The sequence below is a fragment of the Bacillus cereus group sp. N21 genome (assembly GCF_016483395.1).
In the GTDB taxonomy this organism is placed as follows: domain Bacteria; phylum Bacillota; class Bacilli; order Bacillales; family Bacillaceae_G; genus Bacillus_A; species Bacillus_A pseudomycoides.
The window spans coordinates 1-57,671 of the sequence record NZ_JAEHBX010000005.1 but is presented as its reverse complement, the minus strand read 5'-3'; the positions used below and the strand labels follow the sequence as shown (position 1 = coordinate 57,671).

Sequence of the window (57,671 nt, the reverse complement as noted above, 5' to 3'; positions counted from 1 at the left end):
TTTTCTAATTATTTTATTAAAATATTCATTATATTTCTAATGAACCAAATCTCCCTGTCCCATTCGGTTGTATTTTACCATATATAACCATTCTTTTGTTAAATCATTACTCTAATTGCACTCTTTTTTGAGCAATGAAAGACTAATCCCCATATACACTTAAAGAATGGTGCACTTCCTAGAAATCACCAATCTTCTACAATCATTTTACTAATAGACGCATTATTACTTTGATGTTCCACAACGTCGAGCAATTGAAACCTACTCAAATAAGATGAATCTTTAATCTTTCGTTTCTTGCTCCCTCCTTCACCTAATATAAATTTTAATATAGTAATCTTACTACTCGCTAATAGCGGGATAACAAAAAAGAGATTGATAACGAATCAATCCCTTTTCACATTATGTTAATTCATGGAGGTGTTCTTCAATATATTGCCGACGATTATTGATATATTGAAAAATCATTTCTGCTTCTTTATCAAAAATGTCTATTTTATCTTTCATATAAGGATCTTGAATAAGATACGGACGAATCGCTTCGCACATTCCCTCTACTTGTGGCCTTATAAAAGAAACCGTAAATTTTTCCTCCAAAATTTCTTCAAGGATATTGCGGTAACGTTTTCGAAATACTGGTATATCAAGAATTCTGGCACTCAATGTATTATACCCTTGAATTCGAATGTATTCATGATTAAGTGGCCTTCCCTCTACATCACGGCCCCATGTAGCATCATAATCCCATGGTATCACTTCAAACAAATGCGTTTCATCATTATGATACAATGCATAGTTATGAACAAACCCATCAAAGTTTTGAGTCAAAATAACACCTGCTAACCATCGCAAATATTTTTCAACATCAAGATAATTCACTATTTCTTTTTCATATTTTTCTCGCGATAGTGCATTTGCCTGATAAACGAATTCACTAAGCTGTTCTTCACTATGTTCATTCGCACATTTAAACTCATAGCCTGCAGATAGGTTTGTTTTAACATCTTGATCACGCTCACTTATTAAAGAAAAATTCGCATCATCATCAATCGCATAATAAATTGACCCACTCGGTAATTTACGGATTTTCAAAAAATTCGCATCAACAGATTCTAATTGCAAATATACCCCTTGAATTTGACCATTAATTTTAATAAAAACATGCTGAGATTTTGGTGAAAGCACACCAATATCACTAAAGAAGTCAAGCGATAATTTATTTCTTATAAGTGACGGATCCTTAAACTCAGAATTCAAATGAAACTCTTTCACCCCTTGAAATTGTTTCGGCTTATAGAACATAACATGATATGATTTTTTATCAAATTCTCGAATATGTGCTCCCCGGTATACAATGTCAATATCATACTTTCTTTTCCCATATGTTAATTTAGCAGGCACTGGACTATCAGACCAAATGTCCTTCTTTAATTCAACAAGATACATCGGATGAATAAAAAAATCATAAGAAGGCAACATGTTCTCCCATCCCTTCTTTTTTTCTCCATTTAATGTATGCTCATTGCTTTGTCCATGTCCATATATCCGCTATATGTCTATTTTTATTGAAATCTAAGCTCTTGTCTCATACAGAAGAAATTCTCTCCTCATATCCTGATTAATGTAAAAGGATACTTTTTCATTTTAATTAGCGATAAGGAGGGTTTCTATGAAACGTGATATTCAAAAAGCCGTTGAGGAAATCAAAAGTGCAGGGATGGAAGAATTTTTACATCAAGACCCAAGTAAGTTTGATTGTGACGATAATAAATTTTCTGGTCATAAATGTACAACAAGCTGTAAATGTCCTCGAACAAAATGTACACGTGTGAAAAAATGTACGTTTGTTACGAAGCGTACTCGTGTACGTGTACAAAAGTGGACATTCGTTACAAAATGTACGCGTGTGAAGAAATGTACGTTCGTTACAAAACGGACACGTGTGAAAAAATGTACGTTCGTTACAAAACGGACACGTGTGAAAAAGTCCACTTGTGTTACAAAACGGACACGTGTGAAAAAGTCCACTTGTGTTACAAAACGGACACGTGTGAAGAAATGTTTCTGTAAAAAATGTGTTTTCATCCGTAATCATGATAAAAAATCTTGCAATCACTCATGGGATGATGACTGTCATTCAAGCTGCCATGATTGCGATCATCACAAACATTCATCTTGCAAACGGAAAAAAGTCGATCACTTCTGGTTTAGAAAACGTAATTGCTAATTCTTTATCCCTTATTGTTAACAGTAAACGTAAAAAGATCGCTCTATTGCGGTCTTTTTATACTTGCTGAAAATGACTTATATCGGCAAACTGTTTAACACTAGCCTCTTTTCCTTCAAATTCAATGATACTTAAGCTCGCACTATGCATAAATGGATCATCCCACACTCTTTCAACAGAAAGACCAGTAAAATGTCCCACAAGTAATTTTGCAGCTGCTGCATGAGATACGATTAAAATACTTTCCCCTTTATGTTTTTCTAAAAGAAGGTTTACTCCTTCTATCACCCGACTATGTACATCATAGAAATTTTCGCCTGATGTCGAACAAAAACGATGTGGCTCATTCCAAAACGTATGTACTTCCTCTGGGTACTGCGCTTCCAAATCCACAAGCATTTTCCCTTCCCAGATCCCCATATTAATCTCATAAAAGTGCTCATCAGCTATAATTGGAATATTCCGCTCTCCTTTTATTAACTCTGCCGTATGCATTGTTCTCCCGCTTGGACTACTATATATCGCATGAAGTGGTATATCCTTTATATGATCCCCTAACTGCTTTGCCTGTAATATCCCTTTTTCGGTTAAATTAGAATTTTTTCTCCCTTGCATACGCTTTGCCACATTCCACTCTGTTTCTCCATGACGTGTTACATATAAAGTCGTTTTCATTCGTTTTCTTCCCCCTCATCAAATTGGTCGTAATTCCCATGGTTCCAATGTTCCTACAATACAATCGCTTTGTTTACTCTGAATTCCTGCTATAACTCCATCAGTAATCTCTTCATGAGTCAACCACCTTGAATGTTCACCTTGTAAAATAAACCCTAATAAAATTCTATGATAATTACAGAAAGCACTTCCTATTTTTTGACGTTCCAATCGAGATGCACTTCTCCCTAATATATGAAACAAACTATAGGATTTAGAATGTAATTCAATTTCTTCACAAATTACTTGAAGCGCCTTAGCAGTTGTATGTACCCAAGCTACGACTAATGTGATAGGTCCATTTTGTTTAATCGTATCTTTAATAGATTGTTTCAAAGCATCGCTATCGTGGTAATCAAGAGAAATACATGTAACATTTCTTGGAGCATTACATGTATTTTTTACATCTTCTAACCTATTCCTATCTCGTCCAATAACAGAAACATAAAGCCCTTGATTACAAAGCCAAACGGACACTTTCTTCAGCATCCCTGTCCCTCCAATAACGAGCGCATGCATGCTCTTCCCATCCCCCTTTATTTCATCAATAAAATTTCATATGTGGTTTTGCTTCCTTATAATACTTTAAGCGATCCTGCAGTGTACCTGAATGAAACTCAAACTTATGTCCATCTGGATCAATAAAATAAATAGACTGACAATCTCTTACATCACGTTCTCTTCCTTGTAAAATATGAACTTTATTCTCCTCTAATCGCTTTAATAGTCGACCAAAATCCTCTTGTTTAACAGAAAATGCAAGATGTGTATATGACTGATGAATTTCATTTCGTGCAATATCTGCTTCTTCATTGAGTGCCACCCACACTCCACATATATCAAAATATGCGAGTTTTCTTCCTTTTACTAATAACTTCCCCTCTAATACTGTTTCATAAAATTGAATAGATCTTTCTAAATCTGAAACCGAAAAACAAAGATGATTAAAGCCATTTATCAACATAAGTCCTCCTTACAAAATAAGAGATGAGCGAAAATTCGCGCATCTCTTATTATACTATTTTTTTGTAATATACGCCCATTTATAACTAAAATCGCCGCCGAATGTATGATTTGCAATTCCTTTTACATATGTTTTTTCTAAATATGCTGTACTTTGCTGATAAGTAGGTGAAATCGCTGTATCTTCTCCAATTAAGATTTTTTCAGCTTCTGCAAGTGCTTTCCAGCGCGCTGCATCATCTTTTAACAACTCACCTTTCGATTTAGCAACTAGGTCATCATATTTCGGATTTGAATACGCCATTTCATTAAATGAACTTCCTGTAATAAACATATCAATATACGTCATTGGATCTGGATAATCTGGGCTCCATGCTGATAGTGAAAACTCATATTGTAATTTCTTCTCTAAATCTAATTTCTGTTTATACGGTTGTTGTTTCAAATTCACTTTAATTCCAGGTAAATTTTTCTCAAGCTCTTCTTTAATAAAGTCGCCAACTTTTTTCCGGCTACCATTATCATCGTTTAGTAATTCTACCGTAATTGTATCTTGACCCAGTTCTTTTTTCGCTTCTTCCCATAACTTTTTCGCTTTTTCCGCATTGTCTTTACTATCATGGAAGTTTTTATTTACAGTACGAAAATCTTTTCCATCCGGACCTGTTGTGAATTTTTCTGGTACTAAGAAATATGCTGGTAATGAGCCATCATTTAAAATGACATTTGCAATACCTTTTTTATCATAAGCTAAATCAATTGCTTCACGCACTTTTTGATTTTTAAATGTTGCATTTTGTTGATTAAAACGTAAGAAATACATACGCGGATCTAGTTTCGTTTTGAATTCATCTGGCTTATTCTTTTTATATTTATCAACAAACTCTGAAGTTAAAATTACGCGGTCCGCTTGATCATTATCATATAGGTTCACACCTGTGCTCGTTTCTTTTACGACACCGACATTAATTTCTTCTAGTTTTACAGTATCTTTATCCCAATAATTTGGATTTTTCTTTAATTGATAGCTTTGCTCATGCTTCCATTCACTTAACGTAAATGGTCCATTGTATAAAATTTTATCAGCTTCTAATGCATACTTATCACCTTGTTTTTTTACAAACTTCTCATTTAAAGGGAAGAATGTTGGAAATGATGTAAGATCAAGAAAATATGGAGTTGGTTGTTCTAGTTCTACCACTAGTGTCTTATCATCCTTTGCTTTTACACCTAGCTGATCAAGTGGTAGCTCCCCCTTATTAACTTTTTGAGCATTTTTTACATCAAATAAAATAAATGCGTATTCAGCTGCTGTTGCTTTATCAAGCGCACGTTGCCAGCCATATACAAAATCTTGTGCACGAACTGGCTCACCATTCGACCACTTTGCATCTCGTAATTCAAAAGTATATGTTTTCTTATCTTCACTAATCTTCACATCTTTTGCCATACCTGGAGTTCGCTTGTTATCTTTATCTAATCGATATAAACCCTCCATTGCATTTACAAATACTCGAAATGATACGGAATCTGTTGATTTTGATGTATCCATCGAAGGAATTTCTGCTGTTTCTAGTAAGTTTAGCACTTGTTTATCGGCCATCCCCTTACCTGTTTCTTTCTTCGTTGTCGATGCTTTCTCCCCATTCCCGCAACCTGCAACGAACATACTTGTTGATAATGCAAGTGCAGCAAGCGTTGAAACTTTTTTCTTCATTATTCCTTCCCCCAATCTGTATGTATACAATAAAGCATGTATAATATTATTATACAAAAAATTCTGATTATTTTAAATATTTTTCTTTCCTAAAATAAAAAAAGAAATGAATGTAAAAGCTGCTCCATCTGCTTTTACATTCATTTCTTATAACATTTCTTTTTTTTCATCTTTTTGTAATCCGTCATCCAACTCAAAAAGATCTTGCGTACGAAACACATCTTCCATCATTTTCAAAAACTCTTTTTCACCTTGGGGCTCACCGTTAACTGTAAGAGAATATGGTTCAATTTCATGCAACCTGTAATCGACAACAAATTGAATGATAATTTTTTGTCTTGTCATACCATGATTGTATCCATGAAATTCTACTAATTCCAATCCATCTCCCCCGCGGTAATAAACCCAGGTTGGTTGCTTAAAATGCTGTTCAAAAGATTCCCCAATAGAAAAAAAAGGATACTCATAAAGGGAACTTGCTCGTACTTTTTGAATAACATCTTGATCTGTAGGAAAGAAAAAGTGACTCATGAATATACTAGCAGCTGTCAAAATTGTAACAATAGCCGCTCCCATTTTACTTGTTCCTCCACTATCACGGATGAGATAACGCTCAACATCTCCATTCTTTATCCCTCTTGCTTTTATCCGGTATATTTTCCGCTCAGCAAATCGATAATATAACCCATTTGCAAAAATTCCGACCCCTATCATCATTAAAATGAGCAATAAAAAGGTAAGGGGAACCATGTTAATAATGGGGAGTGCTACATTGAATCCCATATAGTATGAAAATGCATCACAAGCTACTAATAAAATTACAAATAAACAAGCAGGTAAGTAATATTTTCGATAACCAAACCATCCGACATTGAAAATAGCAGCCCATCCATTCCAGCTCCACCTTGCTATTCGTTTCTTTTCTTTGTCCCATTTTCTTTTATAATATGGATAATGTGCTCCCACATATTGTTCCATATCTTTTTCGATTGGTGAGGTCCCCTCTTTTGTTCCATTATGTAAAGTTTGCTGACAATCCTCACAATTAAATTGACCGTCAGGACAAGGATTCCCACAATTTATACAACGCAAAATAATCCCTCTTTCCCTGATTTATCCCCTACTTATACTTCTGTTGTCCAGCATACTAAAAAATTCAGCTATTTAACAAGATGATTCCTCCCCGCAAATAACAGGTTAAACCATTCGTATGAAACTCAGAAATACTTACTTACTTACTTACTTACTTACTTACTTACTTACTTACTTTCTACTAGACTTTGTTATCCTCTAAGCAATGAAAACTACTATCTCCATTTGAAAAGAGTTTTATCTTATTGCAAAATCCCCTCATGTTTCAATAACCATTCTTTTCGCCATAGACCACCTGCATATCCAACTAACTTTCCACTTTTTCCAATTACACGATGACACGGAACAATAATAGAAATCGGATTGCGACTATTCGCTCCTCCTATCGCACGCACCGCCTTTGTGTTACCAACCTTTTCTGCAATATCCAGATAGGAAGCATTCACTCCATATGGAATCGTATAAAGTGCATCCCAAACACTCTTTTGAAATGGTGTTCCAACCGCTGACAGTGGTACTGTAAATTCAGTTCTCTTTCGATTAAAATATTCATCTAATTCAGCGAGGCACTGTTCTACAATTTGATTTTTATTCTCTTCTTTCCGTTCCTCTACAAAAATAACAGAAGTAATTCCTTCATCATTTGCAGTAATTTCAAGCAAACCTATTTCGCTTTCATAATAAGCTCGGTACATGCCCCTATCCCCCAATTTAATTTATTTCAATAATTGTAACATAAATGTACAAAATTTCGGGAATAAGCGTTTCATTATGGAAACAAAAATGATGATGATACAATAAAGGAAACTGCAATAAGGGGGAATAAATATGAACTATCAGCTTTTTTCACCTTATACGATTAAAGATGTTACATTAAAAAATCGTATTGTTATGTCACCGATGTGTATGTACTCTTCAGAAAACGAAGATGGAAAAGTGACAAATTTCCATCTTATCCATTATGCGTCTCGCGCAGCTGGTCAAGTAGGCCTTGTTATGCTTGAAGCTACAGCTGTTGTACCTGAAGGACGTATTTCTAATAAAGATTTAGGTATATGGAATAATGATCATATTCCAGGGTTACAAAAAACGGTGTCCCTCATCCATGAAAATGGGGCAAAAGCAGCTATTCAGTTAGCCCATGCTGGTCGAAAAGCTGAATTACATACAGACTCTGTAGCACCCTCGGCTATTGCATTTAATGATACAATGAAAACCCCAATAGAAATGAATAAACAGCTAATCAAAAAAACAATTTCTGCTTTTCAAGATGCCGCATGCCGTTCCAAACAAGCAGGATTCGATATTATTGAACTCCACGCGGCTCACGGCTATCTCATTAATGAATTTCTCTCTCCATTATCAAACAAACGAACTGATGAATATGGCGGATCACCTGAAAACCGTTACCGTTTCTTAAAAGAAATCATTGATGCTGTAAATGAAGTTTGGAATGGTCCTTTATTCGTTCGTATTTCTGCAAATGACTATCATCCTGAAGGATTAACAGTCCATGACTATGTTCAATTTGCAAAATGGATGAAAGAACAAGGTGTAGATGTAATTGATTGTAGTTCTGGGGCAGTTATACCTGCACAAATCGACGTTTACCCTGGCTATCAAGTAGAGTATGCAAATCATATAAAAGGACAAGCACACATTGCGACAGGCGCAGTAGGATTGATTACAAGCGGGATACAAGCAGAAGAAATTTTAGCAAATAATGAAGCGGACTTAATCTTTATCGGTCGCGAATTACTTCGCAATCCATATTTTCCAAGAACAGCAGCTAATGAACTTGGATTTGAATTACAAGAGCCCCACCAATATCAACGTGCTCGTGGTAAAATAGCCTCGACTCGCCGCTAATACGCAATAATGAAAACGAGAAGGGCTCCCCTTCTCGTTTTCATTATTCCATCATTGTAATCTCTGTAGAATTATAAATATGGACACCAGATTCTTCACGTAGTGCCGCTAAGTACATCCCTTTTGCAACCTGCTCAGCTGTAATCGGCTTATACTTTTTTAAAGTACCATTAAATACAAATGGCAAAACACCAGATATCTTCTCAGCCATTCTTTCTCCAAAACGAAATTCTTCTCGATCTCCTAGCAATAGTGATGGTCTAAATATATGAATCCCACCGATCACTAACTTTTGAAGTTCCTCCTCCATCTTCCCTTTTACTTGTGAATAAAAGAAAAGTGATTTTGGATTAGCACCCATAGAAGAAATAACAAGAAAATTTTGTACACCTTGTTTTTCTGCTAAACAGGCCGCTCGTAATGTATATTCATAGTCTACTTTTTTAAAATTCGCTTTCGTTTTCGCTTTCTTAATTGTTGTCCCAAGACAGCTAAAAACATCATCAACAGCAAAAAATTCTTTATACTCTTCTAATATAGAAAAGTCAACTTGTTTCTGCTGTAACTTTTCATGTTCCCATTGCAGTGGCTTTCTTACAAAAACCATAACCGAATCATAGTAATCTGAGTCAAGTAATAGCTGCGTCACTTCTTGTCCAACTAAACCACTCGCACCGAGTACTAAGGCTGTTCTTTTATTCATTTATCTTTATACCTCTTTATCTAATTTTATACCGTCCAAACAGGCAGTACAAATCCTATTTCTAGGAGTTTCCTTTTTCTTATTCTATCATAAGTAAAGCACTATGCGTGATGCAAGTGCTTTACTTACTCTTCTCTCCTTTTTTCTCTGTTGGTAACTTGCTTATTATCCTAGAGTCACCTAGATTACTTATTAATGTCTTGAGGAAAATCAAAACACATGTTAATGGCAAAACTACTGCTAGTATCAATAAGATTGCTTCCATTATGTAATCCAATTACTCATCCCCTTTTCATACCCTCTACCTCAATATATGAAAGGAGTGTTGTCACATATGCGACATTCATAAAAATTAATACTGTTCTTTTTGACAACTTTATAACAAAATCAAATCGGAATGATTATTATTTATTGCAACTTTCGTAAAGATGTATTATACTAAGTTCGCAACTTAAAACGTAATTATTCCGTTTTATAACAAAAAGATATTTTTTCTCTTATTTTGGAGAAAATAAAATTGGAAAAGAAAGAAAAGAGGAGAATTACATGAAGAAAAGGTTAATGGTATTTTCTTTTATACTTATTTTCACTTTAATTTTTGCTGGGTGTGCCAGCAAAAAAGACGAAGCTGCAAAAAAAGATGGAAAACTTTCTGTATATACAACTATTTTTCCACTTGCTGACTTCGCTAAAAAAATCGGTGGTGACTATGTAAATGTTGAAACAATTTATCCACCTGGCGCTGACTCTCATACATATGAGCCAAGTCAAAAACAAACGGTACAAGTTGCGAAGGCAGACCTATTCGTATATAACGGTGCGGAATTAGAGCCGTTTGCAGAAAAAATGGAAAAAGCATTAAAAAAAGAGAACGTAAAAGTTGTTAATGCATCTAAAGGTTTCGATCTTATCGCTTCATCAGAAGAAGAACATGAGCACGAGGAAGGTCATAAAGAAGAAGAAAATCACCATCATGACAAAGACCCACACGTATGGCTTGATCCTACACTTGCGATGAAGCAGGCTGAAAAAATTAAAGATGCGCTCGTAGAATTGCAACCAGATCATAAAAAAGAATTTGAGAAAAACTTCGCTGCCCTACAAACAAAGTTCACTGACTTAGATGATCACTTTAAATCTGTTGTTTCAGATGCAAAAACGAAAGATATTTTAGTTTCTCACGCTGCATATGGATATTGGGAAAAACGCTATGGCTTAAAACAAATACCAGTTGCTGGCATCTCCGCTTCCGATGAACCATCACAAAAAGAACTTGCTAACATTACAAAAACAGTAAAAGAGCATGGTTTGAAATATATTTTATTTGAAACATTCTCTACTCCAAAAGTAGCAGAAGTTATTCAAAAAGAAACAGGAACGAAAATTTTACGTTTAAATCACCTTGCTACTATTTCTGAAGATGATGCAAAGAAAAATAAAGATTACTTCACATTAATGGAAGAAAACGTGAACACTTTAAAAGAAGCTACAAACTAAATTTATATTTCCTTTCAGACAGTTGAAACATATTCAACTGTCTTTTTTCATATTCAGCAGCTTGACTTCAACAAAATAACAAGTAAAATTATCCATATTAGTTTTAAAGATATACTATGTTATGAAAGCGAGTTGGAACTATGAATCTTCACATTTGTGAAGTAACAGCAAATAATTGGCGTTCAGTCGCTGCTTTAGACGTAGCAACAGAGCAGCAGCAATTTATTGAAAGTAATGCATTTTCTTTAGCGGAATCCCTATATGAAGAAAACGGAACGTCAGTAGGCTTATATGATGGAGAAACACTTGTTGGCTACGCAATGTATGGTTGGTATTCAAAAAAAGATGATCGCGTATGGCTAGATCGTTTTATGATTGATTACCATTTTCAAGGAAATGGCTATGCGAAACGTTTTCTCCATCTGCTTATCCAGTATTTACAACAAAAATTTCAATGCAAAAAGATTTATTTAAGTCTTCATCCAGAAAACAAACTAGCAATGAAACTATATGAGTCTTTCGGTTTTCACTTAACTGGTGATATAGACGATGAAGGACCGGTTGTTGGGGTTGTAATGGAATTACTTATAGATGAAAGTATAAGCCTGTGAAAACAGGCTTTTTATTATTTTCTACTAATCTTTGTTTATTAATAGGAGAACAAGATGGTCATGTTTCATATTCTACCTCCGCATCAAAAATATAATTGTTTCACTTTTTTTCATTAACTAAAGATGTAATGCTAAACATTTACCGTACAATAATGTCCTTTTTTCTACAAAGTAAACACTTCTACTTTTAATAACTATACTCCAAAAGAATAAAAACAATCTTTCAGCGAAAATATATGTACATATATGCAAAATCAGTAGTAAATGGAGGGTTTGTTTTGAAAGTATTCAAGTTCTTATTCGTAAGCCTTTCTGCTATTTTAATCATGCTTAGCAGTAATAGCTTCCATATCCCAGTAGAAGCAAAAATAGAGACAGATATTGATGTAATACGTCAAAAACCAATTACGTTTGTACTCGTTCACGGCGCTTGGGGAGATTCTAGCTATTGGGATAAAACAGCTAATGAGTTGAAACAAATGGGACATAAAGTATATACTCCTACCTTACCTGGGCATGGAAAAGATACGAATAAAGCTGTAAAACACACTGATTATGTCAAATCAGTAGTCAACTATGTGAAGGAAAGAAACATAACGAATTTTGTTCTTGTTGGTCATAGTTTTGGTGGTATTGTTATTTCAAAAGTTGCCGAACAAATTCCAGATCGAATCCACAGACTTGTCTTTATGAATGCATTTGTTCTAGCAAATGGAGAAAGTGCAGCTGATGAAATCCCAGCCGAAGGAAAAACGCTTTGGACCGAGCTTGCAAAAAAATCGAAAAATAATGCTATCCAATTGCCTTTTCCTATTTGGCGAGAAACCTTTATGAATAATGCTAATCTCGACTTAGCGAAAAAAATTTACGAAACTGTTACACCAGAACCAGCTGGACCACTTTTTGAAAAGCTAGACCTTACGAAATTTTATCAATTAAATATTCCAAAAAGTTATTTCTATTTAACTGAAGATATGGCAGTTCCACAAGGTAAAGATTCAGGATGGCACCCTCACATGTCAAATCGCCTTGCATTATTTCGTTTAGTAACTACACAAGGTGATCACATGACTATGTTTCATACTAAACCAGCAATTGTCGCGAAGAAATTAGTTGAAGCCGGCAGAGATTAATAACAAAAATAAGCCTGCTAAATTAGCAGGCTTATTTTACGCACTCTTTAAAATGTTCTTGGAACCATTCTTTATTAATATCTTTCCCGATAAAGACCACTTCACTCACGCGCTCTTCTCCCTCTTGCCACTCTCTATCGTAAGAAGCAGCAAATAGTGTATGAACACCTTGAAAAACAATACGGCGATCTACTCCATCGATCGATAGAATTCCTTTATATCGATATAAATACTCTCCTAACTCTTGAACAACAGCTGACATCCATTCGTTTAACTTTTGCAAATCAAGTGGACGCTCTTCACGTAATGCAAATGATTTTACACCTTCTAAATGATGATGCTCTTTATGTGGATAAATCTCTAATGTATCACGCGTTTTAAACGTTTGAATTTCTAGCAAGACCGGTATATCTACTTCACAATTTGTCGTTGGGATTAATTTTGCTGTTGGATTAATCCCTTGTAATTCAGTAAGGAGTTCTTTCTCTTCTGCCTCTCCAACTAAATCTAATTTATTTACTAAAACGATATCTGCAAAAGCAATTTGTTCTTTCGCTTCTAGCCCTTTTTCAAAATGTTTATGTATATGATAACTATCTACCACTGTCACAACACCATTAATTTTGTATGCTGATTGAATAACTGGATCTAAAAAGAACGTTTGGATAATCGGCCCTGGGTTTGCAAGACCTGTCGTTTCAATCACTAGACCATCAAAATCCATTTTCCCTTCTGCTTTTACATCCAATAACTGTTTTAAAGCAACAAGTAAATCTTCACGCACTGTACAGCATAAACAGCCATTTGTCATTTCCATAATTTCTTCTTCTACATTCATAATTAATTGATTATCGATGCCAATTTGCCCTATTTCATTTACAATAACCGCTAATTTCTTTCCATGTTCCTCCGATAAAATACGATTTAATAATGTTGTTTTCCCCGATCCAAGAAAACCAGTTAAAATTGTTACTGGAATCATTTCGTACATCTCCTTATAGCTATATCTTCGTACATTATACCATACAGATAAAGTGAAACTTCCATCAGTAGGGTTTTTCTTCATTCCCCACCTATCTTCCTCGTTTCGCTCTTACTCTTGAGGTGGGGGCTTACTGCCCGTTAATGCGGGGTAAAATCGTTTTTTACAACAAAAACATATTCATTGTAAGTACAATCCAATAACTATATAATAGTACCGAACAAGAAAGCCTTTTCAAAAATATCATCATTCATCAAGGGGGTCTACTCAAAATGGAACGAATTCAAATGGCTAATAACCTTGAATTCTCTCGTATCATTCAAGGATTTTGGCGTTTAGCAGAATGGAATATGCCAAAACAAGAATTACTTTCTTTTATCGAAAATTGTATGGAGATGGGGATTACAACTTTTGACCACGCCGATATTTATGGAGGATATACGTGTGAATCATTATTCGGGGAAGCATTACAATTACAGCCTTCTTTACGTGATAACATGCAAATTGTCACAAAATGTGGAATCGCTCCCTTATCTCCAAAGTTTCCAAAGCGATATGTCGCTCACTATAATACAAGTACGAAACATATTGTAAAAAGCGTGGAACAGTTACTACAAAACTTACATACTGATTATATTGATTTGTTACTGATTCATCGACCTGATCCATTTATGGACCCAAGTGAAGTGGCAGAAGCTTTCACACGTTTAAAACAAGAAGGAAAAGTCCGTCATTTCGGTGTATCTAACTTTTTACCGTCTCAATTTAATATGCTTAGCTCATACTTAGATTTCCCGCTCATCACAAACCAAATTGAAGTATCTGCGATGCAGCTTGAACATTTTGAAAAAGGTACAATCGACTTATGCCAAGAAAAAAGAATTAGCCCTATGATTTGGTCTCCTCTTGCTGGTGGAGAAATCTTTACAGGACAAAATGAACGTGCTTTACGCTTACGCAAAACTTTACAAAAAGTCGCGAATGAACTGAATGTTGATGGCATCGATATTGTCATGTATGCATGGCTACTTGCTCATCCAGCAAAAATGATGCCAATCGTTGGCTCTGGTAAATTAGATCGCGTGAAGTCAGCTATCGCTGCAACAAAACTTACATTAGATCGTCAGCAATGGTTTACCATCTTTGAAAGTTCGAATGGACATCCCGTACTATAATGTGCTAGCACATTATAGTACGTATTGAATACCCCACTCCTTTTTATGTTATAATTGCCACAAAAAGGATGTCTATTAATGAATAAATAAAGATTACTCTTGGAAATCACTCGAAATTTGGTTATCTATTCCAAGAAGTGCACGACTTACATTCTTATGGGCTATTATTTTAGGAGCTTCCTATTTAGGATGGGTAAAAATCATTAAACAGTTCTTATAATGACTAAAACTTAATTAATAATACAATTCAAAAAGAAGAGCTAATACATTATAGCTCTTCTTTTTCATACCTGTTTCTTGTCATCGCAAACACACATGTATCCCTGAGTCCCTTACCATCTACCGCTACACTGCTGCTTTCTAAAATCCCTTCTAATTTAAAACCTAGCCTCTCAGGTATCGCTCTACTTTTTACATTTCGTAAATCACAGCGAATCTCTATCCGGTTTGCCTTTAACTCAGAAAAAGCATAATCCATAATACCTTGCGCAGCTTCTGTCATATAACCTTTTCCACCAAAGCGCGAATCTATCCAGTATCCAATTTCAAATCTTGGTATCTCCCAATTAATACGATGCAATCCAGCAGAAGCTACAAATTCGCCTGTGTCTTTTAAAAATACTAGTAATCTCAAATCTTCACGTTGTAAAAATTGAATATGTGATCTTCTTATACTCGCTTCGATTTCTTCTTCTGTTTGTTCTTTTTGAGCAAAAGTCATCCAAGGTTTTAATTCTTCTAACGATGCATTGATAGCTTCATATACTGCCTTTCCATCCCCTGGTTTTGGCATTCGAATGAGAAGCCTGTCTGTGTAAAATTCAGAAGGAAAATCAAGTAATAATGGATTCATTACAAACACTCCCTATTGTTCTTTTATATATAATAACATTTAACACTATATATAAATACAAATTTAAAAAACGGCATAAAGTCTTTCTTTTTCAGATGGAAGAGAGCATCCGACCATGCATAGAAGCGGTCAAATCCTTTTCCTGCCCCATGCCCAGTGAAAACAAAGAGAGAAAACAAGTGCAAGTCACTTTTTTCTCCGTAGCAGCGACTTATATAATAAATAACTTTTCTGAACTTCACTTATTTTCAAACCAAATTCATACATACCTATCTCTAATTATATTCGTCACGACACTTTCCTTCCTCTTACTATTAATACTCATACAATCAATTGATTCACCTCTACAGCTGTACGTATTCCAGACTCAATTGCGCCTTGTATCCACCCATGATAAAGTGTTGTATGGTCTCCTGCAAAATATATTTTCCCCTCGGGTTTTACAATAGCTGGCTGCAGTTCTGTTTCTTGACCCGCTTGAAAAATCGCAAACCCTCCTAATGCATACGGGTCCAGTGTCCAATTTTTTGCTACTCCTGACATAAATTCATCATATACTTGACCACCTAATATAGTCGCTAAGTTTTGTAATGTATAATAAATACGATCACCTTTCGACAATCCATCCCATAATAATGCATCGTACGACCATGTATAGCTCCCAAGCATCATAGCCGGTCCCTTAGTCCCAATACCATGGCTTGGATAATACGCATAGCGAATTGGTAAATCTGTAATAATCCTCCCCCCTAATTGACCCTGTTCTTCCCAAAAGCGACTTTTAAATTGAATTCCTATTTTAGTAGCCGCCATATAATGTAGTTCACGAATTGCTCTCCACTTTTCATGTGATACAGAATCAAATGGATCAATTTCAACAAATCGCATTGTGGAAAATGGAATTGTAATAATAACTAAATCACCTGTTATACTGCTATATCCAAATGTCTCTTCATGTTTGCAATATGCTGTCACACCTTTATCATGTTGTTGAAGCTTCATTAATTTTTGATTGTAAATAATATCTCCCTTTAACTGCGGCAAAAAAGATTTTGGCAATTTATCATTGCCCCCACTAATTTCACAAAAACCACTTTCTTGCTGCAAAATATATATAAAACGTAACGTTTCAACAAATGACCTTTCTAAAAATCCTTCTAAATCTAAAAGTACACCAATCATCTCAATTGCTACTGGTGAAAAATACGTATTATATTGATAAGGATGATATTTTAAAAACTGTGCTGTTGAATACTTCCCAAAGTCTTTTTCAACAATTTCCCAATTTTTTTCTGGATTTCTTTTAATGAAATCAATAATTGGCTGCACTGCTAACAATAATAATTCTTCAGATGTTTTTCCTTCTTCATTCATCACTACTGGATATCTTAAAATACTTGGATTTTTCTCGTATTGTTGTAATGTCGTTTTTCTACCATTCACATAAATAATATCCGTCTCATTTCGATTAATAAAAGGGGTCACTTGTAGCTCAAACTTTCTTATATAAGCCATCGTTAATGTATGTATATATGGAATGCGCATTGCTCCAACATCTAAATATAATCCGGTGTCTTCCATTCTAATAGTCTCAATTCGGCCTCCTATACGGTTATTCGCTTCTAAAATTTTCACATGATGTCCTGCGCTTTTAAGTAAGGATGCTGATACTAAACCAGCCATTCCAGCACCAATTACAATGATTTGTTTTGGCTCTACTGTTTTCGGTAATCCCTTATCAATAATTCCCACCATTTCATCAGTTGTGACATGGGATTGTGTATGCACTCGCATCATTCCACCCCTTACTTTGAAAATACAAAACAGTGATTCTCTGAATTGTATTCATGAGTATAGTAGAACAACACTTTTTTCTGAATATTCACTAATAATTCACAGAGATTTGCTCTCATCATCCCTTTCTTATCATATAATGAAGATATAGATAGGAAATGTAAGGAAGGGATTGATAAATATGAAACGTACTTACGACTATCCTGAAACAAAAAAACATTTGGAATTGAAAAAACAACTACTATGCAAAAAATTATTGGATGTAAATTTAAGTGAAGATGATCGTAATCAAATTAAGATGGAAATCGATAACTACGAATATATTTTAACATTAGTGGAAATGAATCATTATGAACGTGGAATTTCTCATAACAAGCGGATGTGAAAGCATTCGCTTTTTCATGTGAGCATTTCTTTACGCATTTTTCGTAAGTAAATATATAATAGAATGTACATTAAGATAGAGAGGTATTTTCTATGATTAAACTAAGTGTATTAGATCAATCCCCTATTTCCGATGGCAGTACAGCAACTGAAGCTTTTTCCAATACAGTAACACTTGCTCAAGAAGTGGAAAAACTAAGATTTACTCGCTTTTGGGTGTCTGAACATCATAATTCTGTCAGTTTAGCTGGTTCAAGTCCTGAAGTGCTCATATCTCATATTGCAGCGAAAACAAATCGCATCCGTGTGGGGTCCGGTGGCGTTATGCTTCCACACTATAGCTCATATAAAGTCGCTGAAAATTTCCGTGTATTAGAAGCGCTTTATCCAAATCGAATCGATCTTGGAGTTGGTAGAGCACCAGGTGGTATGCCCATCGCAACTCGCGCGCTGCAAGAAGGAAAAATGATTTCACTCGACCAATATCCAGAACAAATTCAGGATGTAGCCATGTACTTACATGACAACGTACCTGAAAATCATCAATATGCAAACCTAAAAGCTTCGCCTGTCATTCCTACTGCACCTGAAATATGGATGCTTGGATCCAGTGGAGAAAGTGCCATGGTTGCAGCAAAACAAGTGGCTTCTTTTGCCTTCGCTCAGTTTATCAACGGCTATGGTGGTCCTGAAGTGATGAAAGCTTATCAAGAACAATTCCAACCATCTTTCTTAGGAGACAAACCAAAATCAATTGTTTCTATTTTTGTTGTTTGTGGAGAAACGACTGAAGAGGCTGAGAAAATTGCGTCTAGTCTAGATTTATCAATTCTATTATTAGAACAAGGAAAACGCACAACTGGTACCCCTTCCATTGAAACAGCACAAAACTATCCTTATAGTGCCTATGATTTGTTCCGCATTAAAGAAAATTGGCAACGTATGATTGTAGGTGATCAACGTTACGTCAAAGAACAAATCTTAAACTTGAGTAAAGCTTACAATACTGAGGAATTTATGATTGTAACCATCACCCATCAATTTGAGGATAAATTAAAATCGTATCGTTTATTAGCAGAAGCTTTTCATTTATAATATACAAAAAAAGTGCGTCACATAAAGTGATGCACTTTTTTTCAGCCTAAGTTTTTTATAAATCTGTACCCTCAATATATTTAACTGCTTCTTGTAAGATTTCTTCAAAATTCTCAGGGTAATCGTGATTTAAGTTAGAAATAACCTTATACTCATGATTTATATTTTTCGTTTCCAATCGTTTCACAAACTTCTGTGTACATTCAAAGCAATCTTCATCCTGATCTCCACAAATAATATATCCCTTAATACCTTTTTCTTTCAATTTATCCAGCAAGTCTTCCCACTCTTCAATTTCAGGAATCCATGGCGCTACAAAAACAAAGCCTTTTACAATAATATGTTCGTTTAAGATTGCATGTAACGCAACTCTTGCTCCAGCGGAAAATCCTCCAATAATTACATGCTCTACCTCACCATGATTACTAGCTACAATACTTTCATAGTGTTCCTTTAACTCACGAGAGCCCTTTTCTATATCATTCCATACGTATCCTTCTGAAAATTGAATTTGAGAAGACTGCGGTAATGCTAATAAATACCCTTGAGACACAACGGATTGCCAATATGGTTCTGCTATCTTTATATTTTCTTGATCACCATGCAATGCAATAAGTAGATTGTTATGAATACCGCTATTTCCTTGTATAACTTTCAAATCAAATTGTTCAGATTTCTTTGCTACTTCTTCTCTTTCTTTACATAACTGAATCACCTGATGAAATTCTTCATATCTATGAAGGGGGTTCAAATCGGCATCTGTAATTAAATACTCATACCCATACCAAAACTCATTTTCTACAATCGCTTCTTTCATTATATGTAAGGCTTCTTTCTCAAGCCCAGATGCGCTTGCTAATGCATATTTAAAATTATATATTTGAGCTTTATTACCAGTTATCTTATCAGCATTTTTGGTAATATAATGGTATGCTTCTAAACTACCATCCTTTGCATAACATTCTAATGTCTCATTTAACAAACCAATATAAGTAATCTTACTCATCCACACTTACCTCCCGTAACCTTTTTAGGAATATATACTTCTCTAACACGGTTTCAGTCATCCTAAGGTTCCGGTAAATACATACTGTCAATTTTTGAATATCAGATTAACAGTAACTCCCCCTACTCTTAGGATGACGTTTGCTAACTGACTTACAATTTTTCATAATACATCACTCCTTTCTATCTCTTACATACAATTAAATACAGAATTAACAGAAAAGTCAATCTATAAATCGAACTATACTATACTTTCACATTTCTTTTCAACAAAAAAACAACAATATATAATTGTTGTTTTCATGTTAAACAATATTTTTTTTACTTTTATCTGGCTGACTTGAAACTAAATAATGCTTCTCTGAAATATATAATTTTCGCTTTAATATACGATCTAAATACGGCGCTAGTTTCATTCCACATATAAGACGATCCTCATCATCTTCTACAATAGGAAACATTTCTTTTTCTGTAACATATTGGTCTACTGCTTTTTGCACAAGATCAATCTCTTTTACGAGTTTTAGATTTTCTTCTGTATGTTCAAATACCTCGAGCGTTTCCTTCGTTATAATGAACGTATTTGTAGGAAATGCTGGTAAATACGGTTTTAACAAGTCATAATTCACTGTATAATCTTCATTGACTAATACTGTATAAACAATATTTGCATTTGTTTCCAGAAATTTAGCCATTGCTTGCTCTAATTCGTCTTTCGTAATTGACCTCTCCTCTTTTCCACTTTTGAAAAAGCGAAACATTGCATCGCCTCCTTTTTACTATATTATACCATAGAAAGAAAGCTGAAAAATCATAAAAAAACCTATTGAAAGAATTTTCAATAGGTTTTTTTGTCTTATTTTAAGAAGGCACTCAACATCCAAACATGTTGTTCTAATGTTGTATGAATAGCTAATAGCATATCTGCTGATGTTTCATCTTTAGCCTCATCCGCTACTTCCATACCTTCTTTTAATTCTTGAATGATTGCTGAGAAATCATTTACTAATGTTTTCACCATTTCTTCAGCTGATTCTTTACTTGTTCCTTCATGTACAGTAGATGTTTCTAAATACTCTTTCATTGTTGCTAGTGGTTTTCCTTCTAACGCTAAAATACGTTCTGCTAATTCATCAATATATGTTGCTGCTTCATTATAAAATTCTTCAAATTTTTCATGTAATGTAAAGAAGTGTGGGCCTGTCACATACCAGTGATAGTTATGAATTTTTACATATAACACATTCCAGTTTGCTACCTGCTTGTTTAATACTTCAACAACATTTGTTTTCGTACTCATTCAATCCACTCCTCTTTATTTTTAGAATTATTCTCTTTTAATAATACATTCTTATTGTACCATAAATTCCCTACTCGTCCAAATCATCCGCTTATATGTAACAAAGTTTTAACAACTTTAATCATTCCTAAATGTTGAGAAATCCATGTACCCTTTCTTGCACTTCACATGTCTAATTGCCCAAGCTCACACATATGCATAATAATAGGTCAAGCTCATCATAGTAGAAAGAGGGATTACATGGATAATCAACAATGGCAAGTAGCTAAAAAAGTTGCTGCTACTTATATTGGGACTGTCGTCGGAGCTGGATTTGCAACTGGGCGAGAAATTGTTGAGTTTTTTACGATTAACGGATTATACGGAACAATTGGAATATGCGTAAGTGGATTTTTTTTCATTTGGTTAGGAACAAAAATGATGTTGCTTTCTTCACAAATCGGTGCATTTTCCGCTCAGGAATTTAACAGATATTTATTTGGTGATGTATTTGGAAATGTGGTAAACACTTTGTTATTACTCGTACTTTTTGGTGTGACAAGTGTTATGCTATCAGGCGCTGGTGCTGTATTCGAAGAACAACTTCGGCTACCACGACAGCTCGGTATTTTCATTACAGTTATCGCATGTATCATTATTGGTAGTCGTGGATTACAAGGTGTATTTGAGGTGAATACACTTGTAGTACCAATTATGATGATTTTCATTATCGGACTTGCTATTACAACTTTTATTCATGGCACAACACCTATCTTTAACACTGTTCCTACAGAAAGTTGGAACATGAAATGGATAACAAGTCCACTTACATATGTCGCCTTAAATCTTTCTCTCGCCCAAAGTGTTTTAGTACCGTTAGCAAGTGAAGTAAAAGATCGAAAAGCGATTCTATGGGGCGGAATTTTAGGAGGAGCTGGACTATGCTTTATTCTATTATGTAGTCATTTAGCCATTTTATCTGTTGACCAATTTTATCAATATAATATTCCTATGGCTGAAGTAGTAAGAAAATTTAATGCTACCTTCCATTTCTTCTTTGTCCTGATTATTTTTGGGGAAGTGTTTACAACATTAGTTGGAAATGTATTTGGGATGACAAAACAAATGCAGTCTATCACTGGCTGGAAGAACAACAATATTATTTATTTTATTTTACTAATTAGTTATTGTTTTAGCTATATTGGTTACAGTGAACTCCTTCACATCTTGTATCCAATAATCGGATGGGTTAGCATCGTTCTTCTTCCAATTATCGCATATAAACAGCTTGAAAAAACATAGTAAAAAAGCATCCGTTATGTACGGATGCTTTTTTACTCACAATCTTCACATACTTCCCAATACAAACCCATTTCTACTGCGAGGAATGGCTTTAATTGTAACCGAATCATTCGGCTTGGCATACGCTCTAAAACAAACTGAATACCTTCCTCATCCTCTTCTAACTCGGTTTTTAAGATTACTATTCGTTGTATAGTTGTAATCGGCTGACCCTCTTTATATAAAGTAATTCGCAACTCATCATATTCATTACAAAACAATTCTACACTCATATGTTCTGTTGATACACTATTAACAATTGAGTACTTACCATCTTCTTCTTGGATTACATATTTCCAGCCATTTTTTCCATCTTCCATTGGAGCAGCTTGAAATAATGACATTAAATCCTCGTATAGCATAAGATAACCCCTCTCTTACTAAAAAACGATGAGTATTTTATATACCCTTTTTCTCTATAACTATCAAGCTTATTGTACCATACATCAATTGACTTGCTATATTCTTCTGCCTATTATACTCCACTACTTTTATCCCGCTATTTGCTGGCAGTAACACTCCCACCTCAAAATTCAGCGAAAGCTAAGAAATTAGGTTGAGGATGAACTGCCAGTAAAAGCCCGATTGGGGAAGGCTGATAATTAGTGGGGAGAAGAAAAACCTCACTGATTAAAGTTTCACTGTATATAAATCATGAAAAAACAGGAATGACATTTATCATTCCTGTTTTTTCATCAAAATACTTTCCCTATAGCAACTAAAGCTAATACCACTATCAAGCTGGCGAATAGTACCGATACAATAAAGCTGAAAATTGGTAATGTTTTCTTTTCATTCTTTTTAAACAATAGTCTTAAACTAATCACGATATTTAATGGTACAAATATGAAATAAAAATATTTAATAATTTGCATTGCACCACTCGAACTATTTAAAAGTGTTTTAAGTACAAACACCTCAATCAAAAAGATAAGAAAAAATGAAATACTTAACCAAAATGAGGCATAGCTAAGCCAAGAATATCTTTTCGTTCCCCAATACACTCCCATACTCTTCTCCTTTATAAATAGTCTACTTTTCAATAATTATACATACTTATAACAAATTCCTTTATTTTTCGACTATAATTGCCTATTTTTATAGAATAAATGACAAAAAACCAAAAGCATTCTATTAGCTTTTGGCTTCTCATTCTATTCTACTTTCTCCGATTCTGCTTCGCTATTTTTTTCCACTTCTCCCGCTCAGCACGAGCAAGCGCTAGATCTTGTTTTCTCATTGCGTATGCAATTTCCTTTTGCAATTTTTTATAATTCTGCAAACGGTTTGCTTCTAAAATCCCCTCATCAATAGCGGTGCGAACTGCACACCCAGGCTCATTTTCATGCTGGCAATCACGAAAACGGCACTCTTCTGCAAATTTTTCAATATCAGAAAACGTCGCATGAATCGCTTCGCTCCCCTCCCATAGTTGAAGTTCTCGCATTCCTGGCGTATCAATTACTAAACCACCACTTGGTAATTGAAACAACTCACGATGTGTCGTAGTATGCCGTCCTTTACTATCCTCTTCGCGAATACCACCTGTTTTTGCAACTTCACTTCCCATTAATGCATTTAGCAAAGTAGATTTCCCGGCGCCTGAAGAACCAACAAGAGCAATCGTTTTTCCAGAAGTGACAAATTGTTGTAAGGACTCAACTCCCGCTTGCTGTAAACTATCCACTGCAAAGATTGGAACACCAATAGCTATTGCCTCTGTTTCCAATATCTTTTGCTCCACATCTTCACACAAGTCACTTTTCGTCAAAACAATAACAGGCATTGATCCACTTTCATAAGCTAATAATAAATAACGTTCAATTCTTCTTACATTAAAATCATGATTAAGCGCATTTACTAAAAATAGATAATCAACATTTGCTGCCACAATCTGCTCAACCGTTCTTTCGCCAGCTGCTTGCCTAGAAAAGGAACTTTTTCTTTGAAAAACACTATGAATAATTGCCTTGCTTTCCTCTTTTATTTTCTTTACATGCACCCAATCACCAACTGCTGGATAATCACCTTTATCTAATGCTTCATGACGAAACTTTCCAGATAACTCTGCCATATATTCGCCATCATCACAAATAATACGGTACATGTGCTTATGTTCAAGTAAAATTCGACCTATTTCATACTTTTCTAAAGATTGATCCTCAAAAAAAGAATCCCATCCGAATGTTTCTAAACAATTTTGATTCAAATCTATATCCTCCCTATTTTGAGCTCAGTGGAAGGATGACGCGATTCTTTACAAAGTCTCGCTCTTTCCATCCACCTTTGTACTTACTTTAACATCCATATAAATCATCGCCATAATACATCACTCCGTTCTTAGTTTAGTTAATCTCATTATATGTAATATTATTTTGAAAAGCTACTTTATTTAACTAAATTTTCAGATATATACTTTTTTATCGTCCTTATTTGTCCGCGATGGCTGATTTCATCTTCTAGTACATGGAACCACAAATAGTACTGATTATATATGCCCCCGTTATCCCATCGACCTTCTGACATTAACCAAGCATCATCTTTTTCTTTTAAATATCGCAGCGATTCTTCTCGAACTTTATTAAAAAGTTGTACGTAGTATTGCACCTCATGCCCGCGAATTCTTCTTCCCACTTCTCCTAAGAAAAGAGCGTTATTCCATCCCTTCAACTCCTCTTTTGTAAAATCTCGGTTCTGGAAAGAAATGAGCTGATGAACTTTTTCTATTGCGGCAATATGTTTTAGCAATGCGCCGATAGAATTCCCACCATCGACCAAGATAAAATCTAAATTTTCTACTGTTAAATCTTTTATTTCATACAATGTAACCGCTCTTGCATGCTAACAAGTTGTCCTACATTTGGCGTATAATTCTCTATACTTCGTATTCGGTAATCTATTTTCATTTTTTCATCCTCCTTTTCTAGATTTTATGATAATGAAAAAGAACGTCACATAATAGACTGAAATATACCAGAATTTTCTGTTATAATAAAAGTGAACGAGCATGTAGCCAAACCAAATTTTCTCAATATACTTATATAAAATTTAAAAAGGAATACGGATGTAAAAAACGAATCTTATTCACTAAAAGGAGTGGATTTGATGGAGATGTATCAATGGCTAACTGCTGTTCTCATTGGTGGCATTACTGGTTTCGTTTCCCATCTTATCAATAACCAAGGCAAGTTATTGCTTCCACGCCGTTTAAAAACATTTTTTCATCTTGGGTTTTTCACTGATATTTTGACTGGTAGTCTTGCTGCACTTCTGGGACTCGTCTTATTTGATGTGATTACTATAAAAGAAATTATTAAAGTGTCCATTGTCACTGCCATTTCAGGGCAAACATTCTTACTTCATCAAGCCCTCGGCGGTGAACAGGCAAAAAACACACAGATTAGTAAAGTCGATGAAAAAATTCAAGAAATTGACAAATTATTACGGCGTTAATCTATACTTCATTTAAAAATTACTGTTATAATGGGGAATAAATATTTCTGAATTGCGTCGTCTGTCAGAAGAAAGGGTGTTTCGTATGCCAAAAAAGACAATAGAAGATTTCTTAACAGACTCTGAAAAAGAGGAACTGATAGAAAACTATAAATGTTTACGAGCAGCCCGCACAAAGCGCGAAGCTAACTATTTTGGTGAGGCAGTCAATCACCTATTGGATAAAGCCCAAAAACGAATTATTGAAGAAGCAGGAATCGAAGATGAAAATGCTGCAACTGTTCAATCCAAACGAAAAGCACTGTTTTAGACGCATCACTAAAACAGTGCTTTTTGTCATTTTGTTTATATAACAATATTATTATCGATTATAAAGAAGCGGTCTTCTGTTTTTCTCCTATTTCTTCCTTCATGTATCGATCGCTTTTTCGGAACACTAGAAGTGAAACCACATATAAGATAGCCGTAAATAAACCAATGAAAATAAAATTATCAAATGCTGCAAATAGCACCCCCGCTATTGCCGCCCCAATTGTTTGTCCGATGTACATAGAAGAGTTTGCTAACGCTGTTCCTGTTCCCCTGGCTGTGCTAGACATCTTTTGCAAACGACTCATCATGAGTACAAATAGAATTCCTGTAATAAAAAATACAATAAAGAAAAATAACTCAACCAATAGAATATGTTTCAAATACGGTAAAATAACATATAGGCCAGCTACGACAAAAATACCACCATAAAATGCATACATATAACCTAATTTTTTTACAAGTCTAGGTCCTACAATATTTCCTGTTAGATTTCCTAGTCCAAGTATAAGCATTGCTGTTCCTACTTCATTTTCTTGTAACTTAAATTGAGTTGTTAACCATACTCCCAAAAATGAAAATGCTGCAAAGTTACCAGTTTGAAAAAGAAAATATGCAAAGTAAGTAAGTGAGGTTTTAGAATCTCCTAATAGTTGTTTATAACGACTTACAATAGATTGATGCTTTTGCTCTATCTGCTGCGGCTGTATTTCCAGCAATACAAAATAAATAAAAATGACAAGTATTGCTGAACAAATACCAATTGTAAAGAAAGGGGTTGTATAGTGTATTCTTGCTAAATACGCTCCAATTGGTAAGCCTAGCACTTGCGCTAATGATAATCCTGCCGTTGCAATCCCTATCGATTTCACAATTTGATTTTTTTGCACAAGAAGCGGAATAGATGCCCATACTTGTGGAGATACAAATGTAGCACTTACCCCTGCACAAAAACGAAAGGTAAGCATCCACCTAAAACTCGGTGCTAATCCACATAAAAACGTACTAATCGCAAAAAAACTCATGCCCCCTAGCATTACCCTTTTCCGATTTAATCCATCAGAAATAGGTCCAGCAATTAGTGCAAATATAGCATATCCTAATGCATAAGCACTTACCATCCATCCTGAAATTTCTGTTGGAACCTCGTACACTGTTTGTAATGTTGGTAAAAGTGGTGAAAGTAAAAAGGTATCCGTCCCAATCATAAACATGATGATAAAAAATAAAATCATAACTTTATTCATCTTTTCCATCTCCTTAAATGGTAAGAAAGGGGTAAGAAGCGTTTCCCCCTCTTTATTAATCCTCTAGAATAGATTGTACATATTCCAAATCACACTCATTTAACGAGACATCTACTACCTTTACATTTTCTCTTACTTGCTCTGCACGTTTCCCACCTGGAATCACCGTATCAATTCCCCTTTGATTTAGAAGCCAAGCTAACGCTATATTAGATAACGTTGTATCTTTTTCTCTAGCAAACTCTTTTAATTTTTCAACTTTCATAAAGTTTTTCTTATATGTACGTTCCTCAAATAATGAAACATCGTGGCGCCAATCTTTTTCATCTAATTTCAAATTTTCCGGATATTTACCACCTAAAATCCCAAAAGCAAGAGGTCCATATGGAATAAATGAAATCCCTTCTTCTATGCAATATGGTAAAAGTTCCTTCTCTGCTGTACGATCTAACATATTATAGGGAGACTGCAGTACATCAATATCTCCAAACTGATTTGCCTCTTTTAACTGAGCTAGATTTACATTTGATATTCCGATTGAACGAATTTTTCCTTCTTCTTTTAAACGAACAAGTTCCCCAATTGAATCTATGTACATAGTTTCTGGATTGGTAAAATGTAAATAATATAAATCAATATAATCTGTCTGAAGTCTGCGCAAACTATTTTCTACTGCACTTCTTAAATAATTTGGTTCATTGTTAATACAAGTAGAGCCCTTAAATAAAGGCTGTATTCCTCCTTTTGTAGCAAGTACAACATCTTGTCGTTTTCCTTTAATTGTCTCCCCTATTAATTCTTCAGACCTTCCACCCCCATATGCGTCCGCTGTATCTATAAATGTAATTCCTTGCCTTATAGCTTCCTCAATCATTTTCATACCTTCTTGTTCATTCACATTTGAATATAAGTTGTGACCCCCTACTGCATTTGTTCCTAAACCAATTTGAGAAATCTGTAATTCTCCCTTTTGCAACGTCGTATAATTCATTTTCATCCCCCCTATATTTCTATTGTTCGAATATATTCGAACAATAGAAATATATCATGCTATATGATATAGTGCAACTGAAAGAACTTATAAAAGTAGGTGACATTATGCGAACACTATACCATCCAAACCGAGAAGAAATTCAATTTTCTTCTGTCTTATATGCCCTCAGCGACCAAATTCGTTTACAAATTGTAAACATGCTAATGGAACAAAATGAACAATCATGTGGTGCACTAAATATTCCTGTGGCAAAATCAACCTTATCCCATCATTTTAAAGTTTTGCGTGAATCAGGTGTAATGTATACACGTATAGAAGGAACGCAGCGTTTTATTTCGATTCGAACGGAAGATTTAAATGCTCGATTTCCTGGACTATTAGATGCTGTCTTGCAAGCAACGGAACCGTATTAAAAAACATCTCATATAAATATGAGATGTTTTTTAATAGCAATTATTCTTTTAATAAATCTATTAAACCATTTCCTTCAGATGTTCGCTCATATCCTAATGGTACAGTACGTTTAATGAGTTGTGCATAGATTTCTGGTTCTGATAACTTTCTTCCATATTCTCTTTCACATTGTTTAATCAGAAGGGCTAATGCTCCCGCAATATGCGGCGTTGCCATTGACGTCCCACTTAATACCGCATACTTTCCTTCAGGATAAGTAGAAAGTATTTCTTCTCCTGGAGCGACTAAATCAATTTCCTGATTTGAATTACTAAAACAAGCAAGTTTCCTTTCTAAATTAACAGCACCTACTTCAATTACTTCTGAATAAGCACCTGGAAAGTCTAATTCCTCTGTTTCATCACTGCAATCTCCATTATTTCCTGCTGCACATACAACGAGTACGTCCTGTTTCACCGCATGTTGAATGACTTCATGTAACTCTGGAACATCTTGTGGCCCGCCGAGTGACATAGAAATGATTCGTACCCGTTCTTGATTAGGCCCTCTCCAGCGCACTGCATAATCAATAGCCTCAATAATTTGTTGATAGCTTCCTGAACCATCTCCTGATAATACTTTTAACACTAATAACTTAGCAAGTGGAGCAACGCCCAGTACCCCTACCCCATTTTCTGCTGCTGCAATTGTTCCTGCAACATGCGTACCGTGACCATTATTATCAAGATAGACTTTCGGGTCCCCTTCATAATCTTCAGTAAAATTTCTCCCGCCAATAATTCGATCTTTTAAATCAACATGATTTATATCACAACCTGTATCTAAAACAGCAACGACAATGTCTTTTCCTTTTGCACTCTTTTCCCAAGCACCAGGAGCATGAATCAGTTGTACACCTGGTGGAATTTCGTTCACTTGCTCTATTACTTTATCGACCGTAAACGGAATTAATTGAATACCTTTTTGTTTATTCGCTGTACTACTGTTCACCATAACCCCTCCTAAAAATATATTACCCTCCCATTGAATGCGCTTACATTTATAAATAACATTCGTTTTCTCACTTCCATTTTCCTGCTTCAATATTTTTCTCAATATAAAAAAACATCTTTTCCACCAGATATTCTGACGAAAAAGACGTTTTTGAAATCCTATATTACTTCATTTTTTGCGGCCACAAACTCCATTTCTTTAATAAAAGCATAATTGCTGGAACAAGCAATGTCCGCACAAGGAATGTATCGATAATAACCCCTAGTGCAACTACAAATCCAAACATAAACAGCTCTAATAAGGGCTGAGTAGTTAATACAGCAAATGTAGCCGCTAATATGATACCAGCAGAAGAAATGACGCCTCCTGTCGCTGTTAACCCATTTTCAATTGCTGCTTGTAACGAATGCTGTGCTGCTTCTTCCTTAATACGTGAAACGAGCATAATATTGTAATCAACACCAAGTGCAACAAGGAACACAAACGTATATAACGGAATTCGATAACTCATGTCAGTATATCCAAACAAATGCTGGAATAAGAACATACTAAGCCCTAATGCCGCACAATATGATAACAATATCGTTCCAATCATATAAATTGGTGCAATGAGTGATTTTGTTTGAATACCTAATAAAATAAAAATTAAGATAGAGATTATCACAACGATTAATGTTGTATCATGATTATTAATGTCATACAGATCCGCTTGCTTTGCTGTTTCACCTGCGAAATAAACATGACCATCCTTTACAAATTCACTTTCTTTACTTTGAAGCGATTGAATCGTGTCCATTGCTTGTAATGAGTATGGTTGATCTTTTAAAATTAATTGTACTTTTGCCGCTTTTCCATCCTCAGACAATAATTGACTTGTGTTCTTTTTAATCGTTTCAATAGAAGGATTCAACCCTTCTACACCATTTTGTTTGTCTAGCTTTTCTACAAACTGTACGATTTCTTCATTTGATAATTTTCCCTCTTTATTTACTACAACTGTAATTGGTGCCAATTGACCAGGAGAGTATTTCTTTTCAATTAATTCATATCCTTGTCTGGATTCTAAATTGTCCGGGAAAGACTTTAATAGATTGAATGAATACTTAATTTGAAAAATATTCATTGAGCATACAATTAGAAATACAGCAACCGCTCCTCCAATAATATATGGTCTACTTACTACGACATGACTCACCTTTTTCCATATCACGTGTTTTTCTTTTTGCTGCCCAACTTTTGGAATAAACGGCCAGAATGCTTTTCTACCAAACAGCGTAAAGAGGGCAGGTAGTAATGTAATTCCACCTAGAATAATGACAACAAGCGCAATAGAAAATAGCGGGGCGAAGTTTCGATAACCATTATATACTGCGAAAAACAGCATTAACATCGAAGCAAGCACAGTACTCCCACTAAAGAAAATCGGTTCGCCTACCCTTCTCATCGCTTGCTTCATACTTTCATATTTATCTTCACGCTTTTGCAACTCTTCCTTGTACCTTGCAAAAATAAATAAAGCATAATCCGTTAACGCCGCGAATAATAAGATTGACATAATCGACAAGGATTGTGATTTTATTTCGAGGCCAAATTTACCAAATAAACCAAGGGTTCGGTCGATTACTTGGTACACAATAATTGCCGCTATGAGTGGAATAACTGCTAATAGTGGCGAACGATAAATCATAATTAATAATACAAAAATCAATCCAATTGTTGATAATAGAAGTACTACATCAGCATTTTTAAAAATTTCTAACGTATCCGCAGCAATCCCCGCTGGACCCGTTACCTTCGTCTCCATACTAGAAGGTAATTCCTGTTTCAATTCTTTTTTTATTTGATTTACAGTATTGTGAATCTCTTTTACTTCTAGATTATTTGTCATTGTAACAGGTAAAATAAAACTTGTTTTATCTTTAGATAAAAAACCTGTTAACATTTGAACTGGCATTTCACTAATTGGTACAATTTTCTCGACATGCTTTATTTTCTTATCCTCTAGCCTCTTGGTCATTTCTTGAATATGTTGTAACTCTTCTTCCTTCATTTCCTCTTTTTGATCAAATACAATAATAGCCGGTAATCCTTCATCATTTGGAAAATACTTTTCTACTTGTTTTTCAGCTTGCAAGGATGCTGCGCTTTTCGGAATGCCATCACCACTTACATTATTTGCGTATTTCTTTGCTGGTTTGGAGACTCCTGTTAGTACAAGCATAATAATAATCCAAGATACAACAATGATTTTCGCACCTTTTTTACTACTCGCAAAGTCTGTTGTGCTCTGTAACCATTTCAACATACAAATCCTCCTTACACATTATTAATATTTAATAAAGTTAATTATTAACTTTACACTATATGTATATTGCTTTCTTACAAACAAATAAAGTGTAGGACAAATATATGTGAAAAACAAGACTGTTCACAAAAACTACAAATTAATATTTGTATATACAATTATTAAAACATTACATGTAAGCTCTTAAAAATATCCAAGTTTTTATTTATATAATAAAAACTCCCCTAACCTCATGTGTTAGGGGAGTTTTATGAACTACTATATGTTAACTCATTCGTAATCTTTCTTTCAATTGCTTTAAATAACGTGATCGTATCAGGATAAAATACACAATTTGAATCCCTACAAAGATACTTAATACAATCGCATTTTCTTTTACAAGTGAATACTCAAACATTTGCCCTAAAGCTGTTAACGCAACTGCACCATGTAATGTCGCAACACCAATTGGAACAAAGAATAATAGCCCTAATCGGATCGTTACTACTTTTGCTAACTCACCACTTGTTAAACCTACTTTTCGAATGGAATCAAATAAACGATAGTCCTCTTCTAAGTCAGAGAATAAGCGGAAGTATAAAAAACTACCTGCACAAACAAAGAATACAATACCAATAAAGAATCCTACAAAAAAGATAGGTCCAGCAAATTGTAAAGCCTGATTTTGATCATATTCTGCAGCACTAAATCTTGAATATTCTTGATAAGCTTTTATCTGGTGGGTAAGTTCTTTTCCAGCTTCAATTTCATTTTTTGTTTCGTTTGTTTTATACATGTAATCTTTTACTTCTTTGAATCCATCTTGTAGTAAATTATATTGAGCTTCTGAAACTACATAGATATTTCCAGTAAGTACTTTACCAAGAGAAGATGTGTTAACTTTTTTTACCTGCAACGATTTGTTATCATTCGGTAATTCAATTGTTGTTCTTTCTTTTTTCGGTGGACCTGGTATTTCTATCGATAGAAATAGTACTGCATTTTCAGTTAATAAATCAACTGGCTCCCCCGTTAACTTTGCATACTTTTTATAATCAGATTCTCTTACAAATGTCGCATCTCTTAGTGGTTTACTTTCAGTTTTCTTTGATACAATATCTATTTTTTCAGCAGATATCTTATGTTTCTTCAATGTTTGTCCAATGAATCGTACGTGCTGTGGCTCATTTTCATCCCCTTGTTTAGAGTGATAATGAAATGCAATTGGTTGATTCATGATTCCCTTTGTCATGGAAGCAAAGCCGACTAATGTACCAATAGCTGAAAATGCTACAGTTGAAATAATGGTAACAATAAAGAACATCCGCGCGTTATCTCTCATACGGTACGCTAAATCTGAAAGAGTAATAATATTCGTTCTCGTCCAATACAATCGTTTACTCTTTTTACATGCTCGAATAATAAATACGCTGAGCTGCTTATAAAATAAGTATGTGCCAATAATGACAACTGTCGTTACAGGAATCAACATAATAAATACCATGGCACCATGCGAAATTAAAGCACCTATATATCCCGCTCCAAGCAATACTATAGCTAAGAACGAAGAAATAATTGAAGCTTTTGGTTCAGGCTTTGCTTTTACTGCACCTCTAAATAGTTTCATAATCTGATTTTTACGAATCAGCCCTGCACTAAAGAATGAAATGATAATAAATAATATGAAAAACATAATGCTTGTTACACCGATTGCTGTTGTTGGTACATAGTATGATAAAGATAAATCTAACTTTAGTAATAATGGCGCTACCAAAATCAATATACCCGAAAACAGCATGCCGCAAATGATGCCTGTAATAATTGCAGCGATACCGATCATAACATTTTCAAAAAAGATAAGACGCTTTAATTGAAATTTCGTCATACCTAGCATCATTAAAATTCCCAATTCACGCTTTCTTGTTTTTAAAAACATTCCCATTGAATACAAAATAAAGAAAAACGTAAAAAGATAAATAATAACTTGTGCAAAAGACATACTTACAAACACATATTGACCTAATTGGCCTGCGCTTAATGCAGGATGAAAAGCAAAAAATGAGTAAACAAAAAAGGCCATAATTGCAAATGCACTACTCAAAAAATAAGCTGAATATGTTCGTCTATTTCGCGTTACATTACGAAACGCTAATTCTCTAATATTCATGTTGTCCCCTCCGCTCTTTCAATAACTATATCGCTATCATAATAAAGCGCGGAAATATATGCCATCGATTCAAATGACAAAAACCTTACATTTTTGAAAGGTTACAGAAAAATTGATTAAACGAAGCAGTTTCATTATAATAACTACATTCATATTCATACGTTCAACCTATTGTATATTCGCTAATTTTGCGAAATAATATGAATGGAGATTTACCCCGCATTAACGGGCAGTAAGACCCCCACCTCAAGATTCAGAGAGGGCCTAGGAAGATAGGTGGGGGATAACTGCCCGTAAAAGCCCGATTGGTTCAACTAACCATCCGCGAGGGATGAAACCTCCCCGCAGATGGAAGTTTCACTTTATGAATCAGTACATAAATATTTATCGCTCGTTCTATATGAATAGGAGGAAAACATAATGACATTACAAGAACAAATTATGAAAGCACTACATGTTCAACCTGTAATCGATCCGAAGGCAGAAACTCGTAAACGAATTGATTTTTTAAAAGACTATTTAAGGAAAACCGGCGCAAAAGGATTTGTGCTTGGAATTAGTGGTGGACAAGATTCTACACTAGCAGGTCGTTTAGCACAACTTGCAGTTGAAGAAGTTCGTAATGAAGGAGGCAACGCAACATTTATTGCTGTACGTCTTCCATATCACGTGCAAAAAGATGAAGATGATGCACAATTAGCGTTACAATTCATTCAGCCAGATCGATCTGTTGCTTTTGATATTGCATCAACAGTTGATGCATTTTCAAATCAATATAAAGACTTATTAGGAGAGTCATTAACAGACTTCAATAAAGGAAACGTCAAGGCTCGCATTCGTATGGTCACACAATATGCAATTGGCGGACAACAAGGTTTTCTTGTTATCGGAACAGATCACGCTGCTGAAGCTGTAACAGGATTCTTTACAAAATTTGGAGATGGCGGTGCTGACCTTCTACCACTTACAGGATTAACAAAACGTCAAGGAAGAGCTTTATTACAAGAATTAGGTGCTGAAGAACGTCTTTACTTAAAAATGCCAACAGCTGATTTATTAGACGAAAAGCCAGGTCAAGCTGACGAAACAGAATTAGGCATTACCTACGATCAACTAGATGATTACTTAGAAGGAAAAGCAGTTCCTGAAGACGTTGCAGAAAAAATCGAAAAACGTTATACAGTAAGTGAACATAAAAGACAAACACCGGCATCAATGTTTGATGATTGGTGGAAATAAACATATAAAGAAAAAAGAAGTCAATTTATATTGGCTTCTTTTTTGCAGACTTTGTTAAAATATTATTTTATTAACGATATACAGCTGTTTTCTCTTTCAGAATATCTTGCAAACAATCCTTATGCTGTTCATTAAATAGTACAGGCATTTGATCTAACGGGAAAAACTGTAAATCTAAAGTTTCTTCTCCATCTATGATTTTACTTCCACCAATTATGGAGCATTTAAAGAACATTCCTATCGTCTGTGCTTGATCTCCATTCGGATATGTATGAAAATACTTTGTATATACGCCTATAAGCTCATCCACTTGCACCATATACCCAGTCTCTTCTCTTATTTCTCGAATTGCAGTTTCTTCAGCCGATTCTCCAATTTCCATTGCCCCGCCAGGAAATCCCCATGCACCATTATCCCCTCTTTTTTGAAGAAGCACTTCACCTACTTCATTAAAAACACAGCCGCCAGAAAAATTCAAAATTACATAATCATGCCCTACTTTTGTTCTTAATTTTCTAATATAATCAGCCATCTTAACTCCTCCAATATATCCTTCACCTATTCTATTTAATTATTTTTTATCTTTTTCAAGTAATTCTATAATTTTATCGAGCTTCTTCTCTATCTGATCGGAATGAACATTTTTTGTAGAAGATTTTATTAGTAATCTCCGAATGAAAAGAGTGAAAGATACGACAAATAACACAATAAGACCTATCATGACGCACAAGTAAATCATTGCAAATATATCATTTTCAAATAAAGACACATCATTCACCTGATTCCTATTTTTGATGATTTTAACATAACTTTACAATAAATAGGGTTTTAATTATGTGTTATCCATTCTAAAAATAATAGTTTTCTTCTATTTGTGGGCAGTAAGATCACCACCTCAAAATTCAGCAGAAGCAAAGAGGATCAACTGCCCGTAAAAGCCGGATTGGTGAGGGCTAATAATCAGTGGGGAATGGAGAAAGCCCCACTGATTAAATTTTCATTTTATATGACTTAGCTATTTTAGCTTCTCTTTCTACTAACAACTAAGAAAAAAGAGTATCTACGGAAGATACTCTTTTCATTAATACCTAAATGTAATCGTCGCCAATGAATAATCAGCTTGCGCACTATATGGAGCTACTTGATAAGAAACTCGTTTCACTCCGTTTGGCCAAGAAATTTCATTTAATACTTTTTTAACATCTTGCATCGTTCCATCCATAGACCGCTTATAGCGCACTTCTACTTTTTTAGGTTGTCCTGCAAATTGCTTCTGTAATTTTTTCTTTAATTCATTGTAGTTATCCGCTCCATATTTAGCAGATAAATATACAAGATTTGTATCTTTTAACATTTGCTGATATACCAGTGTTTTTGGACTTCCTACCTTGATTTTACTTGTTAATTCATTATAATAATTTGTTGTTGCTGCCGGATATTTACTCCGATCCCAGCTATGATCTTTACTGAATTGTTCATCAGACATATTAAAATATGAATAGGTTACACGTCCCTCTTTATCTGGAACCGGATCATCAAACGTAGTATCGAGATGATACCATTTTCCATCGATATTCACTAGATTCCAGGCATGCGCTTGCCCATCCCCCATCCCAGTTACGATATGGGATTGAATACCTGCTTCTTTTAATAATTGATAGGTTAATAATGTATATCCTTGACAAACCGCTGAACGATTCACCAACGCTTCATACGCCGTATAAGCTTTATAGGAAGTATCGTATGAAACATGTTTCACAACATAATCATGAATTGCTTTCACTTTTTCATGCTCATCCATGCCAACCTTCAAAATAGAACTTATAATTGATTTTGCTTGCGCCTTTACATGTTGCGTTTGTTCTTTTGATTCACGATATGTAATTCTTAATGTAAAAGTATAATTTCCTGGTATACCACGAATTGAATATTTTGTACTTGCTACATTGTATTTTAAGTACTCATCTGCATCTACTATCTTAGTATACTCTTTATAGAGCGTATCCATCACTTCTCTACCATTCTTAGCTTTTGTTTTATATGTGATTGTAATATTTTCTTCACGATTATCAATATGTTTTTTTAATTCTTTTTGGAAACTTTTTAATAATTTGGTATCCGGTTTTATATCGTCTACTTTTTCATTTGTAGCTGCATAAGATACTGCTGGAACTTGTAAACCACCAATCATAATCGTTGAACAAAGTGCGACAGCTGTTAAGTACTTGTTTGATTTCTTCATCTCATCTTGTCACGCCCTTCTACTTAAAATCATAAAAAATGTTCATATATTTTTAAAGTATACAATACTTTTTCAAAAAGAAAATATGGGATTGTGCATATTTATTAATCATTATTTTATCATCACTAAATATCGAATTTTAAAAAAATATATCATAAAAGAAAAGCAGTAAACTCTTCAATAAGAATTAACTACTGCTTTTCCTTCTAACAAGACTGCAATACACAACATGTATTTTCAAAACGACGTTGCTTTAAATCTTCATTTCCAATGCAGAAATACAGCATCCCTAAATCTCCCCACATCATATTACAATTTGTATAGTCAGAGTCAACTTGGAATAACAATGTCATATCCTGATCATTAATACCAGCATATTCTCCAGCCTCCTCAAATACTTCTCTTTGCACTGAGAACGGTTCACCAAATACTTGATGATTATCATAATGATCTGGCATTAACTCCTCTAATAGTTGTAGAAAACGATCCGAATCAGCTTCATCTTCAATAAATAGCTCAGGGAGTTTATATGTTAGCTTAAATGATAATGCACATTGTGTATACTTTGATGGTTGATCACTTATCCTCTGTAATTGTTCTAGCGGAACGTTATAATATAGAACACGCCAAGTACCATCATATTGATAATTGCCATTATAGAAGAAATACAACATACCTGTTTCAGGTAAGTCATGCTCTATGTTCACGCCTTGTAGGTCAGCTAGATTGAATTGTGCAATAAAATCTAATGCTTTCCCTTCATAAGTTGGGTATTCAAATGTAGATGGAACATCAGGCATTCCCCCCATCTTTGAACAGCCAATTGAAAGTGACTCCTCTTGTCTCGGAATAACTTTTACACATGGAAATATAGTAGCTAATAGTTCTGGTTTTATATGTGTTAAATCATATTTATCAATTAATAAATCAATCTGGTTTCTCATAACTTCTCCTTACGTAAATGTGCTTATCCGTATCATAACACACATACAGTACATCCTTCATCCTAAAAAGTCAAAATAAGTTATTCAAAAAAACGGGCTTATCCCTAGGACGCGAATAAGTTTAAAACAGCATAGTATACAGTGTTCCTACAAACACGATCTTTCATAATTCCTTATAGCAGATCCTCAAATTGTTCATTTTTCTTTATTTCAACTTTTATTTTAAGGAGGCATTCCATATGGGTTATGGTTATGGTGGCGGTTACGGCTACAGTTGTGGTGGCGGTTATGGTGGTGGTTGCGGTTACGGCGGTTTCGCTTTATTAATCGTTTTATTCATCCTTCTAATCATCATTGGAGCTAGCTGCTGTGGCGGCTTCATCGGTTGCTAAGTAGCTTTAAAAACTATTGTAAAAAAGCACGTGAATCACGTGCTTTTTTGCTATACGGAAAATCCAATCTTTGAAAGGAATTATTCCTATGAAAATCGATGGTGTCTTTGAAGGTGGCGGCGTTCGAGGAATTGCACATGTTGGTGCAATTTGTGCATTAGCAAAGCAAGGCTATGAATGTGAACGTGTAGCGGGAACATCAGCTGGAGCTATTATTGCAGCCCTTCTGGCAGCAGGTTACTCTTGTGAAGAATTAAAAACAATTATTAGTAACGTTAATTATCATCAATTTATAAAAAAAACTTTACTTGATAAAATTCCTTTTGTAGGAAAGGGATTAAATGCATGGGCTAAATTAGGGATTTATTCAAATGTTTTTTTAGAAACATGGTTAGAAGACTTACTACACAAAAAAGGGATTCATAATTTTAGCGACTTATCTAATCCACAAAACTTAAAAATCATTGCCTCAGATATTAGTAATGGAAAGATGGTTATTTTCCCTGATGATTTACCAAACTATGGATTTACAAATCAAGATTTCTCTATCGCAAAAGCTGTTAGAATGAGCAGTACTATCCCTTTCTATTTCGAACCAGTAAAATGGAAAACACCTAAATGGAAACAACCTTGTTATATGGTTGATGGAGGTCTTCTTAGCAATTATCCAATTTGGATTTTTGACTCACCTAATATACCCCGTTGGCCAACTTTTGGCTTTCATTTTGTAAAAAATGAAATACAAGCTGAACCTGTTCCTTATGAAGATCCCATCTCGATGTTTAAAGGCTTATTCAAAACGATGATGCAAGCACATGACTTACGCCATCTAGATAAAGAATCGAAAGTAAGAACCATTGCAATTCCAACTGGAACAATTACAAGTACAAAATTCCAATTAACTACTGATGAAAAAGAATGGCTTTATCAGTCTGGTTTTAACGCTGCCGAAAAATTTTTACAGTCTTGGAATTTCAAAACATATATTAATCGATTTAGAAACGGGAATCGAATTTGAAAAAGAAATTAGCATCACTATCCATAGAATCCTTAGAAAAATACTTCTTACTGTATTCATTTACTTTTTTCATTATTTTCACATGGATATTGTAAGACCACTAAATCATAAAAAAGAAATAAGCCTAATAAACTAAATGTTTTATCCTACTACTTACGAACAATAATACCTCCAACTCAAAGTCCGACGAAAGTAAAGATGTTAGAGGTAAGATTAACTACCCGTAAAATTAAAATTTTATTAGGCTTCTTCATAAAGTACTACTCCTCACTTTTGCCACTACTATAAGCCAGAAGTGGCTCATACATCATTATTGCGTGATTTCCCGTTACATATTGATCCTCAACAAACTGTTTTTGTTGATTAAACGCTCTGCGATGTATGACATTACATCGGATATAGCCACCCCAATACGCTGGCTTAATTGCATGTTCTTTTTCATATACTTCATATTGGTAAAGCTGAGGATAGGCTGTTCTCCATTCCCCTACTAAGTGTTCGTCTGTCACGTAAAGATGAAGTTGATAAGCTTGATCTGTTTCATTTTTTATTTGTAAATCAAGATAGTTATAGGAGCAAGTCGCACCACTTCCAAACGGCTGTGTACGCTTTGAATCAGGAAATACATCATAGCTATGACGATATCGCTCTGTTACGGTTAGTGTTGTATGCAATGTCATCCAGTATATTAAATTTGAAAGTTGACAAAGCCCACCTCCAACTCCTGGTTTAAAAGTACCATAATGCAATACCATTCCTTCTACATACCCTTTTCTCTTTGTAGTCTTACCTATTAAACGCCAATAAGAAAATGTTTCTCCCGGCTTAATTACAACACCATTTAACTGTTTAATAGCGATTTTCAAATTAATAATTTTATTCTCTTGATACCACATATCTACATCTTTAAGTTTACGAAGCAGTATTGTTCGATGCTGTATAACAGTACAAGGTAACTTTTCTTGTTGAAAAGTTTTAGCATACTTTTTCCCATCCGTTAACCATTGAATATTCCTTTTTACAGAGTAATACCACGTTCCTAACATAATACGATACTTAGACCTTTTTTTAGGCCGTATGTTTACTTCATTCATTTTATTCTCTCCTCTATCATCTATGTATTTTCTATGGTTAAAATAATACTTATAAGCTCATACAGCATTCTTATTACTGTTTTCAAACGAAATATTATAATATACAGAAATAAGTATAGTATTATCTTAGAAACAAAGAAATGATATTTGAAGTTAATTTTATACAAATATGAAAAAAGAGCGAATCTTAGATTCACTCTTTTTCTCTATTTTAGTAGCTTAACAATTAGGGATACTGTAATCCCTCCGCTTCTTCAGCAGTAACAACAACGTAGCGGCTTCCCGTCCTTAATCCTAATAATTCTGCTTTTTCAATCGCTTCTTGTTTTGTTTCTGCATAGGCAGCTAAATACTTTGTTCCATCGATAACCTGACAAATGACATATTGTTTCATATTTCTTCTCCTTTTTCAATTACTGGTATTTATGATATCATTTTTCACTTCTAAAAATTGTGATTATTATACTGAGAGATTCTTTATCAATCTCGCAACCATTTCAATCCCTTTCTCTATATCATGCATTGAGGCATATGAATAAGAAAGACGTAAATATTGGCTTGCATTTCTATCATACACATTCCCAGGATTGAGTAGAATTTTTTCTTGTAATGCTTTTTCAAACAACTCCCGCATCGAAATGTTTTGTTCAATATGTAGCCAAATATAAAATCCACCGCTTGGTATTTGCCAAGTTGCTATATCTCTGCAGTATTTCTCTAGCATTGCAAGCATAAAGTCTCTCCGTTTTTTTAACTCAATTCGTATTTGCTGTATATGTTTCTCATATAACTCACTTGCAAACCATTCTGCAGCAACTCGTTGTGATAACGAACTCGAGCCGTAATCCATTTGCATTTTTATATCTGCCAATCTTTTAATGACTGGTTCTGGTCCAACAACCCAGCCGATTCTTAAACCCGGACTAATGACTTTTGACATACTTCCAATATGTAATACGATCCCATTTGTATCATATGCCTTCAATGGTTTTGGTGGAGACGAATCAAGCCATAAATCTTGATACACGGCATCTTCAATTATAGGTAATCCAATTTCATTACATACTTTCATAACGTCTTGCCTTCTTTGTTCATTCATGACAAGACTTGTTGGATTATGAAAAGACGGAATAGTATATAAAATTGAACCATTGAATCGTCTTTTATATTTTGAAATAAGTGATGGCTGAACCCCATTTTCATCCATCGGAATACCAAACAAACGCATTCCTGCAGATTGAAAAACATTGAGGGAGTATAAATAAGATGGTTTTTCAAGTAAAATGGATGAGCCTTTGCATAGAAGTCCCATCGAAATAAGTTGCAGTGCTTGAATTGCTCCCGAAACAATTAATATAGATGCCGGCGATGCAAAAATATCATATTTTTGTAAATACGTGGCTATTTGTTCTCTCAACTTGAAGTCTCCTCTTGGTTCCTCATATCCTAAAGGAATTTTCCCACGAGAAAGTTCTTTCATGATTTGCTTTGTTTTCTTTTCAGGTAAAAGTTCTGGTGAAAGTTCACCAGTACCCAATCGAATGATATGTGGATAAAATTCGGCTTCATTAATTTCTTGAATGGTAGGAAGATTCGGATAATAAACACCTGTTTCTACATAAGAATTCCAGTTAGGAGGAGGCACCAAAGTTGATACACTCCATGTATCGTTTCTCACAATTGTTCCTCTTCTACCCTTTCCCTCAATCAATCCTTGCGCTGCTAATTCATCTAAAGCCATTATAATTGTACTTCGATTCACTTCAAATGCTTGTGAAAAAGCTCGCTGTGACGGTAATTTTGTACCAATCGTCCATTCTCCATTTATAATCTTCTCTTTTATATATTCCTCAATTTGTTTATATAAGGGAATCGGAGAGAATCCATTTGGCTTCCAGTCAAATCGCTCCATTTTATCACCTCACTTCTTTTTGGTTGGTTTATTATCCAACCATATGGATGGATACAATTTCGATTTTCTTCTATACAATATACACTATCATATTTCAGTAATTTATATGGGAGGAAATAAAATGATTGAAGCAATTCTTCACGGAATGGTTCTTGCGTTTGGACTCATTATTCCATTAGGTGTACAAAACGTCTTTGTCTTTAACCAAGGTGCTAGTCAGCCAAATATTTTACGGGCTACACCAGTTGTTCTAACCGCATCAATCTGCGATACAATTTTAATTTTGATTGCAGTACAAGGTGTATCACTTATGCTTCTGACCTTTTCATGGCTAACAACAATACTTTATGTAATTGGATTTTTCTTTCTGATTTATATGGGATGGATGATTTGGAAAAGTGATTCTACAAAAGAGACGATTGAAGCAAAAACGATGACTATCAAAAAGCAAATTATCTTTGCCGCTTCTGTTTCCTTATTGAATCCTCATGCAATTTTAGATACAATTGGCGTCATTGGCACAAACTCTATTCAATATGTAGGCAATGAAAAATGGGCCTTTGCTTTTACAACAATTATAGTTTCTTGGCTTTGGTTTATTGGCTTAGCATTTGCAGGGCACGTGCTTGGAAAATTAAATTCATCAGGAAACTCAATTGCAATTCTAAATAAAATTTCAGGGGTTATTATTTGGGGAGTTGCTCTTTACATGCTAAAACAACTCATTTTTTAGAAAAGAAAGTATAACGGTTCAGTATATTTATCCCGCATTAACGGGCAGTAAGACCCCCACCTCAAAATTTGGCAAAAGCAAAGAAGTTAGGAGGGGGATGAACTGCCCGTAAAAGCCCGATTGGTTCAACTAATAATCAGTGGGGGATGAAGAAAACCCCCACTGATTAAAGTTTCACTTTATAGGTAATTGTTAAACAATAATTAAAGTTGTATTTCTTGTATAATGTTCATAAAAGGAGCAGTTACTTATATGGAATTCCGATATCCGGTAAGCCATTAACAGCCGGCCTAAATAAACTTGTTGAAAATTTTGATTAACTGGCAATACCTGATTATGATCGCTATGTTGATCATACGAAAGAGAATTAACAGGTTGAAATGAGATATTAAAAAATCCATTTGCAATCATTTGCAGATGGATTTTTTGATATCTCTTATAAAATTTTGAATTAAGATGTAGGTTCCGGAACTGAATTTAAAGGTTTATTATTCTTTTTAGGCTTAATCCACACAATTGTAATAATTGCTCCAGCAACTGCAAATATGCAGGTTAAATAAAATACTTCATGATCTGTCCCCTTCATAAAGTAAGCATACAGAGGTGGTCCCGCTGCTACACCAGTAAAACGCATTGAACTATAAAAAGAGGTAACAGTTCCTCTTTGTTCTTTTTCAATTCCTTGTGTAATAAGAGCATCTAAACACGGTAAAGCAATCCCGATTCCCATTCCCATAACAACAAGACAAAGAATTAACAAGTAAATGCCTTTTAAAAATAATGGAAGTATAACAGACGCGGCTGCTAATATAAATCCGATATATATACATTTTTTCATAACATCTTGGTCATCACCGATTTTCTTTCCTGCCATGTATGAACTTATTGATAATACAAGCAACGGAATCGCAAGTATACAGCCTTTCCAGATTCCATGAATGTTATATTTCTCTTCCAATATCGTAGACAAATAAAAAAGAATTCCAAATAATATGAGCATAATGATAGCACCTAATGCAAAAATTGCGACTAACCATCTTCCCTTTTCTTGGAAAGTTGAACCGATTGATTGAATGAATTCTTTGAAAGGTGGTGCTTGATTTTCTTGTTTCTTTGCTTTTACTAACAGTAATAATAAGATGATAGCAACAGCACATAAAACTGGAATGGCCCAAAATGGTAAAAACCATACTACTGCTGCGAGAGCAGAACCTAATATTGGACTTAGCACTTTCCCAAATGTATTTGACGTTTCAATAATCCCTAATCCCGTACTTACTTGTTTTTCATCTTTATATAAATCGCCAACACATGGGATTACAACTGGCATCGCTCCAGCAGCACCTATCCCTTGAATCGCTCTTCCAATTAGAATCCAAACATATGGATTTTCCACTTTCCATGATACCCAACCCGTTATTGCACCACCGATAGCTGCAATTAACAAACTTGGAACCATTACCATTTTACGTCCCCAGCGATCCGATAAATACCCAGCAATCGGAATCAATACAATAGCAACGATAGAATATATTGTAATAATCATGGATACTTGAAAAGAAGAGATATGGAGTTTTTTTTCAAGTGTCGGAAGGATTGGAATTAGCATGGAATTTCCTAATGTCATAACAAGTGGAACAGATGCAAGTGCAATTAAACAACAGTTTTCTTTTTTTAGCATGTTGATTTCGAGACCCTTCCTCACGTATTTCTTTCCATATAGTAACCCTGATGAAATTCATTTTTAAATTTCATCAGGGCTATCACATTTTGTCTGCTTTTCAACTTATATAACAAAAGAAATTGGAGTATATCATAGCATTACTTCTATTTTTCCAATCCTTACAACAGTATATTCGTGCTATTAAATGGAAAACTTACTTTTGTTTTAGTAAAAACTATACAAAAAAGAAAGGAAGAATTCTTCCTTTCTTTCATACTGCCTTAAATTAACGAGTATACCCGCCACCAAGCTGTTGTTCTGCCATAGCTACAAGGCGTTTTGTGATTTCACCACCTACAGAACCATTCGCACGTGAAGAAGTATCGGCTCCAAGTTGTACACCAAATTCCTGTGCAATTTCATACTTCATTTGATCAAGAGCTGCTTGTGCTCCGTTTGATACTAACTGATTTGAATTACGATTTCTAGCCATTACCGTTCACCTCCTTTATATATTAAAATGTTTAAAAATTACACCTTTTATACTTGGTATTTATTGGTAAAAATATGCATTTTTTAATTCTGGAATAAAAGTCCTAGTCTGAATACACCTTCCCATGGGCTAAATACATTCGTAAGCTGAAAACTTCATATTTTATTATGTTAAGCTCTTATACAGACTTTTAATATTTCTCCAACAATATGCCGTTTCTTCTACATCTAATCTTTCCAAAAATTTTGTATCAATAAGTTCTGGTCTAAATTTTTCATAAAAAAGCTTAGAAGGATTACTAGAAACAACCCATACTAATACAGAAGACATATCATTTTTTATAAATTCTGACACAAGTTCTTGAAATAATCTCTTTCCTAATTTATTTCCTTGATATTCTTTCAATAAGTAAATCGCATACAGTTCTCCGTCACAATTATACTTTCCTGTTCTTTCATGACCACCATCAATAAATCCTATAATTTTCTGATCAAACGTTTCTGCCACATACCTATATTCATTTCCTACCGCTTGTTTAAAGATATTTTCCCATTGCTTTTCCCGACTTTCATACGTTGCATTGTCTATGATTTCATCATATATTATTCCTTTATATGTTATCTTCCAACTATCAACATGCACTTTTGCGATCCCTTTTATATCTTTTTCTGTTGCCTTTCTAATTGTTATATCCATTTCGTCTCCCCCTCTTGTCCCTCATTATACCAAAGGGTAACATAGCATCTATATCAATTAAGCAAATCATTTAATATTTCCCATTCTTCCCTATATAATTAATTTCCTATGGCAATTCATATCAAAAACATTTTAAAGTTAGAATAGTTGGAACAAATACAATCACAACTAGATCTATCGAAGATTCACGTATATTACAAGACTTTTCTCTTACAGCGGTTTATTCAAGGTTAGAGCAAAAAAATTATGAAGGAGGCTAGACAACAAATCGGTCTTGTTTTCCCTACTGATAAAGTGGAATTTTAATCATGGGAGGTTCTTCATCATTCGCTTAACTTCTTTATTTTTTCTAAAACTGAAGGATGGTTATTACTACTCATAATAGTGTAAAAAAACAATACTTTTCAAATAAAAAAGGGTGAATTTCATCACCCTTTTTTGATTTAACCTTGTTTCACTCATTAAACTTTATAATTATCTACTTTCAACCTCAACCGAAACAATATGATCAATTTCCTTTAAGGAACTGTATAATTCGGTTGTATATAAATCTTCAGGTGCTAATATAACCATTTCTAATTGCTGAGATTCACTATCAATATCTTTAATTTTCACGCGTTTCACTTGCATGTTTAAGTTTTTAATTTGTTTAAAAATGCCATCTAATTCTCGGTGCTCTTTTACGATAATTTTAATCGCTAAATCCCTTTGTCTTAAAGAATAAGGACCTGCTATTTTAACAAGGTGTGGCAATACATTTATAGCTAATATAATGAGAATCATTGCAATGATTGCTTGTATATAAAAACCTGCCCCAATTGCAATCCCTAAAGCAGATGCTGCCCAAACCATTGATGCTGTTGTTAATCCTGAAATCACATCATTATTTCTTCTTAAAATTACACCTGCTCCAAGGAAACCAACACCACTTACAATTTGTGCTGCTAAACGCATTGGGTCCATATTTGTATGTCCTGGTGAAGAGTAAACATTCACAGATTCAATCGAAACCATCGTAATTAAACAACTTGCTACAGAAATGACCATACTTGTTTTCACACCGAGTGGTTTATTCTTTAGTTGCCTGTCAATCCCTATAAATAAACCTAAAAAGAGTGCCAAACCTAATTTGAGTAAAAATTCATATGTCATTTTTCATTCTCCTTACTTATATGATGTTCATCATTTCTTTTCTTAAACATCTTTTTTCTCCTTAAACATTAAACTATAACTCTTTTAGAATTTCATTTCCAGTCTTTTCTGTCCTACAAGTTAAAAAAGCCGAAAAACATTATAATTTAAATGTCTTTCAGCTTTTTTGTCTATATTATTTGATTAAGGTATTTCATTACCTTTTCGCATTTGAGCCTTACACCTTAAATTTATGTATTACCTAACATCATACTATATAAATCCACTTTGATTTTTCGACATATAAATCGCTGCTACGAAGAAAAAAGGTGACTTGCACTCGTTTTCTCTCTCTGTTTTCACTTGGCATAGGGCAAGAAGATGATCTGACCGCTTCTATGCATGGCCGGATGCTCTCTCCCCTAAAAAGAAAGGATTTATGTCGGTTTTTTAATTTGGATTTATATACTTTATTTTTGTTCCTTAACCTTGATTTTCGCTTCCTTATAGAATGCTAGTTTTCCTTCATTATACTCTTTTGTATATCCATTAAACTTCTCTTTTTCTTTTTGCATTTCTTCCGTTAATTGATTTACAGCTTTCACTTTCTCACCGATTTCTTTTAACTTTGTTTCTTTTACTTTTAACTTCGCATAAAGTTCTTTTTCAATCGCCATTGATTTCACATAGCTTTCGTTCATTTTTTGAAAAGCATCATAACGATTCTTATAAGCTTCTTCTACTTTTTTCGCTTGTTTTTGTATTTTTTTATCTTCAATTTTCTCTACATTACTTTGAACTGAGTTCGTCTCTTTCTGTGCTTTCTCTAATGCATCTTTTTCATTTTTTAATATTTTTTCACGCTCGCCCACATTTAAAACTGCTTGGTCTAATTTTGGGGCAACAGCTTCATTATGCTCTTTTCCTTCTTTTATAATTTGAGCATATAATTCCTGGCCTTGTTTTTCCAGCGTCTCTAATTTTTTCGCATCTTCAAACAATGACTTTTCTTGTTTAGCTGCGTTTTCAAATGCAACAAATAGATTTTCTTCTGGCTTTTCGCCAAAACAACCTGATAATAATCCTACTGATAATGCTCCAACTAGTGCTAATTTTCTATAACCCAACTTCTTTTCCTCCTATGTTACATACGTTTGTCATGCCAAAAATTCAACGGGAAGTGATCACCTTCATGATACGCTTCAAATTCATAACCTTTTTCTTTTAATCCTTTTATAATTGCCGGTACTGCTGCAACAGATTGCGGATGAATATCATGCATTAAGATAACTTCTTTAGGATTCGTTGCACCTGTAATTACATTTTCAACAATTTTTGCTGAAGCAGCATCAACAGGCATTTTATTATATTTCCAATCTAAAGAGTCAATCGTCCAATCCCAAACTTTTAAGCCATCTTCTACTACTTTATTACGAAGCGCTTCATTTAAACCAGGCATAGAACCGTACGGAGGACGTGTTAATTTCGGAAATTCTCCAATAATATTTGCTATTAAGCCTTGATCTTCTTTCATTTCATTCACATACTCGCCATTTGTATACAATTTTTTAGAATCATGTGTCATACTATGCATGCCCACATAATGACCTTCTGCTTTCTCACGCTTTACTAAATCTGCAAATTGTTTTACATTTGCACCGATTAAGAAAAATGTTGCTTTCGCATCATTTTGTTTTAATATATTAAGTAGTTCAGCCGTATATTTTCCTGGCCCATCATCAAATGTGAGGTAGGCAACTTTTCTAACTTGACCATTAAATTGACTTGGTGCTGTTTTATTCATCTCCACTTTTGACTGCTCACTTGCAAGCTGTAAAGAATTCGCTTGATTTGCTACTGCCCTAGCTGGTGATGTGATTGATTGAAACATAAAATACCCCACTGCGATCGCAACAACAGCCACTATTGTGACTATAATGCTTTTTACATTAAATACATTTCCCATTCTATTAAATTCCTTTCTATTAATCTTATATAATTCTTCCATTCATATTAGTATATCTATTCAATTTCTTTTCAATCTTCTAAAATGAACATTAACAAACTGTATACAAAGGAAGTTTCACCCTAATTCGTGTACTTCGTAATTCCTCGCTAACTATATATATGCATTTTATTATATATGTAAACATTTTTAAATAACTCCAATAATATTTTGACTTATTTACTACCCATATATATTATAAATCAAAAAAGGTTGGCCAGGCGCCAACCTTTTACAATTAGTTTCGTGCTGCTTTTGGCGTAACACCTAGATGTTCATTTAACTTTTTAGAAATGTCTTGCACATTTTTTTCATTTGGAATGTAGTAATAAATACCACCGATACGTTTATCCGTACCTTCTATTTGCATTTTCTCCATCTGTAAATCAGTTCCGGCCATATTTCTTGTAATGGAAAGCATATCATCAAATGTTAAGTTTGTTTTCATTTTGCTATCAACTGCATCTAAAAGGGGACCTAATTTACTAATCGATTGAACAGACATTGCTTTTTTCGCAATTGCTTCAATAACGAGCTGTTGTCTTTGACCACGCATTGCATCACTATCAATTTTACGAGTTCGTGCTAACGCAAGAGCTTGCTCTCCGTTTAAATGTTGGTAACCTTTTTCTAAATGAATCATACCTGCTTGATCTTTACTATCTTGTTCTGTAAATGCAACTGGTACATCCACATCAATACCACCAAGTGAATCTACAATTTTCACAAAGGAATCAAAGTTAAATTTCACATAATAGTCAACTGGAACATTTAAAAATCTCTCTACTGTATCCCGTGTACTTTCAACTCCACCAAATACATGGGCATGCGTAATTTTATCCAATTTCTTTTTTGATGGAATATACACGCGAGAATCACGTGGAATACTTACTAATTTTACTGATTTATCATCTTTATTAATTGTTGCCAATAATAGCGCATCCGTACGAACAGCTTCTCCATATTGTCCTTTTCGAATATCACTTCCATCAACACCCATAATTAAAACAGAAATATTATCTTTTAACGGTTCAACCTCTTTATCGCGTTTAGTTGATTTCTCAATTTTTGCATACGCATCACTTACAACCGCATTTGCTTTATTATATAAAAACGAACCATATCCTACTCCACCAAAAATGAGTAGTAAAAATGGAATCAAAATGAACCACTTCACAGATTTTCTTTTAGAACGTTTCTTTTTACTTCTTGTGTTTTGTTCTAATTCAGAGCTCATGTCTATTCTCCTCTCTTTCTCTTTTCCTAGTATACTCCATGTCTATCAATCTTCATATTGAATTTCATTTCATTCACCTTACATTTTTGTAAGGTTTCGTTGTAAAGAAGTAAAATCAATATGTATTTCATTTCACATTATACTCTCGTGTTGGATTTTAAAAGACATCAAATGATAATTTCAAAAAATTTACAATTCCGTTGTATACTAGTAAAAACCCCCCCCCAGTTTAGCACTTTCGTTACCATACCAGTGGGAACCTGCTACATTTATCACTGTTTATTTATTTCAGGTTTGTAAATCATTTTCTTACCTTCGTCAAAAATAACAGCCGATTTTGCTGGTATTTCTGTATCTTCTGTTTTTACATCTTGATCAGAGAAGTTTACAATTATTTTTATGTCCTTTCCATAGGAAGCTGTTTGCACAAGTTTGTCTTTTGAAAGATATGCAAAATTCGTCATCTCTTCTGTTACTGCTTTTTTATGAAATGCTTCCCATGTTTTTAAATGATGTGTAATTTCATTTTTATGCTTCTTCCATTCAACTTCATCTAAGTGATATAAAGGAGGAACGTTATACAATAGTTCATATAACATACGATTTCCGACTTCATCTTTTACCTTCAAGCTACCCCATTCCCAATGATGAGTTGTAATGACAGAGTCATTGTACACTAATTTATATAAAGGTATTGAATACACTGGGTTTAAGTACACTTGTTTATATTCTTCCTTCACTGGTACTTGTTTTGCATACTTTTCTGGAACATTTTGATTTGGCGACCAGTAACCCCCAACATAATATGGACTTGTCTTATTCTTTCTCATATCTTCATCGGCCCATTTAATAACGGGTGTTTCAATACCATGTGCAAAAGCAATCACTTGACTTGCAAAATCATTTCCACCCTCAGAACCAACAACCATACCTTTTTCTTTCGCTATATAATCCATTCGTGCTAAACGTGCTTTTAAATCTTGCTCTTGTGTTGTAATATGCTTTGGAGAATAATCATCATAAATTTCCCCTGTGGCGTCACAATCAATAAACCATGAATTAAATGGGGTACCATTATTTAATATGCCACTAACTCGTTCTTTCACACTAGGTAAAGATAATGTCGGATTTAATTTACGACCTTTTCCTAGAAATCCTTGTATTTTCTCACCATTTTTTTTGGCAACCGTTGCATCTTCAAATAGTGAAGGATCTTTAAAGGAAGCTGTATTCCAATTTTTATCGCCTTTTTCATGAATGGAATGATAAGAATCATATGGACCAACTAAATATCCCATTTTCTCAGCTAGCTTCACAAATTCCGGTTGAATGAATCCTTGTTCCCAGTTCGGCAGTCCAATCCATGCATGTTCAATACCAGCTTCATCCATCTCTTTTAATACATTCGTTCCATCTGCACTACCCCATTTGTCAACATCCTCAACTGCATCACCAAGTGTTGATTTTAACAAATGTTTATTTAAACTATACAATTCCGTTTCAGTTAAGTGATCTACGCCTTTTTTCAATAATTGATTTGCCTCATCATCAACTTTCGGAAACATATCTTCTTTATAAAACTCCTTCATTCCTAACACTTCATTTATATAACGTAAAACAACATTTTCCTGATACTTATCAATAAAATCTTGCTTATTAATTTGATCAAATACATTTAATTCGCCAGGCTCTTTACTATATTTTTGAATCAGTTCTTTCATCCACCCAAATATAGGACTATTGATTTGTTGTCTTAGTTTTGGCCAATCTATATTACTTTGCGATAAAGCATTTTGATTCCAAAAATAAAAGTGAGCTGCTCCGTATAACTTTTCAACTTCTTTATTTTGTTTTGCTTTCTCTTGTAATGTTTTAAATTCACCTTTCTCTACAATATTGTTCTTATACAATTTTGCAATATTCACCGCATCATTATCAGTCACATACAGTTGAAAACCGTATGATTTATTTTTGTTAATACTCGGAAATTCATGGGTAAAATCAAATCCAATTTTCGGATCAGAATGAAATTCAACTTCATTATTAAACATATTGTTTGCAACAAATACCATGGAATATTTCGAACCATTTAATGCAAAAAATTTCATTGAAAATGATTCCGCAAATGAATACGTTTCATCCTTTAAGAATTTCTTCCAATTTTCATCATTGCTCGGAATATACTTACCTTCCCATAAAGGAAGTGTATAATTTTCAGCTTGTACTTTTGGCCAAGTAAAGCTTTCTGCACCTGTAGATTCAATCGCAATATCTACATGATCTTTTTTCTTTTCTAAATTCACTTTTATTTTCTGATCAGGATATTCCCATGATGTATGTGTATCATCTTTTTTCAACTTTGATACTTTCATTTTCGGTAAAGGCTGTGATGCTTGCTCCTTCACTCCATCATGGTCTATCGTTAAAGCAAACGTTTCTGGATTAACCTCATACGTAAAATCTTTATATGTTACTTTTTTTGCTTTGAATTCCTGTGAAACATTTTTTTGTGTCCAATTGCATCCAGCCGTAATTGTCATTGTTGTAAGAAGACATATTGTCATCATTTTTTTCATCTTCTGCACCTCCACCACTGAATATATAGGTGGTTTGTTACAGGAATATGGCAAAGAGCATAAAAAAGAAGCCTGTCTCAAAATTCTTGTATTACGGTTGTTACTACACCAACCTAAAACAAGAAAAGAGTTCGACTCCTTTATGTCTATTATATAAGAGACTTCGCTTCTTTAATCCCTTATCTATATACTATACTTCTCTTCTGTTCTACCAGCACTTTGTTCCCTTTTCACAACTGTTCCTTCATGATCAATTTCCAGCTCACAAACTTGCATCGCCGGAAACACTTTTGCTAATTGTTCAGCAACTTCCTCGCGTTTTTCATATGGAGTCAATATAAAAAGAGATGGACCAGCCCCACTAAGTGCTGTCCCATATGCTCCAAACTTTTTCGCATACATCCGAACTGCGGGTAAAAATGGGACAAGCTGTGAACGATATGGTTCATGAAATTGATCTCTTTCCATCATTTCACCAACAATTTCCCACTTCTTTTGGCATAACGCTGCTACTAAAACATTGCTGACTGCACTTGCACGAACAGCATCATGAAACTGAAATATTTTTGGCAATACAGAACGACTTTTATTTGTATTTAATTCTTCATCAGGAATAAGAGAGATTACACCTAATTCTTTACTCTCTATTCTAACAACAGATACATGATTCCCATCCATCGCGCCAATAACAGTACCTCCTAAAATAGAAGCAGCTACATTATCAGGGTGTCCCTCAAAACTTGTAGCAAGATGAACTTTCTCATCTGTTGTTAAATGTAATTCTCCAAGTTCATTGGCAAGTTCTATTCCTGCTACAATGGCTGATGCGCTGCTCCCCAATCCTCGCGTAAGTGGAATATTACTAGTAACTTCTATCATATAGGAAGATAACGAAGGACATACTTTAAGTGCTGTACTTACAATTAAGTTTCTCTCATCATTTGGGATAGAAGAATCGAATGAATGTATAACATGCCAATGAGCTGATTGTTCCTTCACAGCCACTTCCAAATATAATGATAATGCTATTCCAACAGAATCAAAACCCGGACCTACATTTGCCGTACTAGCTGGAACACGAACTTTAAATGGAATCACGAAACAATCACTCCTTTAATATGTTCTTTTATTTGTTCCATATCGTTTGAAACACTTGCAATCTCTAAGTGATTAGAGGCAATAGCAATATCAGGATCTTTTAAACCATTCCCTGTTAATACAGCAACAACTGTCTCTCCCTTTTTGATTTTCCCTGCTTGAACATGTTTAATTACACCTGCTAGAGAAGCACTTGACCCTGGTTCTGCAAAAACTCCTTCTGTTTTTGCTAGCAACTGATAGGCACTTAAGATTTCTTCGTCTGATACCATATCAATTTCACCGTTTGATTGCTCTGCTGCTTCTACAGCATAGGACCAGCTTGCTGGATTACCAATACGAATTGCAGTTGCGATTGTTTCTGGTGAATCAATGACATGACCTTTTACAATTGCAGCTGCTCCTTCGGCTTCAAAACCGTGAATTCTAGGTTTCTTGAATCCCTTTTCTTTCTCATATTCACAAAAACCTTTCCAGTATGCCGTAATATTCCCTGCATTTCCAACCGGAATAGCAAGGACATCTGGTGCTTTTTGCAACTGATCACAAATTTCAAACGCAGCTGTTTTTTGTCCTTCAATTCGATATGGATTAACAGAGTTTACTAATGTAATTGGTTCTTCATCTGCAATCTGACGTACAGTTCGAAGTGCGTCATCAAAGTTTCCTTCAATTGAAATAATCTCTGCTCCATACGCAATAGCTTGTGCTAATTTCCCATGAGCAATTTTCCCTTCTGGTATAACGATAATACACTTCAGCCCAAGACGAGCAGCGTATGCCGCTGCCGCTGCTGATGTATTACCTGTTGATGCACAAATAATTGCCTGTGATCCTTCTTCTTTTGCTTTCGCAACTGCCATCACCATCCCTCTATCTTTAAAAGATCCTGTAGGGTTAGCACCTTCATATTTTCCATACAAATGAATCCCTAATTCTTTAGAAATATTCAGAAGTGGAATGAGTGGTGTATTCCCTTCCATCAAGCTTACATCTGGTGTATTGTCATTCACTGGTAAATATGAAGCATATTGTTTTAATAATCCTTTATACATATTGTTTTTCCTCCTCAATAGCGTAATAACTTTTTATTTCATTTGCTACATTCTCTAGTAATGTTAAAACTTTTTCGAATTGGTACTTTGAAGTTTGATGCGTCACAATCACAATTTCCGCAAGCTCTTGATTTAATGGAAGTTGCACAATTTCTTCTAAGCTAATCGATTCATTGACGAAACATTCTGTGATTTTGCGAAACATCCCTGGTTCATCACGTAATAAAATGCGTAAAAAATATTTCGAGACAACTTCTTCATCCCCTTTTAGTGTATAAGGCACTGACTCTTTTAACACACCTTGACTTTTCACTATTTGATTCATATTTTTAACGATTGAAATAATATCACTTACTACAGCAGATCCTGTTGGCAATTTTCCAGCCCCTGGCCCATAAAACATAACTTCACCAACCGCATGACCGTGTACATATACAGCGTTAAATTCGTTATTCACACTGGATAGTGGATGCTGACTCGGTAATAAAGTAGGTGCTACGCTTAAATTAATAGCTGAACCTTGCTTCTCCGCTTTCCCGACTAGCTTCATAGTAAAACCTAGCTTCCCAGCCATTTCTAAATCTTTTTTTTCTACATTTCGAATACCTCGAACATGTACATCATCTAAAGAAACATTCATCAAAAATCCTAAGTTTGCAAGAATAGCTACCTTTCGTGCAGCATCCAGTCCATCTACATCTGCTGACGGATCTGATTCTGCAAAGCCTAGCTTTTGAGCTTCTTGAAGCGCCTGTTCATACGACCAACCATTTTGACTCATTTTTGTTAGTATATAATTCGTTGTGCCATTTACAATTCCCATAATCTTTTCAATATGATCAGAAGCTAAGCCGTCTACTAGTCCTCTTAAAATTGGAATTCCTCCAGCTACACTTGCTTCATAATACAACTGACAACCATTTGCATTCGCTAATTTTAACAATTCATTACCGTATACAGCCATTAAATCTTTGTTTGCAGTTACGACATGTTTCTTATTACATAACGCCCTTATAATAGCCTGTTTTGCTTCTTGAATTCCACCCATCACCTCTACTACGATATCAATATTGGGATCTTCTAAAATTTCATCTGCATCATTTGTTATCATGATTCCATCAATTGAAACATCTCGTTCTTTTTCCACATCACGTACTGCCACTGCCTTTACCTTTACTTCATATCCTGTATCAAGACTTATTTTCTCCTTGTGATCTTCCAAAATATGAACGACACCGCTCCCTACTGTTCCAAGTCCTAATACTCCAACATGTACTACATTGCTCATTTTTTAATCTCCTCCTATTTTTTAAACTACTTGACCATTATCTTCTTCCTATTTGCGCAGTTAATGGTGATTCTCGTTCGGATCACTCGTTTCACTCCACTGCACCTCCTTTCAATTCAGTAATACATTTTATAAAAAAAACACACTCATCCCTATAAAAGGGACGAATGTGTTTTCGTGGTTCCACCCTTGTTCCAATCCAAATATACATTCGCTTCGGATTGCTCAAGATCAGATAACGGCTGAAACCGTCAATAATTACTAGATTACTCGTTCACTATTGAAGTTCAAAGGTGGTAAGATTATTTCTCGTGTTAGGAAGCTCACAGCCTTTGGCCTCCCTCTCTGCAAACCGTAAAAATTATCTCATGTCCTTATCACTACTTTTCGTTCATATCTATTTGTTAAATTATTATACGTACATATCATACAAAAGCAAGGAATATTTTTTATATTTTTAATTTTCGAATATTAACTTTGTATAAAAAAACACACTCATCCCTATAAAAGGGACGAATGTGTTTTCGTGGTTCCACCCTTGTTCCAATCCAAATATACAT

The 57,671-nt window shown here is 34.5% G+C and carries 56 protein-coding genes, 1 pseudogene and 1 other annotated feature; of the genes and pseudogenes, 16 read left to right on the top strand and 41 right to left on the bottom strand.

The genetic code is table 11. From position 1 onward, the window contains the following. Positions 1-402: 402 nt before the first annotated feature. On the bottom strand, positions 403-1,479 hold the full coding sequence (cotH, locus tag JDS96_RS04275) for a spore coat protein CotH (RefSeq protein ID WP_199666187.1): 1,077 nt from the start codon (positions 1,477-1,479) through the stop codon (positions 403-405). A gap of 190 nt (positions 1,480-1,669) precedes the next feature. Between cotH and JDS96_RS04270 the strand changes: the two genes are divergently transcribed. After that, complete coding sequence (locus JDS96_RS04270) at positions 1,670-2,227, top strand: CotG/ExsB N-terminal domain-containing protein (protein WP_199666184.1); 558 nt, start codon at positions 1,670-1,672, stop codon at positions 2,225-2,227. A gap of 57 nt (positions 2,228-2,284) precedes the next feature. Here JDS96_RS04270 and JDS96_RS04265 read toward each other — a convergent pair whose 3' ends face one another. The 6 genes from JDS96_RS04265 to JDS96_RS04240 form a co-directional block, all read right to left on the bottom strand. Continuing rightward, the gene (locus JDS96_RS04265; RefSeq protein ID WP_199666182.1) at positions 2,285-2,902 is read right to left on the bottom strand and encodes a phosphoserine phosphatase 1; all 618 of its coding nucleotides are present in this window, start codon (positions 2,900-2,902) and stop codon (positions 2,285-2,287) included. Positions 2,903-2,920: 18 nt separating this feature from the next. Further along, positions 2,921-3,460: a short-chain dehydrogenase gene (locus tag JDS96_RS04260; protein ID WP_199666180.1), complete on the bottom strand. Its 540-nt coding sequence runs from the start codon at positions 3,458-3,460 to the stop codon at positions 2,921-2,923. 25 nt (positions 3,461-3,485) lie between these two features. Then, a complete protein-coding gene (fosB, locus tag JDS96_RS04255; RefSeq protein ID WP_018765467.1) occupies positions 3,486-3,902 on the bottom strand; it encodes a FosB/FosD family fosfomycin resistance bacillithiol transferase in 417 nt (138 codons plus the stop codon). 57 nt (positions 3,903-3,959) lie between these two features. Next, complete coding sequence (locus tag JDS96_RS04250) at positions 3,960-5,621, bottom strand: peptide ABC transporter substrate-binding protein (RefSeq protein ID WP_199666178.1); 1,662 nt, start codon at positions 5,619-5,621, stop codon at positions 3,960-3,962. Between the two features lie 147 nt (positions 5,622-5,768). Beyond that, on the bottom strand, positions 5,769-6,713 hold the full coding sequence (locus tag JDS96_RS04245) for a DUF2628 domain-containing protein (RefSeq protein ID WP_199666177.1): 945 nt from the start codon (positions 6,711-6,713) through the stop codon (positions 5,769-5,771). A gap of 242 nt (positions 6,714-6,955) precedes the next feature. Next, positions 6,956-7,408 carry a methylated-DNA--[protein]-cysteine S-methyltransferase gene (locus JDS96_RS04240; protein ID WP_003197104.1) on the bottom strand — a complete coding sequence of 151 codons (453 nt, stop codon included), beginning with the start codon at positions 7,406-7,408 and terminating at the stop codon, positions 6,956-6,958. 133 nt (positions 7,409-7,541) lie between these two features. On the opposite strand from JDS96_RS04240, the gene namA reads away from it, so the two are divergent. Beyond that, complete coding sequence (namA, locus tag JDS96_RS04235) at positions 7,542-8,582, top strand: NADPH dehydrogenase NamA (protein WP_199666175.1); 1,041 nt, start codon at positions 7,542-7,544, stop codon at positions 8,580-8,582. Positions 8,583-8,625: 43 nt separating this feature from the next. Here namA and JDS96_RS04230 read toward each other — a convergent pair whose 3' ends face one another. Further along, entirely contained in the window at positions 8,626-9,285 is a 660-nt protein-coding gene (locus tag JDS96_RS04230) for an oxidoreductase (RefSeq protein WP_003197100.1), read from the bottom strand. Between the two features lie 546 nt (positions 9,286-9,831). On the opposite strand from JDS96_RS04230, the gene JDS96_RS04225 reads away from it, so the two are divergent. From JDS96_RS04225 to JDS96_RS04215, 3 genes are all read left to right on the top strand, one after another. Next, positions 9,832-10,782: a metal ABC transporter substrate-binding protein gene (locus JDS96_RS04225; protein WP_097847724.1), complete on the top strand. Its 951-nt coding sequence runs from the start codon at positions 9,832-9,834 to the stop codon at positions 10,780-10,782. Between the two features lie 140 nt (positions 10,783-10,922). Then, positions 10,923-11,393, top strand: coding sequence for a GNAT family N-acetyltransferase (locus JDS96_RS04220; RefSeq protein ID WP_097836669.1), 471 nt, complete (start codon positions 10,923-10,925; stop codon positions 11,391-11,393). 278 nt (positions 11,394-11,671) lie between these two features. Beyond that, a complete protein-coding gene (locus JDS96_RS04215; RefSeq protein WP_199666173.1) occupies positions 11,672-12,526 on the top strand; it encodes an alpha/beta hydrolase in 855 nt (284 codons plus the stop codon). A gap of 31 nt (positions 12,527-12,557) precedes the next feature. Here the strand turns inward: JDS96_RS04215 and JDS96_RS04210 are convergent, their stop codons facing one another. Then, positions 12,558-13,508, bottom strand: coding sequence for a CobW family GTP-binding protein (locus JDS96_RS04210; protein WP_199666171.1), 951 nt, complete (start codon positions 13,506-13,508; stop codon positions 12,558-12,560). 272 nt (positions 13,509-13,780) lie between these two features. On the opposite strand from JDS96_RS04210, the gene JDS96_RS04205 reads away from it, so the two are divergent. After that, positions 13,781-14,683 carry an aldo/keto reductase gene (locus JDS96_RS04205; protein ID WP_199666169.1) on the top strand — a complete coding sequence of 301 codons (903 nt, stop codon included), beginning with the start codon at positions 13,781-13,783 and terminating at the stop codon, positions 14,681-14,683. A 268-nt stretch (positions 14,684-14,951) separates the two neighbouring features. On the opposite strand, the gene JDS96_RS04200 is transcribed toward JDS96_RS04205, so the two are convergent. Then, a complete protein-coding gene (locus tag JDS96_RS04200; RefSeq protein ID WP_003197085.1) occupies positions 14,952-15,536 on the bottom strand; it encodes a GNAT family N-acetyltransferase in 585 nt (194 codons plus the stop codon). A gap of 321 nt (positions 15,537-15,857) precedes the next feature. Next, positions 15,858-17,330, bottom strand: a complete 1,473-nt coding sequence (locus JDS96_RS04195) for a flavin monoamine oxidase family protein (protein ID WP_199666167.1) — start codon at positions 17,328-17,330, stop codon at positions 15,858-15,860. A 181-nt stretch (positions 17,331-17,511) separates the two neighbouring features. Here JDS96_RS04195 and JDS96_RS04190 point away from each other — a divergent pair, with 181 nt between their 5' ends. Beyond that, positions 17,512-17,715, top strand: coding sequence for a DUF3896 family protein (locus JDS96_RS04190; protein WP_003197079.1), 204 nt, complete (start codon positions 17,512-17,514; stop codon positions 17,713-17,715). A gap of 92 nt (positions 17,716-17,807) precedes the next feature. Next, entirely contained in the window at positions 17,808-18,809 is a 1,002-nt protein-coding gene (locus JDS96_RS04185; RefSeq protein ID WP_199666165.1) for an LLM class flavin-dependent oxidoreductase, read from the top strand. 55 nt (positions 18,810-18,864) lie between these two features. Here JDS96_RS04185 and JDS96_RS04180 read toward each other — a convergent pair whose 3' ends face one another. The 3 genes from JDS96_RS04180 to JDS96_RS04170 form a co-directional block, all read right to left on the bottom strand. Then, positions 18,865-19,815 (bottom strand): alpha/beta hydrolase, encoded by a 951-nt coding sequence (locus tag JDS96_RS04180; protein WP_199666163.1) that lies wholly within the window; start codon positions 19,813-19,815, stop codon positions 18,865-18,867. A 304-nt stretch (positions 19,816-20,119) separates the two neighbouring features. After that, entirely contained in the window at positions 20,120-20,575 is a 456-nt protein-coding gene (locus JDS96_RS04175) for a DUF3939 domain-containing protein (protein WP_003197072.1), read from the bottom strand. Between the two features lie 95 nt (positions 20,576-20,670). Further along, positions 20,671-21,114, bottom strand: a complete 444-nt coding sequence (locus JDS96_RS04170; protein WP_003197069.1) for a Dps family protein — start codon at positions 21,112-21,114, stop codon at positions 20,671-20,673. Between the two features lie 240 nt (positions 21,115-21,354). On the opposite strand from JDS96_RS04170, the gene JDS96_RS04165 reads away from it, so the two are divergent. Beyond that, entirely contained in the window at positions 21,355-22,395 is a 1,041-nt protein-coding gene (locus JDS96_RS04165) for a YkvI family membrane protein (protein ID WP_199666161.1), read from the top strand. Between the two features lie 32 nt (positions 22,396-22,427). Here the strand turns inward: JDS96_RS04165 and JDS96_RS04160 are convergent, their stop codons facing one another. From JDS96_RS04160 to JDS96_RS04145, 4 genes and pseudogenes are all read right to left on the bottom strand, one after another. After that, positions 22,428-22,796 carry a DUF3979 family protein gene (locus JDS96_RS04160; protein ID WP_199666159.1) on the bottom strand — a complete coding sequence of 123 codons (369 nt, stop codon included), beginning with the start codon at positions 22,794-22,796 and terminating at the stop codon, positions 22,428-22,430. Positions 22,797-23,129: 333 nt separating this feature from the next. Further along, positions 23,130-23,444, bottom strand: a complete 315-nt coding sequence (locus JDS96_RS04155) for a hypothetical protein (RefSeq protein WP_006094578.1) — start codon at positions 23,442-23,444, stop codon at positions 23,130-23,132. A 149-nt stretch (positions 23,445-23,593) separates the two neighbouring features. Then, entirely contained in the window at positions 23,594-24,643 is a 1,050-nt protein-coding gene (rsgA, locus tag JDS96_RS04150; protein WP_003197062.1) for a ribosome small subunit-dependent GTPase A, read from the bottom strand. A gap of 179 nt (positions 24,644-24,822) precedes the next feature. After that, a pseudogene (locus JDS96_RS04145) lies at positions 24,823-25,340 on the bottom strand (DinB family protein). 199 nt (positions 25,341-25,539) lie between these two features. On the opposite strand from JDS96_RS04145, the gene JDS96_RS04140 reads away from it, so the two are divergent. Both JDS96_RS04140 and JDS96_RS04135 read left to right on the top strand, forming a co-directional pair. Then, positions 25,540-25,887 carry a DUF4257 domain-containing protein gene (locus JDS96_RS04140; protein WP_018765455.1) on the top strand — a complete coding sequence of 116 codons (348 nt, stop codon included), beginning with the start codon at positions 25,540-25,542 and terminating at the stop codon, positions 25,885-25,887. Between the two features lie 85 nt (positions 25,888-25,972). Continuing rightward, positions 25,973-26,197: a hypothetical protein gene (locus JDS96_RS04135; protein WP_006094581.1), complete on the top strand. Its 225-nt coding sequence runs from the start codon at positions 25,973-25,975 to the stop codon at positions 26,195-26,197. A gap of 58 nt (positions 26,198-26,255) precedes the next feature. Here JDS96_RS04135 and JDS96_RS04130 read toward each other — a convergent pair whose 3' ends face one another. Both JDS96_RS04130 and JDS96_RS04125 read right to left on the bottom strand, forming a co-directional pair. Beyond that, positions 26,256-27,443 (bottom strand): MFS transporter, encoded by a 1,188-nt coding sequence (locus JDS96_RS04130; protein ID WP_199666157.1) that lies wholly within the window; start codon positions 27,441-27,443, stop codon positions 26,256-26,258. Between the two features lie 55 nt (positions 27,444-27,498). Then, on the bottom strand, positions 27,499-28,434 hold the full coding sequence (locus JDS96_RS04125; RefSeq protein ID WP_199666155.1) for an aldo/keto reductase: 936 nt from the start codon (positions 28,432-28,434) through the stop codon (positions 27,499-27,501). Positions 28,435-28,541: 107 nt separating this feature from the next. Between JDS96_RS04125 and JDS96_RS04120 the strand changes: the two genes are divergently transcribed. Next, positions 28,542-28,850 carry an ArsR/SmtB family transcription factor gene (locus JDS96_RS04120; protein ID WP_018781338.1) on the top strand — a complete coding sequence of 103 codons (309 nt, stop codon included), beginning with the start codon at positions 28,542-28,544 and terminating at the stop codon, positions 28,848-28,850. A 40-nt stretch (positions 28,851-28,890) separates the two neighbouring features. Here the strand turns inward: JDS96_RS04120 and JDS96_RS04115 are convergent, their stop codons facing one another. The 3 genes from JDS96_RS04115 to JDS96_RS04105 all read right to left on the bottom strand — a co-directional run bounded on the left by JDS96_RS04115 (position 28,891) and on the right by JDS96_RS04105 (position 34,295). Next, positions 28,891-29,841, bottom strand: a complete 951-nt coding sequence (locus JDS96_RS04115) for a S8 family peptidase (protein ID WP_018765452.1) — start codon at positions 29,839-29,841, stop codon at positions 28,891-28,893. A gap of 166 nt (positions 29,842-30,007) precedes the next feature. Continuing rightward, a complete protein-coding gene (locus JDS96_RS04110; RefSeq protein ID WP_199666153.1) occupies positions 30,008-32,149 on the bottom strand; it encodes an MMPL family transporter in 2,142 nt (713 codons plus the stop codon). A gap of 265 nt (positions 32,150-32,414) precedes the next feature. Then, the gene (locus JDS96_RS04105; protein ID WP_199666151.1) at positions 32,415-34,295 is read right to left on the bottom strand and encodes an FtsX-like permease family protein; all 1,881 of its coding nucleotides are present in this window, start codon (positions 34,293-34,295) and stop codon (positions 32,415-32,417) included. A gap of 420 nt (positions 34,296-34,715) precedes the next feature. Between JDS96_RS04105 and nadE the strand changes: the two genes are divergently transcribed. Further along, positions 34,716-35,534 (top strand): ammonia-dependent NAD(+) synthetase, encoded by an 819-nt coding sequence (nadE, locus tag JDS96_RS04100; RefSeq protein WP_199666150.1) that lies wholly within the window; start codon positions 34,716-34,718, stop codon positions 35,532-35,534. 70 nt (positions 35,535-35,604) lie between these two features. Here the strand turns inward: nadE and JDS96_RS04095 are convergent, their stop codons facing one another. The 4 genes from JDS96_RS04095 to JDS96_RS04080 all read right to left on the bottom strand — a co-directional run bounded on the left by JDS96_RS04095 (position 35,605) and on the right by JDS96_RS04080 (position 38,720). After that, positions 35,605-36,066 (bottom strand): NUDIX hydrolase, encoded by a 462-nt coding sequence (locus JDS96_RS04095; RefSeq protein ID WP_199666148.1) that lies wholly within the window; start codon positions 36,064-36,066, stop codon positions 35,605-35,607. A 39-nt stretch (positions 36,067-36,105) separates the two neighbouring features. Beyond that, on the bottom strand, positions 36,106-36,303 hold the full coding sequence (locus JDS96_RS04090; RefSeq protein WP_033796073.1) for a DUF4083 domain-containing protein: 198 nt from the start codon (positions 36,301-36,303) through the stop codon (positions 36,106-36,108). A gap of 312 nt (positions 36,304-36,615) precedes the next feature. After that, positions 36,616-37,776 carry a transglutaminase domain-containing protein gene (locus JDS96_RS04085; RefSeq protein ID WP_199666146.1) on the bottom strand — a complete coding sequence of 387 codons (1,161 nt, stop codon included), beginning with the start codon at positions 37,774-37,776 and terminating at the stop codon, positions 36,616-36,618. Positions 37,777-37,982: 206 nt separating this feature from the next. Further along, entirely contained in the window at positions 37,983-38,720 is a 738-nt protein-coding gene (locus JDS96_RS04080) for a YwqG family protein (RefSeq protein ID WP_003197034.1), read from the bottom strand. Between the two features lie 239 nt (positions 38,721-38,959). On the opposite strand from JDS96_RS04080, the gene JDS96_RS04075 reads away from it, so the two are divergent. Then, a complete protein-coding gene (locus JDS96_RS04075; protein WP_098801711.1) occupies positions 38,960-39,112 on the top strand; it encodes a YjcZ family sporulation protein in 153 nt (50 codons plus the stop codon). Between the two features lie 88 nt (positions 39,113-39,200). Next, positions 39,201-40,130, top strand: coding sequence for a patatin-like phospholipase family protein (locus JDS96_RS04070; protein ID WP_199666144.1), 930 nt, complete (start codon positions 39,201-39,203; stop codon positions 40,128-40,130). A gap of 260 nt (positions 40,131-40,390) precedes the next feature. On the opposite strand, the gene JDS96_RS04065 is transcribed toward JDS96_RS04070, so the two are convergent. The 3 genes from JDS96_RS04065 to JDS96_RS04055 all read right to left on the bottom strand — a co-directional run bounded on the left by JDS96_RS04065 (position 40,391) and on the right by JDS96_RS04055 (position 43,136). Beyond that, positions 40,391-41,224, bottom strand: a complete 834-nt coding sequence (locus JDS96_RS04065) for a VanW family protein (protein WP_018781341.1) — start codon at positions 41,222-41,224, stop codon at positions 40,391-40,393. Positions 41,225-41,450: 226 nt separating this feature from the next. Next, positions 41,451-41,618, bottom strand: coding sequence for a DUF3933 family protein (locus JDS96_RS04060; RefSeq protein ID WP_003197025.1), 168 nt, complete (start codon positions 41,616-41,618; stop codon positions 41,451-41,453). A 66-nt stretch (positions 41,619-41,684) separates the two neighbouring features. Then, a complete protein-coding gene (locus JDS96_RS04055) occupies positions 41,685-43,136 on the bottom strand; it encodes an aminotransferase-like domain-containing protein (protein WP_199666142.1) in 1,452 nt (483 codons plus the stop codon). 121 nt (positions 43,137-43,257) lie between these two features. Between JDS96_RS04055 and JDS96_RS04050 the strand changes: the two genes are divergently transcribed. Beyond that, on the top strand, positions 43,258-43,869 hold the full coding sequence (locus tag JDS96_RS04050; RefSeq protein WP_018765440.1) for a LysE/ArgO family amino acid transporter: 612 nt from the start codon (positions 43,258-43,260) through the stop codon (positions 43,867-43,869). A 451-nt stretch (positions 43,870-44,320) separates the two neighbouring features. On the opposite strand, the gene JDS96_RS04045 is transcribed toward JDS96_RS04050, so the two are convergent. The 11 genes from JDS96_RS04045 to JDS96_RS03995 form a co-directional block, all read right to left on the bottom strand. Beyond that, positions 44,321-45,550, bottom strand: a complete 1,230-nt coding sequence (locus tag JDS96_RS04045) for a bacillibactin exporter BcbE (RefSeq protein WP_003197019.1) — start codon at positions 45,548-45,550, stop codon at positions 44,321-44,323. A 268-nt stretch (positions 45,551-45,818) separates the two neighbouring features. Continuing rightward, the gene (locus JDS96_RS04040) at positions 45,819-46,025 is read right to left on the bottom strand and encodes an alpha/beta-type small acid-soluble spore protein (RefSeq protein ID WP_003197017.1); all 207 of its coding nucleotides are present in this window, start codon (positions 46,023-46,025) and stop codon (positions 45,819-45,821) included. 165 nt (positions 46,026-46,190) lie between these two features. Next, positions 46,191-46,721: a GNAT family N-acetyltransferase gene (locus JDS96_RS04035; RefSeq protein ID WP_003197016.1), complete on the bottom strand. Its 531-nt coding sequence runs from the start codon at positions 46,719-46,721 to the stop codon at positions 46,191-46,193. A gap of 474 nt (positions 46,722-47,195) precedes the next feature. Beyond that, on the bottom strand, positions 47,196-47,873 hold the full coding sequence (locus tag JDS96_RS04030; RefSeq protein WP_199666140.1) for an MgtC/SapB family protein: 678 nt from the start codon (positions 47,871-47,873) through the stop codon (positions 47,196-47,198). 449 nt (positions 47,874-48,322) lie between these two features. Then, positions 48,323-48,979, bottom strand: a complete 657-nt coding sequence (locus JDS96_RS04025; RefSeq protein ID WP_003197013.1) for a YkyA family protein — start codon at positions 48,977-48,979, stop codon at positions 48,323-48,325. 17 nt (positions 48,980-48,996) lie between these two features. Then, positions 48,997-49,818, bottom strand: a complete 822-nt coding sequence (locus tag JDS96_RS04020) for a peptidoglycan-N-acetylglucosamine deacetylase (RefSeq protein WP_018765438.1) — start codon at positions 49,816-49,818, stop codon at positions 48,997-48,999. A gap of 277 nt (positions 49,819-50,095) precedes the next feature. Next, positions 50,096-51,094, bottom strand: a complete 999-nt coding sequence (locus JDS96_RS04015) for an LCP family protein (RefSeq protein ID WP_003197007.1) — start codon at positions 51,092-51,094, stop codon at positions 50,096-50,098. A 272-nt stretch (positions 51,095-51,366) separates the two neighbouring features. Further along, entirely contained in the window at positions 51,367-53,670 is a 2,304-nt protein-coding gene (locus JDS96_RS04010) for a glycoside hydrolase (protein ID WP_016114540.1), read from the bottom strand. A 183-nt stretch (positions 53,671-53,853) separates the two neighbouring features. After that, positions 53,854-54,768 carry a homoserine kinase gene (gene thrB, locus JDS96_RS04005; protein ID WP_199666138.1) on the bottom strand — a complete coding sequence of 305 codons (915 nt, stop codon included), beginning with the start codon at positions 54,766-54,768 and terminating at the stop codon, positions 53,854-53,856. Next, positions 54,765-55,823 (bottom strand): threonine synthase, encoded by a 1,059-nt coding sequence (gene thrC / locus JDS96_RS04000; protein WP_199666136.1) that lies wholly within the window; start codon positions 55,821-55,823, stop codon positions 54,765-54,767. Before thrC ends, thrB begins: the two co-directional genes overlap by 4 nt. Beyond that, entirely contained in the window at positions 55,816-57,111 is a 1,296-nt protein-coding gene (locus tag JDS96_RS03995; RefSeq protein ID WP_199666134.1) for a homoserine dehydrogenase, read from the bottom strand. Before JDS96_RS03995 ends, thrC begins: the two co-directional genes overlap by 8 nt. Positions 57,112-57,267: 156 nt before the next feature. Continuing rightward, positions 57,268-57,501, bottom strand: a binding site (T-box leader). Positions 57,502-57,671: the final 170 nt, after the last annotated feature.

Excerpts from the sequence above, each read along its gene's own strand:
- JDS96_RS04155 (WP_006094578.1), bottom strand. The coding sequence starts at position 23,444 with ATGGGAGTGTATTGGGGAACGAAAAGATATTCTTGGCTTAGCTATGCC.
- JDS96_RS04135 (WP_006094581.1), top strand. The coding sequence starts at position 25,973 with ATGCCAAAAAAGACAATAGAAGATTTCTTAACAGACTCTGAAAAAGAG.
- JDS96_RS04170 (WP_003197069.1), bottom strand. The coding sequence starts at position 21,114 with ATGAGTACGAAAACAAATGTTGTTGAAGTATTAAACAAGCAGGTAGCA.
- JDS96_RS04270 (WP_199666184.1), top strand. The coding sequence starts at position 1,670 with ATGAAACGTGATATTCAAAAAGCCGTTGAGGAAATCAAAAGTGCAGGG.
- JDS96_RS04110 (WP_199666153.1), bottom strand. The coding sequence starts at position 32,149 with ATGTTGAAATGGTTACAGAGCACAACAGACTTTGCGAGTAGTAAAAAA.
- JDS96_RS04035 (WP_003197016.1), bottom strand. The coding sequence starts at position 46,721 with ATGGATATAACAATTAGAAAGGCAACAGAAAAAGATATAAAAGGGATC.
- JDS96_RS04220 (WP_097836669.1), top strand. The coding sequence starts at position 10,923 with ATGAATCTTCACATTTGTGAAGTAACAGCAAATAATTGGCGTTCAGTC.
- JDS96_RS04055 (WP_199666142.1), bottom strand. The coding sequence starts at position 43,136 with ATGGAGCGATTTGACTGGAAGCCAAATGGATTCTCTCCGATTCCCTTA.
- JDS96_RS04260 (WP_199666180.1), bottom strand. The coding sequence starts at position 3,460 with ATGCATGCGCTCGTTATTGGAGGGACAGGGATGCTGAAGAAAGTGTCC.
- JDS96_RS04180 (WP_199666163.1), bottom strand. The coding sequence starts at position 19,815 with ATGAGTAAGATTACTTATATTGGTTTGTTAAATGAGACATTAGAATGT.
- JDS96_RS04015 (WP_003197007.1), bottom strand. The coding sequence starts at position 51,094 with ATGAGCTCTGAATTAGAACAAAACACAAGAAGTAAAAAGAAACGTTCT.
- JDS96_RS04070 (WP_199666144.1), top strand. The coding sequence starts at position 39,201 with ATGAAAATCGATGGTGTCTTTGAAGGTGGCGGCGTTCGAGGAATTGCA.
- JDS96_RS04225 (WP_097847724.1), top strand. The coding sequence starts at position 9,832 with ATGAAGAAAAGGTTAATGGTATTTTCTTTTATACTTATTTTCACTTTA.
- JDS96_RS04065 (WP_018781341.1), bottom strand. The coding sequence starts at position 41,224 with ATGAATGAAGTAAACATACGGCCTAAAAAAAGGTCTAAGTATCGTATT.
- JDS96_RS04165 (WP_199666161.1), top strand. The coding sequence starts at position 21,355 with ATGGATAATCAACAATGGCAAGTAGCTAAAAAAGTTGCTGCTACTTAT.
- JDS96_RS04010 (WP_016114540.1), bottom strand. The coding sequence starts at position 53,670 with ATGAAAAAAATGATGACAATATGTCTTCTTACAACAATGACAATTACG.
- JDS96_RS04265 (WP_199666182.1), bottom strand. The coding sequence starts at position 2,902 with ATGAAAACGACTTTATATGTAACACGTCATGGAGAAACAGAGTGGAAT.
- thrC (WP_199666136.1), bottom strand. The coding sequence starts at position 55,823 with ATGTATAAAGGATTATTAAAACAATATGCTTCATATTTACCAGTGAAT.
- JDS96_RS04240 (WP_003197104.1), bottom strand. The coding sequence starts at position 7,408 with ATGTACCGAGCTTATTATGAAAGCGAAATAGGTTTGCTTGAAATTACT.
- JDS96_RS04190 (WP_003197079.1), top strand. The coding sequence starts at position 17,512 with ATGAAACGTACTTACGACTATCCTGAAACAAAAAAACATTTGGAATTG.
- JDS96_RS04105 (WP_199666151.1), bottom strand. The coding sequence starts at position 34,295 with ATGAATATTAGAGAATTAGCGTTTCGTAATGTAACGCGAAATAGACGA.
- JDS96_RS04200 (WP_003197085.1), bottom strand. The coding sequence starts at position 15,536 with ATGAATCCATTATTACTTGATTTTCCTTCTGAATTTTACACAGACAGG.
- JDS96_RS04175 (WP_003197072.1), bottom strand. The coding sequence starts at position 20,575 with ATGTTTCGCTTTTTCAAAAGTGGAAAAGAGGAGAGGTCAATTACGAAA.
- JDS96_RS04120 (WP_018781338.1), top strand. The coding sequence starts at position 28,542 with ATGCGAACACTATACCATCCAAACCGAGAAGAAATTCAATTTTCTTCT.
- JDS96_RS04080 (WP_003197034.1), bottom strand. The coding sequence starts at position 38,720 with ATGAGAAACCAGATTGATTTATTAATTGATAAATATGATTTAACACAT.
- JDS96_RS04020 (WP_018765438.1), bottom strand. The coding sequence starts at position 49,818 with ATGGGAAATGTATTTAATGTAAAAAGCATTATAGTCACAATAGTGGCT.
- JDS96_RS04140 (WP_018765455.1), top strand. The coding sequence starts at position 25,540 with ATGGAGATGTATCAATGGCTAACTGCTGTTCTCATTGGTGGCATTACT.
- JDS96_RS04185 (WP_199666165.1), top strand. The coding sequence starts at position 17,808 with ATGATTAAACTAAGTGTATTAGATCAATCCCCTATTTCCGATGGCAGT.
- nadE (WP_199666150.1), top strand. The coding sequence starts at position 34,716 with ATGACATTACAAGAACAAATTATGAAAGCACTACATGTTCAACCTGTA.
- JDS96_RS04230 (WP_003197100.1), bottom strand. The coding sequence starts at position 9,285 with ATGAATAAAAGAACAGCCTTAGTACTCGGTGCGAGTGGTTTAGTTGGA.
- JDS96_RS04050 (WP_018765440.1), top strand. The coding sequence starts at position 43,258 with ATGATTGAAGCAATTCTTCACGGAATGGTTCTTGCGTTTGGACTCATT.
- JDS96_RS04040 (WP_003197017.1), bottom strand. The coding sequence starts at position 46,025 with ATGGCTAGAAATCGTAATTCAAATCAGTTAGTATCAAACGGAGCACAA.
- JDS96_RS04210 (WP_199666171.1), bottom strand. The coding sequence starts at position 13,508 with ATGATTCCAGTAACAATTTTAACTGGTTTTCTTGGATCGGGGAAAACA.
- cotH (WP_199666187.1), bottom strand. The coding sequence starts at position 1,479 with ATGTTGCCTTCTTATGATTTTTTTATTCATCCGATGTATCTTGTTGAA.
- JDS96_RS03995 (WP_199666134.1), bottom strand. The coding sequence starts at position 57,111 with ATGAGCAATGTAGTACATGTTGGAGTATTAGGACTTGGAACAGTAGGG.
- JDS96_RS04045 (WP_003197019.1), bottom strand. The coding sequence starts at position 45,550 with ATGCTAAAAAAAGAAAACTGTTGTTTAATTGCACTTGCATCTGTTCCA.
- JDS96_RS04250 (WP_199666178.1), bottom strand. The coding sequence starts at position 5,621 with ATGAAGAAAAAAGTTTCAACGCTTGCTGCACTTGCATTATCAACAAGT.
- JDS96_RS04125 (WP_199666155.1), bottom strand. The coding sequence starts at position 28,434 with ATGAATTATACGACGTTGCAAAAGGGAGAATTACAGATTTCTCAAATT.
- JDS96_RS04205 (WP_199666169.1), top strand. The coding sequence starts at position 13,781 with ATGGAACGAATTCAAATGGCTAATAACCTTGAATTCTCTCGTATCATT.
- JDS96_RS04075 (WP_098801711.1), top strand. The coding sequence starts at position 38,960 with ATGGGTTATGGTTATGGTGGCGGTTACGGCTACAGTTGTGGTGGCGGT.
- namA (WP_199666175.1), top strand. The coding sequence starts at position 7,542 with ATGAACTATCAGCTTTTTTCACCTTATACGATTAAAGATGTTACATTA.
- JDS96_RS04130 (WP_199666157.1), bottom strand. The coding sequence starts at position 27,443 with ATGAATAAAGTTATGATTTTATTTTTTATCATCATGTTTATGATTGGG.
- JDS96_RS04030 (WP_199666140.1), bottom strand. The coding sequence starts at position 47,873 with ATGACATATGAATTTTTACTCAAATTAGGTTTGGCACTCTTTTTAGGT.
- JDS96_RS04160 (WP_199666159.1), bottom strand. The coding sequence starts at position 22,796 with ATGCTATACGAGGATTTAATGTCATTATTTCAAGCTGCTCCAATGGAA.
- JDS96_RS04095 (WP_199666148.1), bottom strand. The coding sequence starts at position 36,066 with ATGGCTGATTATATTAGAAAATTAAGAACAAAAGTAGGGCATGATTAT.
- JDS96_RS04195 (WP_199666167.1), bottom strand. The coding sequence starts at position 17,330 with ATGCGAGTGCATACACAATCCCATGTCACAACTGATGAAATGGTGGGA.
- JDS96_RS04085 (WP_199666146.1), bottom strand. The coding sequence starts at position 37,776 with ATGAAGAAATCAAACAAGTACTTAACAGCTGTCGCACTTTGTTCAACG.
- JDS96_RS04060 (WP_003197025.1), bottom strand. The coding sequence starts at position 41,618 with ATGAAACAATATGTCATTTGTCAGGTTATCGATGGAACAAAGTATTTA.